This is a genomic window from Coprococcus sp. RTP31081st1_H1_RTP31081_211007 (assembly GCF_040227275.1).
Lineage (GTDB): Bacteria > Bacillota > Clostridia > Lachnospirales > Lachnospiraceae > Coprococcus > Coprococcus aceti.
Genome location: NZ_JBEHVP010000007.1, coordinates 57,672 through 115,342 on the forward strand (window position 1 = coordinate 57,672; position 57,671 = coordinate 115,342).

The 57,671-nt window shown below is 44.2% G+C and carries 44 protein-coding genes, 1 riboswitch and 1 other annotated feature (1 of these 46 only partly in view); of the genes, 3 read left to right on the plus strand and 41 right to left on the minus strand.

Going from position 1 to position 57,671, the window contains the following annotated elements; genetic code table 11:
* Positions 1 to 83 precede the first annotated feature (83 nt).
* The 5 genes from ABUA31_RS11525 to ABUA31_RS11545 all read right to left on the minus strand — a co-directional run bounded on the left by ABUA31_RS11525 (position 84) and on the right by ABUA31_RS11545 (position 4,158).
* Positions 84 to 1,835, minus strand: a complete 1,752-nt coding sequence (locus tag ABUA31_RS11525; RefSeq protein ID WP_055147810.1) for a 1-deoxy-D-xylulose-5-phosphate synthase — start codon at positions 1,833 to 1,835, stop codon at positions 84 to 86.
* A gap of 47 nt (positions 1,836 to 1,882) precedes the next feature.
* Positions 1,883 to 2,260 (minus strand): MerR family transcriptional regulator, encoded by a 378-nt coding sequence (locus ABUA31_RS11530; protein ID WP_055147813.1) that lies wholly within the window; start codon positions 2,258 to 2,260, stop codon positions 1,883 to 1,885.
* A 266-nt stretch (positions 2,261 to 2,526) separates the two neighbouring features.
* Positions 2,527 to 2,781 (minus strand): helix-turn-helix domain-containing protein, encoded by a 255-nt coding sequence (locus ABUA31_RS11535; RefSeq protein WP_015534224.1) that lies wholly within the window; start codon positions 2,779 to 2,781, stop codon positions 2,527 to 2,529.
* A 517-nt stretch (positions 2,782 to 3,298) separates the two neighbouring features.
* On the minus strand, positions 3,299 to 3,724 hold the full coding sequence (locus ABUA31_RS11540) for a DUF4186 domain-containing protein (RefSeq protein WP_242857377.1): 426 nt from the start codon (positions 3,722 to 3,724) through the stop codon (positions 3,299 to 3,301).
* Between the two features lie 50 nt (positions 3,725 to 3,774).
* Positions 3,775 to 4,158: a VOC family protein gene (locus ABUA31_RS11545; RefSeq protein WP_015534226.1), complete on the minus strand. Its 384-nt coding sequence runs from the start codon at positions 4,156 to 4,158 to the stop codon at positions 3,775 to 3,777.
* A 258-nt stretch (positions 4,159 to 4,416) separates the two neighbouring features.
* On the opposite strand from ABUA31_RS11545, the gene ABUA31_RS11550 reads away from it, so the two are divergent.
* A complete protein-coding gene (locus ABUA31_RS11550; RefSeq protein WP_055147819.1) occupies positions 4,417 to 5,712 on the plus strand; it encodes a serpin family protein in 1,296 nt (431 codons plus the stop codon).
* Positions 5,713 to 5,850: 138 nt separating this feature from the next.
* Here the strand turns inward: ABUA31_RS11550 and ABUA31_RS11555 are convergent, their stop codons facing one another.
* From ABUA31_RS11555 to ABUA31_RS11670, 24 genes are all read right to left on the minus strand, one after another.
* Positions 5,851 to 6,156 (minus strand): hypothetical protein, encoded by a 306-nt coding sequence (locus ABUA31_RS11555; RefSeq protein WP_055147822.1) that lies wholly within the window; start codon positions 6,154 to 6,156, stop codon positions 5,851 to 5,853.
* Positions 6,157 to 6,489: 333 nt separating this feature from the next.
* Entirely contained in the window at positions 6,490 to 8,829 is a 2,340-nt protein-coding gene (locus ABUA31_RS11560; RefSeq protein WP_055147825.1) for an ATP-binding protein, read from the minus strand.
* Between the two features lie 19 nt (positions 8,830 to 8,848).
* A complete protein-coding gene (locus tag ABUA31_RS11565) occupies positions 8,849 to 10,750 on the minus strand; it encodes an HD domain-containing phosphohydrolase (RefSeq protein ID WP_118649393.1) in 1,902 nt (633 codons plus the stop codon).
* A gap of 40 nt (positions 10,751 to 10,790) precedes the next feature.
* Positions 10,791 to 11,156, minus strand: coding sequence for a helix-turn-helix domain-containing protein (locus ABUA31_RS11570; RefSeq protein ID WP_242857375.1), 366 nt, complete (start codon positions 11,154 to 11,156; stop codon positions 10,791 to 10,793).
* 174 nt (positions 11,157 to 11,330) lie between these two features.
* Positions 11,331 to 11,612: a homing endonuclease associated repeat-containing protein gene (locus ABUA31_RS11575; protein WP_055146366.1), complete on the minus strand. Its 282-nt coding sequence runs from the start codon at positions 11,610 to 11,612 to the stop codon at positions 11,331 to 11,333.
* A gap of 44 nt (positions 11,613 to 11,656) precedes the next feature.
* Complete coding sequence (locus ABUA31_RS11580) at positions 11,657 to 17,899, minus strand: immunoglobulin-like domain-containing protein (protein ID WP_242859096.1); 6,243 nt, start codon at positions 17,897 to 17,899, stop codon at positions 11,657 to 11,659.
* A gap of 162 nt (positions 17,900 to 18,061) precedes the next feature.
* A riboswitch (cobalamin riboswitch) is annotated at positions 18,062 to 18,205 on the minus strand.
* 367 nt (positions 18,206 to 18,572) lie between these two features.
* Entirely contained in the window at positions 18,573 to 19,406 is an 834-nt protein-coding gene (locus tag ABUA31_RS11585) for a hypothetical protein (protein ID WP_173794628.1), read from the minus strand.
* A 145-nt stretch (positions 19,407 to 19,551) separates the two neighbouring features.
* Positions 19,552 to 20,673: a hypothetical protein gene (locus tag ABUA31_RS11590; protein WP_349093359.1), complete on the minus strand. Its 1,122-nt coding sequence runs from the start codon at positions 20,671 to 20,673 to the stop codon at positions 19,552 to 19,554.
* A complete protein-coding gene (locus ABUA31_RS11595) occupies positions 20,660 to 21,388 on the minus strand; it encodes an XRE family transcriptional regulator (RefSeq protein ID WP_055146357.1) in 729 nt (242 codons plus the stop codon). Before ABUA31_RS11595 ends, ABUA31_RS11590 begins: the two co-directional genes overlap by 14 nt.
* Before the next feature lie 78 nt (positions 21,389 to 21,466).
* On the minus strand, positions 21,467 to 21,664 hold the full coding sequence (locus tag ABUA31_RS11600; protein WP_349818710.1) for a hypothetical protein: 198 nt from the start codon (positions 21,662 to 21,664) through the stop codon (positions 21,467 to 21,469).
* A gap of 76 nt (positions 21,665 to 21,740) precedes the next feature.
* Complete coding sequence (locus ABUA31_RS11605) at positions 21,741 to 22,139, minus strand: hypothetical protein (protein ID WP_055146351.1); 399 nt, start codon at positions 22,137 to 22,139, stop codon at positions 21,741 to 21,743.
* A 35-nt stretch (positions 22,140 to 22,174) separates the two neighbouring features.
* Entirely contained in the window at positions 22,175 to 23,551 is a 1,377-nt protein-coding gene (gene rlmD, locus ABUA31_RS11610; protein WP_349818709.1) for a 23S rRNA (uracil(1939)-C(5))-methyltransferase RlmD, read from the minus strand.
* A gap of 47 nt (positions 23,552 to 23,598) precedes the next feature.
* A complete protein-coding gene (locus ABUA31_RS11615) occupies positions 23,599 to 26,697 on the minus strand; it encodes a helicase C-terminal domain-containing protein (RefSeq protein ID WP_349818708.1) in 3,099 nt (1,032 codons plus the stop codon).
* Positions 26,681 to 28,810, minus strand: coding sequence for a phospholipase D-like domain-containing protein (locus ABUA31_RS11620; RefSeq protein ID WP_349818707.1), 2,130 nt, complete (start codon positions 28,808 to 28,810; stop codon positions 26,681 to 26,683). Before ABUA31_RS11620 ends, ABUA31_RS11615 begins: the two co-directional genes overlap by 17 nt.
* Positions 28,811 to 28,827: 17 nt before the next feature.
* Entirely contained in the window at positions 28,828 to 30,192 is a 1,365-nt protein-coding gene (locus ABUA31_RS11625) for a hypothetical protein (RefSeq protein WP_349818706.1), read from the minus strand.
* A 180-nt stretch (positions 30,193 to 30,372) separates the two neighbouring features.
* The gene (locus ABUA31_RS11630; protein WP_349818705.1) at positions 30,373 to 30,897 is read right to left on the minus strand and encodes a metallophosphoesterase; all 525 of its coding nucleotides are present in this window, start codon (positions 30,895 to 30,897) and stop codon (positions 30,373 to 30,375) included.
* 61 nt (positions 30,898 to 30,958) lie between these two features.
* A complete protein-coding gene (locus ABUA31_RS11635; RefSeq protein ID WP_022217550.1) occupies positions 30,959 to 31,561 on the minus strand; it encodes an XTP/dITP diphosphatase in 603 nt (200 codons plus the stop codon).
* Between the two features lie 39 nt (positions 31,562 to 31,600).
* A complete protein-coding gene (locus ABUA31_RS11640) occupies positions 31,601 to 33,295 on the minus strand; it encodes a lectin like domain-containing protein (RefSeq protein WP_022217549.1) in 1,695 nt (564 codons plus the stop codon).
* Positions 33,292 to 34,449 carry a THUMP domain-containing class I SAM-dependent RNA methyltransferase gene (locus tag ABUA31_RS11645; protein WP_015534252.1) on the minus strand — a complete coding sequence of 386 codons (1,158 nt, stop codon included), beginning with the start codon at positions 34,447 to 34,449 and terminating at the stop codon, positions 33,292 to 33,294. The genes ABUA31_RS11640 and ABUA31_RS11645 overlap by 4 nt, the downstream gene beginning before the upstream one ends.
* A gap of 32 nt (positions 34,450 to 34,481) precedes the next feature.
* Positions 34,482 to 34,790 (minus strand): rhodanese-like domain-containing protein, encoded by a 309-nt coding sequence (locus ABUA31_RS11650; RefSeq protein ID WP_022217548.1) that lies wholly within the window; start codon positions 34,788 to 34,790, stop codon positions 34,482 to 34,484.
* A gap of 130 nt (positions 34,791 to 34,920) precedes the next feature.
* On the minus strand, positions 34,921 to 37,563 hold the full coding sequence (locus ABUA31_RS11655) for a valine--tRNA ligase (protein ID WP_022217547.1): 2,643 nt from the start codon (positions 37,561 to 37,563) through the stop codon (positions 34,921 to 34,923).
* Positions 37,564 to 37,658: 95 nt separating this feature from the next.
* Positions 37,659 to 37,874, minus strand: a binding site (T-box leader).
* Between the two features lie 61 nt (positions 37,875 to 37,935).
* Positions 37,936 to 38,772 carry a hypothetical protein gene (locus ABUA31_RS11660; RefSeq protein WP_015534255.1) on the minus strand — a complete coding sequence of 279 codons (837 nt, stop codon included), beginning with the start codon at positions 38,770 to 38,772 and terminating at the stop codon, positions 37,936 to 37,938.
* 7 nt (positions 38,773 to 38,779) lie between these two features.
* The gene (locus ABUA31_RS11665; protein WP_349818704.1) at positions 38,780 to 40,663 is read right to left on the minus strand and encodes a DUF5716 family protein; all 1,884 of its coding nucleotides are present in this window, start codon (positions 40,661 to 40,663) and stop codon (positions 38,780 to 38,782) included.
* Positions 40,664 to 40,696: 33 nt separating this feature from the next.
* Positions 40,697 to 44,263, minus strand: coding sequence for a DUF5717 family protein (locus tag ABUA31_RS11670; protein WP_349818703.1), 3,567 nt, complete (start codon positions 44,261 to 44,263; stop codon positions 40,697 to 40,699).
* A 186-nt stretch (positions 44,264 to 44,449) separates the two neighbouring features.
* On the opposite strand from ABUA31_RS11670, the gene ABUA31_RS11675 reads away from it, so the two are divergent.
* Positions 44,450 to 45,520, plus strand: coding sequence for a pyridoxal phosphate-dependent aminotransferase (locus tag ABUA31_RS11675; RefSeq protein WP_022217544.1), 1,071 nt, complete (start codon positions 44,450 to 44,452; stop codon positions 45,518 to 45,520).
* A gap of 55 nt (positions 45,521 to 45,575) precedes the next feature.
* On the plus strand, positions 45,576 to 46,217 hold the full coding sequence (locus ABUA31_RS11680) for a phosphoribosyltransferase (RefSeq protein ID WP_022217543.1): 642 nt from the start codon (positions 45,576 to 45,578) through the stop codon (positions 46,215 to 46,217).
* Positions 46,218 to 46,343: 126 nt separating this feature from the next.
* Here ABUA31_RS11680 and ABUA31_RS11685 read toward each other — a convergent pair whose 3' ends face one another.
* From ABUA31_RS11685 to ABUA31_RS11740, 12 genes are all read right to left on the minus strand, one after another.
* Positions 46,344 to 47,915 carry an extracellular solute-binding protein gene (locus ABUA31_RS11685; protein ID WP_349818702.1) on the minus strand — a complete coding sequence of 524 codons (1,572 nt, stop codon included), beginning with the start codon at positions 47,913 to 47,915 and terminating at the stop codon, positions 46,344 to 46,346.
* On the minus strand, positions 47,912 to 48,703 hold the full coding sequence (locus tag ABUA31_RS11690) for an ABC transporter permease (RefSeq protein ID WP_117549709.1): 792 nt from the start codon (positions 48,701 to 48,703) through the stop codon (positions 47,912 to 47,914). Before ABUA31_RS11690 ends, ABUA31_RS11685 begins: the two co-directional genes overlap by 4 nt.
* Positions 48,703 to 49,503 carry an ABC transporter permease gene (locus tag ABUA31_RS11695; protein ID WP_015534262.1) on the minus strand — a complete coding sequence of 267 codons (801 nt, stop codon included), beginning with the start codon at positions 49,501 to 49,503 and terminating at the stop codon, positions 48,703 to 48,705. The genes ABUA31_RS11690 and ABUA31_RS11695 overlap by 1 nt, the downstream gene beginning before the upstream one ends.
* 14 nt (positions 49,504 to 49,517) lie before the next feature.
* Positions 49,518 to 50,966: a polyamine ABC transporter ATP-binding protein gene (locus tag ABUA31_RS11700; RefSeq protein ID WP_349818701.1), complete on the minus strand. Its 1,449-nt coding sequence runs from the start codon at positions 50,964 to 50,966 to the stop codon at positions 49,518 to 49,520.
* Between the two features lie 33 nt (positions 50,967 to 50,999).
* Positions 51,000 to 51,224: a hypothetical protein gene (locus ABUA31_RS11705; protein WP_015534264.1), complete on the minus strand. Its 225-nt coding sequence runs from the start codon at positions 51,222 to 51,224 to the stop codon at positions 51,000 to 51,002.
* A 636-nt stretch (positions 51,225 to 51,860) separates the two neighbouring features.
* Positions 51,861 to 52,754 carry a hypothetical protein gene (locus ABUA31_RS11710; RefSeq protein ID WP_055271938.1) on the minus strand — a complete coding sequence of 298 codons (894 nt, stop codon included), beginning with the start codon at positions 52,752 to 52,754 and terminating at the stop codon, positions 51,861 to 51,863.
* A 52-nt stretch (positions 52,755 to 52,806) separates the two neighbouring features.
* The gene (locus tag ABUA31_RS11715) at positions 52,807 to 53,934 is read right to left on the minus strand and encodes a M20 metallopeptidase family protein (protein ID WP_349093376.1); all 1,128 of its coding nucleotides are present in this window, start codon (positions 53,932 to 53,934) and stop codon (positions 52,807 to 52,809) included.
* 26 nt (positions 53,935 to 53,960) lie between these two features.
* Positions 53,961 to 54,743 carry a TraX family protein gene (locus tag ABUA31_RS11720; RefSeq protein WP_015534268.1) on the minus strand — a complete coding sequence of 261 codons (783 nt, stop codon included), beginning with the start codon at positions 54,741 to 54,743 and terminating at the stop codon, positions 53,961 to 53,963.
* Between the two features lie 314 nt (positions 54,744 to 55,057).
* Positions 55,058 to 56,515 (minus strand): glycoside hydrolase family 32 protein, encoded by a 1,458-nt coding sequence (locus tag ABUA31_RS11725; protein WP_349093377.1) that lies wholly within the window; start codon positions 56,513 to 56,515, stop codon positions 55,058 to 55,060.
* Between the two features lie 22 nt (positions 56,516 to 56,537).
* Entirely contained in the window at positions 56,538 to 56,711 is a 174-nt protein-coding gene (locus tag ABUA31_RS11730) for a hypothetical protein (protein WP_227135321.1), read from the minus strand.
* Positions 56,712 to 56,793: 82 nt separating this feature from the next.
* Positions 56,794 to 57,468 (minus strand): V-type ATP synthase subunit D, encoded by a 675-nt coding sequence (locus tag ABUA31_RS11735; protein WP_004850770.1) that lies wholly within the window; start codon positions 57,466 to 57,468, stop codon positions 56,794 to 56,796.
* A gap of 128 nt (positions 57,469 to 57,596) precedes the next feature.
* Positions 57,597 to 57,671, minus strand: the end of a protein-coding gene (locus ABUA31_RS11740) for a V-type ATP synthase subunit B (RefSeq protein ID WP_004850771.1). Its footprint extends 1,296 nt past the window's final position; 75 of the gene's 1,371 nt are visible here — the last part of the coding sequence; its start codon lies off the right edge, out of view — the gene reads right to left on this strand; it ends in the stop codon at positions 57,597 to 57,599.

Sequence of the window (57,671 nt, forward strand, 5' to 3'; positions counted from 1 at the left end):
TATATGGGGCATTTTATGTCTGTTCTATATTTCTACTAATAAATTATTCATATAAACATATCTATCATAGATAATCATATACTTTACAACAATCCCTTAACGTCCTCTGCGATCATCTCCGCATCAAGACGATTATCCTTAAGAACCTCTTCGACATCGTACCTGTCAAGGAAGTCCTTCTTAAGACCATAATTCAGTACCTTCATATCCGAATCACCGTAGAATCTTGCAATCTTCTCACCGAATCCGCCGTCCAGTATACCATCTTCAATAGTGATGACAACCGAGTGGTCTGCCTTGAGGCTTTCGAGAAGCTCCTCGTCAAGCCCTGTGATATAGTAAGGATTGATGACAGTGGCATCTATTCCAAGCTCACTCTTCATCTCGTCTGCAACGGCATTTGCCAGACTGTAGAAGGTTCCAAGGCCGAGTAGGGCAACCTTGCTTCCCTTCTGTGTCACCTCATACTTATTCAGATCTCCAAAGTTCTTCGTCACAGGGCTTCCACTTACCATTGCACCGCCTGGAAGCTTGATGGCCACCGGATGCTCATTCTGCTCTATGCTCCAATCAAGCATGGCAATATACTCTTCCTTTGTTGTCGGAGCAAGATATACAAGATTCGGGATATTTGAAAGCATCGGGATATCCTGAAAGCCCAGATGTGTCACATCGTTCATTCCATATACAGACCCTGCAAATGTCACTATAGTGGCTGCATTGTTGTTGATACAGAGATCCTGGGATATCTGGTCAAATGTTCTCTGCACAAATGAGCTATACACACCGAACACTGGCTTTCCGCCGCCTGCTGCAATTCCCGACGCAAGTGCCACCGCTGTCTCCTCTGCAATTCCCACGTCAACAAACTGCTTTCCGGCCTCACGTCTCTTATCCTCTGTAAATCCTATAACTGTCGGTGTTCCCGCTGTGATGGCAACGACCTTTGGATCCTTCTTCATCTTGTCAAGCAGGTAATCACAGGACACGCTTGAGTAGTCCTCCTCGTCACCTTCAAATAACGATCTTCCTGTCTCTATATCAAATGGTCCGCTGTAGTGCCACTGCTCCTTGTGCTCCTCGGCCGGGGCATACCCCTTTCCCTTGAGGGTTCTGATGTGGACCACAACAGGCTTCTTTGAATCTTTTACCTTCTGGAATGTGTCTATGAGGGCTGCCACATCATTGCCTTCATGCACGTAATAATAATCAAGTCCCATGGCGCGGAACAGATTGCACTCTGCTGTTCCCTTAGTGTCTCTGAGTAATCTGAGATTTGTATAGAGTCCTCCGTGGTTCTCGGCTATGGACATATCGTTGTCATTTACAACTATGATGAGGTTGCCATCCAGTTCTTTAGCGTAGTCCAAGCCTTCAAGGGCCTCTCCTCCTGACAGGGAGCCATCGCCTATCACCGCTATCACATTACCCTCTGCCCCTTGGAGATCCCTTGCCTTTGCAAGGCCTGCAGCCAGACTGATGGATGTTGAAGTATGTCCAACCGTGAAGAAGTCGTGCTCGCTCTCATGCGGGTTGCTGTAACCAGTCACATCATCATAGTGCTCCTCATAGAGGTAGGCATCCTTTCTTCCAGTAAGCATTTTATGAGGATAGCTCTGGTGTGACACGTCATACACAATCTTATCCTTAGGTGACTCAAATACATAGTGAAGTGCTATGGTTGCCTCAACCATACCAAAGTTCGGTCCAAAATGTCCGCCGTGTTTGCTGGCTCTGATGAGAAGTGCATGTCTCATCTCGTCTGCAAGTGTTCCCATCTCTTCTACTGTCAGTTTCTTTACATCCTGTGGTCCGTTGATATTTTCAATATACATTTTTCTTTATCCTCCTGTTTTAACATAGTGCATTCGCCATCGGTAATTTACCTGTCCCATACAAGCTTGCCGGTCTTCACGGCCTCCTCATATTTGGATATCTTGTAATGTAATCTATCCATGGTGGCTTCGATCTGTTTTCTCTGCTCCTCAAGTTTCTCATACTGCTCCTTAAGGAGATCCAGCCTCGCGCCAAATGTAGCATCTCCCATCTGGAACAGTTTTACATATTCAATAAGCGCCTCTATCGGAACACCAGCATTTCTCATGCATACAGTGTGTTCAACCCAACTGACATCATTTTCCTTATAATCCCTGTTGCCACTAGCATTTCTCGCTACAGGAGGGATAAGCCCGACCCTCTCGTAATACCTGAGCGTATCAGCGGTGATATCAAACTTTTCACTTACCTCTTTGATAGTCATATTGCCACCTCTTTCCTAATTTCAAGAAAACCTTTCTATTTATAGCTATATGCACTCACACAATACCTATATGTTACATTGAATATATCACTTGGAGCTCACTCCAAGTCAACCCCCAATTTTCTCCCCCCTGGGGACGGAGGTACCTGCCCCATACAGTGTCCCCATGGGGACGGAGGTGCCTGACCCCATACAGGATATAAAAGAGGCGGGCAACGTAGTTACCGCTGTCCGCCTTTATATACATGAATATGTAAATTTTTATGCTACGCACTGATTCCAACTGTCGAGCAGATGTTTACTGCAATGATATCATCCACTGTTACACCAAAGATGGCGGCCAGAATGATCAGGTTGTCTACGGTTGGCATAGCCATACCCTTCTGCCACTTGTATATCGCATTTGGAGTGGCAAATCCAAATATATCCTGCAGATCCTTTACAGAAAAACCTGCATTCTGTCTAAGCTTCACAATATTTCTGCCTGTTCCTGTCATGTCAATTGTTGGTACATTACACATAATACTTCCCTCCCAAAATTCTCATCTCATCTGCATTGCTACAATTGTGGCAGATTTCTTCTTCACAAAGACGAGTTCAAAAACACGCAAAAAACGCCCATCCACATGAATACTTCTATAATACTCACATGGATGGACGCTTTTTCGTACATCATGATTCCAATCTATAAATGCTGATAGATCTGGCTGATCTCAGTCTATCGAAACCTATTTGATCTGTTATGCATTTGCTCAGATCATTCAGGTCAGCATATTTGTATGATCATGTTCCGTACGCTCTCGCCCTGTACCATATGAGTACATATGTTCACGCAGCTTATCATCTGTATGTAAAGTATTCCCTGCCACATCACTATTAAACTCTCTGGTTATGTATTTAGCGAAAACTATACTTAACATGATTCTTTCCTTTCCTGACTACCCTTCCGGGTTCCTTTTCCTAAGTCATTTTTTATTGGTGTGTCCTGATTTTCTTCTTTTATTTGACCACCTAAACTGTACTCTACCACAAATATAATTATTTGTCATTACACCGCTGGTATAAAATTATTTTATCCCCGGGCCGAGCTTTATCCCCGGCTGCTGCCAGTTCTCTCTCTATCCAGGTCATGATGACATCCACCAGATATTCCTGCTGCCTTGGACCAAGCTCCACTCCCGGGGCAAATGTATGCCACTTACGTATGCATTCCCGGCAGCATGTAGCCGTCGCATGCTGTGCCACAAATACCGGATGTCCCCGCATGGGAGTCTGCTTTCCGTCATTTGGTATGAATGCCGGAGCTTCCCTCTGCGCTATGAAATCCCGTGCATGCTGTCTTATGGTATCCAGCCCCTTTTCATGTATATAGTCGATATCTTTCTGTGTCAAATGAAATCCACTGCGAAATTTCGACCTTCCCAGACGTTCAAAAAGCCGGGCGTACCATTCTTCCTTTGTCAACCCTATCATCTCCATGTAATTCTATAACAGAAAGTCTCTACAACTCTTCATCATTTCTCACAGAAAAATTCTATCTCCTCGCCAAGCGGTCCTCGGCAGAACGCGATCCTTGCCGGAAACCTTGGATCCGACTGGATCTCTATGTCCTTTGGCTCTACAAACACCTCATATCCTGCCTTTCTCACTGCCGAAACACAGGCATCCACATCCTCTGTGGCAAATGCAAAATGTCTTATATTTCCCTGCGGAAGCGGTGACTCACCATCCTCAAACACCTCGATGATGCCATCTCCAGTGTCAAACATGATCCCGCCATCCCATTTTCTCGCAACTGAAAGTCCCAATATATCACCATAAAACTCTGCTACATTCTTATACTCTTCGCTGCTGCAGCACTTAAGTGCCACATGATGTATTCCTTTTATAAGCGCCATCGTATTGCCTCCTTATGAAAACTGATTCTAAAAGCTGATTGAACCTTTATGATTAATATATATCTAATCCGTGCATTTTCCAAGTTCATTGTTCACTATCTCACGAATCTCATATAAAAACCTCTCATATAAAAATTTGTTGAAAAAGTCCACAAAAAAGCTCTTGATACTCGTATATATATTGAGAGTTAATGATATACCAGTTACAATAAATCATCGGGACGATACGATGGGCTTTACAATAAGGAGGTTTCAACTATGAAAAAACGAATGACAGCTTTACTACTCAGCGCCTGTATGTGTGCAGGTCTTGCCGGCTGCGGCACAAATACACCGGGGAATAATCCCGGTCACACCAAAACTGATTCGTCGGTCACTTCCCTCACTGACAACATCACTGTGACTTCGGTCAAAACGGATATAACATCATTTGACCAGCTAAAGAACGGAATCAATGAATTCTCTATGAATATGTATTCTGCACTTCCAGCTGACGAGAACATATTTTACTCGCCTTACAGCATTGCAAGTGCACTGTCCATGCTGGATGTAGGTGCCGGCGGTACAACAAAAAATGAGCTAGAAAACGCTCTCGGCATAACAGACCTTGATGAGTGGAACGATGAGATGAAGGCATATCTGTCAAAAGACTGGTCTCAGAATACATTTGTCAACACAGCAAATTCAGTATGGATGAACAAGGGAACGACTTGGGCGGCCAATATAAATTCCGACTTTCTTACACCTGCCAAGGATTATTACTCCGGTGAAATCTACGAGGCCGACTTCGATGGTCAGGCAGACAAGGTTGTTCAAAATGTCAACAACTGGGTGAGTGACAACACCAACAAGATGATCCCTGAAATCTTAAAGGAGATTCCTGGTGGAACCGTGATGATGCTCATAAACGCAGTTTACTTCGAGGGGAAATGGGATACTCCTTTTACCGAGGATAAAACTTTTCAGAGCAGCTTCTACGGAACCGACAAGGAAAGCGTTGTTGATATGATGCATCTCTACGGTGAGCACTTCACATACATGGACAACGGTGAGATCAAAGGAATCACTCTTCCATACGACGGCGACAATGTTGTCATGAAGGTGTTCATGCCAACCGCCGATGACGGAGACATAAATGAACTCTTTGACAAACTAAGCAACGAAGAAAAACAGAAGCTCATCGACTCTCTGGATGATGCCAGCAACGTAGAGATCGATACCCTCCAGCTCCCAAAATTCACAGATGAGCAGAGTATCGACGGTCTTGACGACATTCTGAAAAACATGGGAATCCAGTCGGCATATTCGGAGAGTGCTGACTTCTCCAAGATCGCCGATGGCATAGCCGTTTCATCAGTCAACCACAAAGCAAAGGTGATCGTGGACGAGAACGGAACCAAGGCCGCAGCAGAGACAGACATCATGATCAAGGAAACAGCAATGATGCCAAGTGAGGAAACATATAACTTTATTGTGGACAAGCCATTTGTGTATGTGATTGAAGATCAGAGCACTGGCATGATCCTGTTCATGGGCAGGGTGAATTCGCTGTAATTTTTGATTATCGACACATACCAGGACTTGCTTCAGCAGCTTTTACTCGCAAAAAATGGAACATTTTCACTTTTCTTTGCGAATATCAAAAAAGCACACAAGATCTCAAAATCTTGTGTGCTTTTTTCTATAGGCCCGCTATTCCGACTTTCTCTCTGAATTCTCATTGGATTCTGTCGTGTCACCTGTTTCTCTGAGATTCTTCTCTCTTATATACTGAATAGCCTCTTTTACGGCTGCTTCCTCCTCATCCTTTGCTATCTTTCTTGCATAGGATACAGTCTTTACTAGGTTGGCTATGAGTATAATGGCAAGCGGAACAAGAATTATGGGTACAAATATAAGTGGGTTAGACACAAGCCTCACTATCTTGCCAAGTATGAGTGACGACCACACCACCCTGCCAAGCAGGTCTCTTGAGTCCACATCGTAACGGTCCACCACATTATTGGCATCGCCTTTTGTAATATACCTGTAATTATTACCATCTGTCTCTATCGAGACAACTCTATGTGTATTTACTGCACCAGAAAGAGCCGGATCCGATGAATAAAATGATATGACATCATTCTCATGTATGGCTGATGGATCTGTCTGCTTAACAATTGCCTAGTCTCCCCCATTTTTTAAATAATACAATATTATATATCATAATAACGTATTATTATATGGGAAAATGTCAAGTATTCATGTATTAGTAATCTGCTTTTGTGCATATTGCAATATTGCATATGTGCACTATGTTCTACATTCTATCGTCTTGTGAAAATTTCGGGCCTACTGAGCGGTTGTCGCACGGCACCAGTCAAGTACAGCCGAGTAATAAGCCATCACACTCTCATGCATCTTGCAGATCATATCCACATCAAGTTCTTTAACCGCATTCTCCAGCTCCTGCGCCTCATCGCCCAGTTCCATGGCTCCGATCGTTCTGGATGTACTTTTTACCGTATGTATCAATATCCTGTAGCCGTCCCAATCTTTTTCATCATAAGCCTTCTGTATCTCTGCGCGCTTGTCGTCAGCTGCATACATTGATATGATTTCTTTCAAAAAGTCTTCACTGCCCCCGCAGTATGTAAGACCTTTCTCGTGGTCAATGTGAACTTCTTTACAAGATATGTCTAAATCCTGTTTTGAAAACCCATCTCGAGTCATATTTTCACATTTTTCTACCGCGCAAGTCTCTTCCGTAGCTTTATTCTGTTTTCCCATAACATCTGTTTTTTCGTCTACTGTTCCGGCACCCATTGTTGGGCTTTCCCGATCTTCATCACATACCGCCGGATCCACCAGCTTATCCTCAGGTATATATCTCATCAGGATATCTTCCAGCACCTCCGGCTGCACCGGCTTGCTGATATAATCCTTAAATCCTTCCGCCAGATACATCTCTCTTGCACCCATGACAGCATTTGCAGTCATGACTATATATGTACTCCTGCCACACAGGCTGTCGCGCATGAGCATAGCACGGTGAAATGTCTCCATGCCATCCATCTCAGGCATCATGTGATCCATAAGGATGATATCATACCTGTACTTTTTTATAAGCTCCAGACACTCGGCACCGCTGGCACAGGTCGAAACCTTCATACGTGTAGGCTTAAGCATCATCTTGATAACTTTCAGATTCATGACATTGTCATCCACAACAAGAACACTGACATCCGGGGCACACAATTTGCTCTTATACGTCTTTCTCTCCTTCATATACTGTCTGTACCTGTCCTTAAAATCGCCTATTCTCTCATCGGACAGACGTTCCTGGCTGATTTTTACCACAAATGTAGTCCCATGTCCATACTTACTATGGCAGGTTATACTTCCACCCATCATTTCCACAAGGTGATATGTGATGGCCAGTCCAAGTCCTGTCCCCTCTATAGATCGGTTATTCGACAGATCAAGCCGCTCAAAATCTTTGAAAAGTCTCTCCTGATCTTCCTCTTTTATTCCGATTCCAGTATCACGAACAGCCATGACCAGTTCCACATTATGGGGATCTGCACCATGATCCTCCATATGGACGGTCACTCTGATCGAACCTTTCTTCGTATACTTCACAGCATTTCCAATAAGATTTATCAGGATCCGGCATATTCTGGCGGAATCGCCTTTCAGATCATTGTACAAAATCTCCTGAACCTCGGCATCAAGCTCCAGATTCTTCTGTCTTGCTCTGGACTCCATAACAGACAACACATTGCTGAGCAGCTGGCTGAAATGATATTCCTCATTGACTATCTCCATCCTGCCCGATTCTATCATGGAGAAATCCAGCACATCCCTAACCAGATCTACCAGGATATCACTTGAGCTCTGTATATCCCTGGCACATTTCATGGTTTGTTCCTCGTGTGTCTCTCTCATTATTATCTCATTCATCCCCACTATGGTATTTAGCGGAGTCCTGATCTCATGGGACATATGCGCAAGGAACTCGGATTTGGCATGGTTCGCCACATCAGCATCATCCTTCGCCCTGGTAAGCTCCTCATTTATCTGCTCTATCTCCTCTAGTTTACACTTGTATACGGCATTCTGGAATCTCACTATGGATCCGATAACTATGCCGAATATTATAAGGCTCTGGAGCATGTCTACATACACACTTCTCTCATTTGCCAATGGGATCACCAGTTCTGGGTATTTATACGAGACTATGTAACATGCAACCACCATTATGATCTGGACAGCCAGCATGACATAGCAAAACATGCCATCTATCAGAAGGAATGAGAATATCATGCCTAAGCCAAACCAGAAACCCATACCGCTGTACGCTCCGCCCGAGGTGAAGAACATCATCGGAAATGCCATCAAAGTTATAACAAAAACGATCACTATAGCACTCTGTCTCACCATCTTTTTTGCATTTGCAAGGTAAATGCATATGCCGAGCACAGTCAACGCGCTCAATATGGCAACATCTTGTATAAGTGGAGTTTTGATGATCAGGCTCGCTATAAAGCTGATGATCCCGCCAATGGTGCCTCCACCTGTAATTATATTAAAGAGGAGAAGCTGCATATCCGTATCATTGTTGAGCCTCTTCTTCCAAGGTACAGCCTTTGAACTTTTTTTATCTGATTTCTCATTTACTATCTTCCCCAAAGTGTCCCCCCATCTGTATTTAACCGATAACTCCGTACAAGGTCTCAAGGAAAACTATTGGAAGGAACGGCTTCGTAATATAATCCTCAACCCCCATCTGTCTCGCTCTCTCTATCAGCTTATAATCCTTATAAGCTGTTACGAATATGACCGGTACGTCTGTGATCTTTCGTATCTCTTCCAGCGTCTGGAATCCATCCATGTCTGGCATCTCGATATCGAGCAATACCAGGTCTATCTGCTGATTTCCCACTATGTCTATGGCCTGCTTTCCGCTCTCAGCCGCAATGACCTTGTAGAGGGGCTCGTTTTTGCAGATATTCTCTATAAGTCTGATATTTATCTTCTCGTCATCTACAACGAGGATATTGCTGACCATCTTCTCGACCTGTCTCATGTTGTAGTCTTCATCCTCATCAATCATACTGAGCATGACTTCTGCAATGTCCGGATCAAACTGACTGCCCTTGCCCTTCTCCATCTCATCGCGCACTATCTTCTGTGGCAGGGCGTATCTGTAGCTTCGGTTGGATGTCATGGCATCATAGCTGTCTGCCACCGCTATGATTCTTGCACACCTTGGTATATTTTCTCCCTTCAGCCCGCTTGGATATCCTGTTCCATCGTACCTCTCATGGTGATACTTTGCGCCCACCGCCAGCTCCGGAAATGCATTTATATTCTTGAGAATATGGTATCCATTTACACAGTGAAGCTTTATCATGGAGAATTCTTCATCCGTAAGTCTTCCCGGCTTGTTGATTATGTTGTCCGGAATACGTATCTTACCCATATCATGAAGCAGTGCTATCTGATATATCTCGTCCTGCTCCCTGATCGTTCCGCCCATCCGCTTCACCAGCTCACGACTGTATCTGGCAACACGCACGGAGTGGCCTTTTGTGTATTTGTCCTTTGCATCTATCGTCTTGGCAAATGCCTGCATGACCATATTATTCAGGTCTGTGAGTTCGTTATTTGTCTCATCGAGCTTGCTCATGATTGCATCCGTACTATTCTTGGATCTGGTACAGAAGAACACTATAATTATATATAAAACTATTCCAACGCCTATATCGTAGCCTATCAGGTTTCTTATTCCGTGGTACAGCTTCTCATTTGTGATGACCATGACCACATACCATTCATCAACTATGGAACAGCTGAAAACCGTCACCTTCTTGTCATCAACAACCGCTTGAAATGGTTCGCCGTCATTGTTCGTTATGCCCTTCATGAGTGCAGACATTTCACCCTGGGTATAGTCCTGTCCTACATCTTTCTTGTCTGAATGGGTTATCACCAAGCCTGACTTGTCGCAGACGAATGCATATCCCTGACCATTTAATTTGATTTTTTCCGTCTCAGCCTGTATTTGATCCAGAGTTACATCCAGAGATATTACGCTCACACCATCATAGAGTAACTGGCTGACTGACATCAGAATATCACCTGTCTGCGCATCGATGTACGGCTGGCCCAGGGTTGGCTGGCCGTCTGCCGCCACTGCTGCCTTGTACCATGCCCGCTCCTGAGGAACATAATCATCGTTGGGAACCCAGTCTGTGCCATCAAGATATTCGCCGTTTATAAAGCCATATACACCTGTGAACGCCGCATCTATATCCTGGAGATAATAATCTGATTCATTCGTGAGAAAGTTCAGTATATCCTGCCCCGACTGACCTTCTCTCATCATATGCTCCACAGTGATCTTCGTAACTTCCACCGCATCCACAGCTCGATTCAGATACGAATTCATATATTCCTGCTCCTGCTTAACAGTCTCTGCCGCCAAAGCCAGAGTATCATTCACTGACTTCCTATAAAATGTCATGATCGTACATAACGACAGTACCACAATCGCCACAAAACTCACTATCAGCGTCAGTATATACTGCCTCTTGCTTGCATTCTTCATACCGAATCCCCCATCTCACGTACATTATTCCGGTCCCAGATCAGCTCAAGTTTATACTTACATATAAATATAATTGTAACACACTACCACCATTAATCAAATATTTAATGGGGGACGGAGGTACCTGGCACCTCCGTCCCCGGAGACGAAAGTGCAAAAAAACAACCTCCTGGCGGTTTCCCACCAGAAGGTCGTCAATCCCTACCCCGAATAGGCAGGCCATTGCATACATGTTGTCAAATGTAGGAAGGCATTCGCCCCTCTGCCACTTGTAGATCGATACAGGTTCATTGAACCCGAGAAATGCCTGCAATGCTTTTACGGTGATTCCTTTCTGCTCTCTCACTTCTTTGATCCTCTTGCCTGTTGCGCAAAGATCGATCATTGGAAAATTGTTCTGTGTCATAAATGATACCTCCCATTGTAAATGCTATAAACTATCTGACTACCAATATCTCCAATAGTCTTATAACTGGGTCAATATCCCGAACACTAATAATAAAATATGTCAGAAGGAATCTACAGATACTATAACACAAATAAACCACAGGTTAAAAGTAAACCTGTGGTTTAAAATTTTTTATTCAGTTTTCCAGTTCTGCTTCGCAAGCTTGTACTGGGTCATCTTCCTCTTGGAAGCTATGCGCTTATGCTTCTTTGCCTCAGCCCGCTCCGCAGACCGGTCAGGAAGAATGCCACAGGCCTCAAGGGCTCTCGGCCATGGCCCAAGGTAGGATTTTATCCAGCCAACCTGCTCCGGTGTAAAGTCTGACTTTTTCGGATATCTTCCAAGTGAAATATATGCGTCCAGAAGCATCTGACAACATTCTTCACGTGTATAGCCAGCTCTCTTGTTCTCCATACCTCTTTCCTCCGGATCATCTCTGCGTTTCTATGGCCTGAGAATTATTTTACTTTGACAGACTTCACTGAGCTGCCAAGTCCCATGTATCTCTTGCCATTTATTGTTTTGTAAGCTCTTACTCTCACATAGTATCTCTTGTTCTTTGCTAGATTCTTGATAGTTGCACTGCCATACTTTGCGCTCACATACTTTGTCTTTGCAGACTTAAAGCTCTTGTTTGTAGCATATGTTATCTGATATCCGGTAGCACCGCTTACCTTCTTGTAGGTCACCTTAAGACTTCTGCTGCTGTTTGATGCAAGCTTTGTTATTGATGACTTTGCAGGGGTAACTATCAGAGTTACGATTCCGCTTGCCTTGTTGTAATTGCTGTTGCCTGAGACAGTGATCTTTATCTGTACTCTGCCCGGCTTCTTGGTTCTCACAAGACCTGACTTGCTGTTTACTATCGCAATATTCTTGTTTGTTGATGAGTAAGTTACAGTTCCCTTACCGGCAGCCTTAACGGTTATATATCTGTTGTATACATATAATGTGTTGCCTGTCACTGTCTGGTCTGCCTTATTGATCTTGAAGGTCTGCTCAACACTGCCTGTATAATCATTCTTACCTGTTATAGTTACCTTGGCTGTTCCGGCGTTCACGTTATTTGCATACGATGCTGTATAATCAGCCGCCTCAAGTTTCTTACCGTCAACTGTTACTGTAACCTCAGGCTTCTGTGCCTTGCCTGTATATGTCACATCTGCAACTTCTATAACTGTGTTGTCCTTTGTGAGTGTAACCTTTGTATCCGGCTCCTCTGGCTCTACAGGAACCTCCTTGACTGTTATCTTGATAACGATCTGTCCAGCCTCGTAGTTCTCTGTTCCCTCAGATGAAACTGTGATCTCAGTCTCACCGACAGCCTTGACTGTCACACGTCCTGTCTCAGGATCTACCTCTGCCACCTCTGGTGCAGATGATGCAAATGTAAGTGTACCCTGTCCTGTAACCTCGAGATCAAATGGCTCTGCATTTTCAAGAACCTCGATCTCAGTCTTTTCTGTAGTTATCGTCTTTGTAGACTTCTTTATCTCGAACTCGCCCTGAATTGTACCAGAGAACTTACCAGTTCCCTTTACTGTACAAGTACCCTTTCCGGCATTTACGTTATCACTGTATGTAACCTCATAGCTGCTTGGATCAAGCTTCTTGTCATTTACATATACGGTAACTTCCGGTGTGAGCTCCTCTCCAGTGTACTCTGCGTCTGCTATCTCAAGCTTTGTATTGTCCTCAGTGAGTGCTGTCACTGCCATGATCTTGTACCATGCAGTTCTTCCACCTCTTGATGTGATCCTGCACACAACATCATTCGTCAGGTTGATCTTGGCTGAAAGTCCGTCAACCACAACATAATGGCCATCCGCAGTTGTCTTGTATGTCATGTCAAGCTTTACAAGATCTGCGCTCTCCGGCAATACAACACCGACCTCAAATGGATCAGCCTTTGTTCCTGTTCCATTCAGAACCTCTCCATTTGCCTTGTATGTGTAGATAGAATTCCAATTCTCATCGGTTTCTGTCTCTGTGGTAAATGTTATCTCTGTTCCATCTATTGTCATGGACTCAAATGTAGGAAGTCCTGAGAATGATGCTGCTACATCTGCTCCTGTGAGCTCATAGTGAAGCTCGATAGTGTCGTTATCCTTTGCATCCAGTGAACCAAGCCCACCGTTGTCAAAGTCGTCTCCGTTGTATGACAGCATCCATCCTGACATTGAGTAGTCAGCAACTGATGCAAGTCCGTTTACAGATACGATATATGGGCCATAAGCTGACTCTTGAATATCGTAGGCTATTCCGGCATTATCCAGTGCACGCTTTACAGCGTCAACCGCGGAAGCTGCCTCAACCTTTGTGTTCTCAAGGATAACTCCATCCTTTGATGCACCATTTATTCCGGCTGCACTTGCTGTGTAGTCATATACACCTATGTTGAAGATAGTAACTCCGTCAATTACAGTTCTTACCTTCTTGTATGTCTCTACAAATTCTCCATCTTCTGCTGTCAGAGGAACATTTGCCATGATCTCTGCTGCAGGTGCCACGTTCAAGATGGCCTCTCCGTCATTGATCTTGGTAACTGTGTCAACTGTGAGCTTCTTGACTGCCTCTATATTAGCAGCCGATACATATGAAGCCTGATCCTCTGTGATTCTCTCATCTGCTGCGGCTGTGCATGAATATGCAGATCCTGATATTGTCAGATCCTCTGAATAGCCTGCAAATACGCCTGTTGTGGCTGTGTCGCTGCCATTTACAGTTCCTGCGCTGTAGCAGTCTGTGATCTCCACGCCTGCGTCATTTGACGTATTACCCTTGAAAACACCTGCAATACCGCCTGCATTTGTCTGGCCTGTGATCGTTCCTGCATTGTAGCATGAAATGATCTTGCATCCAGGATCCTGTGGATAGTATTCATTGTGGCTTCCGAGTATTCCACCAACATTTGTCTTGGCTGTGATGTCACCATAGTTTGTCGAATTCTGTACGCAGATATTTCGGCTGCTCATAGATCCTATGATTCCGCCGACGGTACCACCGTTTTCTGCCTTAATAGTTCCATGATTTACACAGTTCTCAATCACTGTGTTGCTTATTTTGTTCGTGTTACAGTATCCTACCAGACCACCTATCGAAGCTGATGTATTTGTGCCTGTGTAAGTGATATTTACTTTAGATGTACAACCTGCTACTCTTGCCGGTGCATCTGTGGTTCCCTGATACAGGTATCCCACAACCGCTCCTGCTGCAGTCTTGGTGCTCATGATGATAGTTCCCTCTACTGTGAGGCTGCTGATCCTTGCACCCGCCTGTCCAAATATTCCTGAGTAGCCTATATCATTCTGATACAGATTGCTGATAGTATGTCCCTGGCCGTCAAATGAACCCATGTATATGGCACCCGATGTACCTATTGGTGTCCAGCTATATCCTGCAAGGTTGATATCCGCTGTGAGCACTGCATTTATGTCGACCTTCTTATTGACATTTACCTCATTTTCAAACCAGTACAGCTCTGCACCTGTGCTGATCTGGTATACTCCGTCAACCTGTTCAGGCTCGGTCTTGCTCTCGCCATCCCAAGCAGTTGCACTTGACGCTGTGAGGCTGATGGTCTGTGACATCTCGCCGGAAGTATCCTCCGGGATCTCAAATGTTCCCTCGGCATACATGTATCCGGCACACTTCATAGTGTAATTGTACTGTCTGCCTGCAAGACCATTGAAGCTGCCGTCATTTACTGTTACGGCATTTCCTTCAGTATCCTTTATGTTTACCTTATATCCTTCTACTGCTTCGTTTGTAGCACCATCCACTACATCAAGCTTTACCTGGACAAAGTCTGTCTTTGCCAGCTTAAATGACATATCCGGGAGACTTCCAAGGTATGCCACACGTACGCTTGCTGCCATCTGTACAGGCTTTCCTGTTGCATGGCGGACCTCTCTGTGTGAACCGTATGGCGAACCAAATCCGCCCTCATACAGAACTCCGCTCAGCGTGTACTCGTCACCTGCAAAATACTGAGGTATCTTGACTGTAACTGTCTGGGCAGCAGGATATGATGCAAATGCATACTGGTTGCTTGCTCCTGAGAATTCATTTCCCTCACCATCTGACAGTTTTATAGTTCCGGCCATGTTGTAAATTCCTGCAAGCTTGTTGGCCGGAATATACAGACCGTCGTATGCCTTCTTGCCATCCTCTGTACGCTTACCATATGAAACCTCTATGGTATCACCGGCTCTGAGTTCATCTGCTGAGATCTCGCCACCATCAGCGTTCTTATATGTGTATGATACCGGGACTTCCTTTGCACGTACTACCTGATATGTGCTAACTCCGTCCTTTGTCACCTTTATTATGTTTGATCCCTCTGTGAGACCGCTTACAGTGTAGCTTCCATCATCATTCTTCTTGACATCTGCTGTTGTAAATCCACTGTATGTAAGCTTGTTTCCCGTGATCTGTGGATGAAGAACTGATACTGCCACTCCATCCTCCGGTGTAAATGTGTACTCTGCACCGGCTGCTCCCTCAAGATAATACAGAACATCGATCTGTGCATCCAGATTGTCTACAGCAGTCTTAGCAGTCTCTGTGTTGCGTCCTGCATTTAATGTCATATTTGTCTGAATGTCTGAGCCGTCATTTCCTACAGTGAATACGACTACACCTGTGTTTTCAGGCCAGATCGCACTGAAGAATGAACCGCCCATACCAGGCTTGTTGATCTCTGCATCATAGGTTACGAGAAGTATCGCTGTTCCCTCTGACTTTGCCTCGATCTCTGCTATCTCTGAATGCTCGCCAGGTACAACGCTGATCACATCACTTGATGGGTTACCATTCTCATCGATAACTGTGTAGTGATAATCAGGCTCTGCTGATTTTGCATTCATGATACCCTCTATTGCCTGCCAGTTACGGAAGCACTCAAGGTGATACTTGTCACCCTTCTGCATTGACACGTAGCCCTTCTCATTTGAAGTCATATAGATATCAGCTACATCTGAGCTATTGGCTGACATGTCATGTACAACTGTGCCAGGGCCATATGTGCTGTCGCCGATGTACATATCCTCGGCTGTTACCTTGTACTCAGCATCTGTGGTTGTGGAGAACCAGTTCCAGTATGTCACTCCCTCTCCACCAGTTACACGGTAGTAATATGTGATACCACTTCCAAGCTTATACTTGTATGTGTCATATCCGGCATCCTTGCTGTCTATCTTGATGCCAGCCTCATCCTTATATATATAGTATGTTGAAAGTGTACCAACTCTGAGCTCAGTTCCCTCTGGAACTGTGAACTCTACTGTCTTTGCCGCTGCAAGAGCTACTGAATAACCGTAGCTTCTGTTGGATGTAAGTGTGTTTGACACAGTCTTAGAGATATAGTCATCTGCTCTATCTCCAACCGGATCATATGTCACTGACACCATATCAGCATAGTAGAACAGTCCTGCATACTTTGCCCAGGCGCCATCTGACCCCTCCCTGGTCTTTACAAACTCTGCATGTCTGTCCACATTGTCAGGAGACATAACCTTACCTGTGACGGTATAGTCAACGTCTTCCTTCCAATATTTTTTGTTGCCATCTACAGTGTCATAACCTGTACATGCTATATCTGTGATACTGTATATGCTGTATGACTGCTGTGGATCGTCTGTGACTACGAGATCTATAGATCCCATATCTGTCTTCTCGTCACCGCTCTTCTGATATGCTGACAGACGGTATGTACCCGGCTCAAGCTCAAGGGTATACTTGCTGCCATCAGGCTCTCCAACTTCAATCTCATTGCCCTCTGAATCAGCCAGAGTCATGTAAGGAGCAGAATAATTCATGGTTACAGATACTGTATTTCTCTTGTCGCCCCTGATCTTCTTCTCAACTGCCTGAACCTCATCTGCAGTTGCAGTGAGATCTGTCATGACCGCCTGAACCTCTTCACGTAGAGCCTCGTCCTTAGCTATCTCATCTGCATGCTCTGCATAGAGCACATAGAGCTCTGTCTTGTCCTGAGTCTCATAGTATGCATACTCAGAGTCAAATGTATTCTTATCCGGATTGTAGCCATATCCCAGATCTGCGCCATAATCTGCGAGTGTGAACTGCCAACGGATAACGTGTGTATTGTCTACTCCGGCTGCAGAATCTACCTGATATTCTCCTGCGCCGACATTTCCCATTATATTGTCAACTGTGTTCATCCAGCCAGACATGCTGAAATAGTCAAACTGGCCAAGATCTTTTCCAGTCTTGTCCTTAAGCTCAAGTGCCTTTCCATTCTTCTTCTGATAAGCATCCTTAAGCTCCTGTGGAACATTTGCAGCTCCCTTATCAATGCCCTTTACGTTGGCAAGATAATAACTGGAACTGTTGTATTTGTCTGTTCCTGAAGGTTCTGTTTCAAGTCCCTCTTTCTTGAAAAACGCGTAAGTTGCCTGTGATACGGTAAGCTTAGACAGGTCGATGTCTATGCCTTCCTCTTTCCAGACTTCACCGATCTCTTTGTAGGACATTCTCTCTGGCTCGATATAGAATCCCTGGCCAAGAGTAAATCCCTCAAGAGACAGCACAACGTACTCAGTGCTGTAATCAACTTCGCCATCACTCTCTGCGGCAGCAGCCTGAACATAGCCCCAGCTTGCATTTGAAGCAAATGGTGCCACTAAAACTGCGCATGCCAATAAGAATGAAAGCATCAATGTCCTGATTCGTTTCATCTCCTATTTTCCTTTCTTTATTTAATTGTAGGTTATAAAGCAGGGAATATGTATTCTGCTTTTCCCACGCCCAAAAGCTAACAGATGAACTGTCGTGTCATCCGCATCCGGGTACTCCGCATATCCCGGCTGTCTGTGTCTGTCAGACGCCGTCACGCGGCCGGAAATCTCATAAAATCTGCGGGCATTCTGACTGAAAGACACAAGTCTTAACACAGTAATGGCGGTTGCACCGGAATCTCACCGAATTTCCCCCTGATCGGATGCTTTTTCAGGACGGCATCCGAGCAGATTTTCACTATGAAATCACAGGGTTTATAGTAATTGTGAATTGGGGAATTGTCAACTCCAAGTACCACTTAATGTACTTTTTTGTCATATTTTATTAGTAAGGTGAGAAATGTGTTTTATCCATATCACACATTTCTGCATAATATGTAAGTAGAGAGAAATTACTGAAAATACCTTTGGATTTCATTCTGCTGTCCACAGCATACATTTGGGTTACAAATCCTCCAAGCCATGATAACATCAAGAAATCGAAGGATGTCAAAGAGATGCTATCAGAGATGGTTGAGGAAGAGAGAAACCGTAAGAAAGTCAAAAGCCGGATATTCCTATTTTATAGAGATATCCGGCTTTTCTTCTGGCTCTTATTCTGATTACTTTTTAGTTACGGAAGCCAGCTTATTCTGACCTCTTTGAGCTGTCCTGTTGTATCGTCAAACTCAAATGTATAGCCGCTGCTTCCCATATAAACCTCAGAATCTACACTGTACTTGACTATCTTGCCATCTACTTCTGCATTCTCGCTGCACTTTTCAAGCAACTGATCCTTGGTGATAGTTGTTGGAAATGAGAAGTTCACCTGCTTTGCACCATCAAGCATCATCTCACTGATCTCTGCATTCATGCTGGCATCATAATCCGGGTTTGGCACAAAAAGGTGTGAATATCTTACATATGAGAGAACGCAATCCTCTGCCTTCTGCTCACTGTCAGTAAAATTGCCAAACATAAACTGCATCGTTACGTAGTCATTGATGTCTGCTGTGTATCTGTCAGTTTCGTAATTTTTATTTACATTGTTGCCACTGTTATTGAGTGAATTCTGCTCAAATGGTATTCCACCGTCTATAAGATCCTTCAAGGTGGACTCACCTAAAGTGAATTTCTTTCCATTATATACAAATGACCTATTGTCAAGATCTGCGTAATTCTCGCTGAGTCCCGATGCCAATGTAAAATCCTCATATACAGGCATCGTAAATTCTGTGGATTCCTCACTGTCATCACTGTAATCGGTTTCATCTGCATATGAATCATCAGATTCAGTATCACCTGTATCCTCAGCCTCAGATTCCTCCTCCGTTGCCATTTCCGTTTCGGTTACCTGCTCTGTTGACTCCGTCTCTCTGGTGGATTTGCCATCATTTCCACATCCAACTATAGAAATTCCCATCACCACCGTGATAAGTCCTGCAATCAACATTTTCCTGTTCCTCATATAATAATCCTCCTTAAAACCTAGTGGCTTTATTATTGAGAATGTCACTATATTTTATCAAGCCGTAATCGGTTGCAACCAGGCAACTATGGGTAGCAAACCGGAATTATAGGGATTTTCGTCACTTTTTTGCAATCTATAGTGCTTATTTCTCCGTAATGTTCATGAAACTATAATAAGTGTCTCTGTCCATGGCATCCGGATTATCATCGGCAAATCCGCTGACTGTATATATGTTTCCATCCTTTAGATCAGCATATGCATTAAAATAGTATGTGATATTTCTCTTGCCGTCCTTTATATATAAGGTCGAATATGTGTAGTAATAAAATGTCACACCATTTACCTCACACTGACCTTCCTCTGTTACCTTTGATATTCCGGCCTCGGTCTTTCTGTCTGCCATATCAGATGCTGTCATCCAACTATACGGTACGATCGAAGTCACAACCGTGATCTTATCACCGTCTGAATAGTATGTCTTACCTGACAAATCCTCATTCTGAAGGCTGTAATTTTCAGGGATTTCATATGACACGGTAGTATCTCCATTCACGACACTGTCCACTACTCCCGTCTCCATAGCTTCGTCCTCCTGCCAGTATGAGCCTGTCATATCATTTGTCTCATCTGTGGGAACGGCCCCCGCAACAATGGCCACAGCTTCATCGGCAGCCTTCTCATATACCTCAGCTCTCTCCGCCCCGCTCAGCGCATCTATATCTATCTCATCAAATCTTATCGAAGTAAAGAAACGCTGCCCTTCCCCGGCATCACATATAAGCTGATAAAAATATGATCTGTCGAACTTCGCACCTCGTTCATTTGCAAGACTCGCTATGTATCTGATATATTCCTTCCCCTGTATCTCGAACTTCTCAGGCTCCAGCTCCATCACATAACCTGCGTCCTCAATATTTTTCTTGCGCTGCTCTCTGTTGTCCCAGAAATCCGCCATCGTCTTATCCTCCACATCGATCTGTATCAGATAATCATCACAGCTTCTTATATTAAGGCAGCCACTCTCATGTATGATCGCCAGTCCTACCGGCTTCACAGAGAAGGCATATCCCTTGAACACTATATGCCAAGGCTCTGTCTCATCGTCAGCTATTTTTTTTCCATCCTGTTCAGTTTCACTTTTTTCTTCCGTCTTCCGCGCACTGTTCAGATCAATAACGCCCATAAACTCAAGAGCGACAAATGCAGCTCCCGCCAGTATGCATGCTATTACGATCGCGCAGACAATTTTTTTACATTTTTTCATCGGCTGTCTTATCCTCAAGTATGATCTGAAGTGTATCTTCTTTCTTCATCCTTCTTATCTCAAGCCCAATGAGGATCAGAAGAATAATAAACACCAGCATGACAAATGATGCGGCAACTATGGTTGATGTCTTGTAATTCAGAAACAGACCATCACCGTCCGCCCCTGTGTACAACTGTATGTAATCTCCATCTCGTATCCCCGGTACATCAAGCCACACAGTATCCATGATCTTTCGGCCATTGTCATCCAAATATGCCAGATCAGCTTTTGTATACTGCTGATACACCTTCTCCACGCGCACATTTCCGTTCTTATCTGAATGGCTGATCCACTCGTTCCTCACAAACAGCACCGCCACCACAATTACACAGAAAACGCATATGGCTGCCATCACGCAAAATAATATTTTCAATCTGGCAAGCCTGCCTTTTCCCCTGAGATTCTTCAGATGGACAGCATTATTCGTTGAAGTCCCATCCCCGGACACCTCTTCCGGCGCCTCCGGCTCATCACCCTTTCCATATATAAGTTCTCCAACCTGTACATCCAGAATCTCACATATACACACAAGCCTGTCCAGATCAGGATACGCCTTATCCCTCTCCCACTTGGACACAGCCTGTCTGCTGACTCCCATCTTTTCCGCAAATTCCTCCTGATTCAGCCCGGCTTTCTTCCGGTACTCCTGAATCCTGGATCCTATAAGCAGCATTTGTTTTCCTCCTTTTTCCGAATATTCGGATTGACATTCATATTGTTAATAAGTTCTTTTAGAGAATTGGCAATTGGCTTATCTTCCACTTCTCCATCTATATCCATATTTTTCTTCAAATACAGACAAATCTGTTTCATCTTTCCTCTTAACAAGAAATACACCCGCATCAATTTCTTTTTTTATATCATCACAAATAGTACTAAAATCTTCATTTGAGTAATAATTAGGATATTGTTTCGTTTTTTCAAAATAATTTTGAATAGTTTCTCTCATGTCTACATACCTCAATTTAATAAATCTTATAACAGTAAAAGGTGTTAGGTGTTACAGATCCGCCATGAGGTGCAAATCATCTCAGCACATACCATTCTTCACCAAATTCTTCATAAATTTGAACCGCTGACGGATCATCAAGTCTCTCTGTAATACCTGTTTCTGATTCAAGGAAAACAAACTCTTCATTGTCATCTATAACCCGAATTCCATATAATTGCTTTAACGGATAATCCATGATAGTTGTCCCTTCCGTTTTACGCTCTGAATCAATATTAACATGATACAAATATTCCTTTTCAATCGATTCGAACGGTGCCTGTCCATACAATCCGTAAATATGTTTTTTCCCTTTTGTATCAATAAAATAGCCTTCGACATATGGCTCAGAATAAGAAGATACCGGCATGATAAATACTATTTTCTGTTTCTCCAAAAGATTATCAACATCATACTCAAAACGCCCTCCCGGCATAATACAATCCACTACTTAGTTAGTCTATTCTTAACCTAATCCGCCCTGCGCATTTTCACGATGGTTTCTACGTGAACAGTACCCGGAAACTGATCGACGGCACAAGCCTTGGTCACAAAATATCCATGCTCCTGCAAAGTCACCAGATCCCTTGCAAGCGATGTTGGCTTGCAGCTTATATACACAAGCTCCTTCACACCATAGTTGATGATCTTCAACAGGGCCTTCGGATTGATTCCGTCACGAGGTGGATCAAGCACTATGAAATCCGGTTTGTCCTCTATGTCATCTATTACCCTGAGTACATCTCCGGCGATGAACTCACAGTTGTCAAGGCCGTTAAGCTCCGCATTCACACGGGCGGCCTCCACGGCTTCCTCAACTATCTCCACGCCGATGACCTTCTTTGCGACAGGCGCAAGAAGCTGGGCTATCGTTCCGGTTCCGCTGTAGAGGTCGAATATGACGGCATCCTTTGTGTCACCCACATATGAACGCGCCCTGTCATAGAGCCTCTCCGCACTCTTTGTATTTGTCTGGAAGAACGAGAACGGCGATATCTTGAACTGAAGTCCGAGAACTGTCTCGTATATATACTCTGTTCCATAAAGCAGATTTGTCCTGTCACTGATGACCGCATCCGCCATGGAGTCATTCTCCGTGTGGAGGATTCCTGCGATCTTTCCCTCAAGCGGCAGCTCCAGCAGCCCCTTCACGTATGCATCAAGGTCGAGAGCCGCCAAATTCTGGGTGGTTGTCACCAGATTCACCAGCAGATCGCCATTTGTCGCCGAACGTCTGATAACCAGATGGCGCAGAAGCCCCTCGTGCTGCATCTTTTTGTAATATGGGAGTCCCGCCTCCTTGCAGAACTGGACAGTATATTTCACTATCTTGTTCAGATCATCATTCACTATATAACAGTCATCCATCTGAACTATGTCGTATGTGCTGTTCTTCTTGTGAAGTCCAAGCGCCAGCGGGCCGTCCTTGTACTCATCGCCAAATGAGAACTCCATCTTGTTCCTGTATCCCTTTGTCACAGGAGATGCAAGTATCCCCTGCCACTCATAAGGGTGAGCCTCGCTGTCTATCACTCCGTCAAGGAGGCCTTTGACAAGCCCCTCCTTCACCTTGAGCTGGTTATCATAACTGAGTGTCTGGTAACTGCAGCCACCACACATTCCAAAATGGGAACAAACTGGCGAAGCATCCTCAAGCTCAGATTTCTCAAGAACCTCAAGGAGCCTTCCGTCCGCCTTGCCCTTCTTCAGCTTGGTTATACGGCAGCTCACCTTCTGTCCTTTTATTGCTCCCTTAACTGTAACTTTTCTGTCATCCATATGAAAGCTTCCCTTGTTCGGGAACTCATATGTGTCTATCACACCTTCAACTATATCGTGCTTCTTCATATCATTTTACCTGTCCTTTTCTATCAGTCTCTATCGTCACTTCAATTCTACAACCGCTCATTGTATGGAGAAAAATCTACATATAACTCCTGCACATCTGTCTCTTTTTTGTTGACCATAAGTCTCTCCAGCAGCTCGTCTGCATCCGCCTGTCCAATAACAGATCTGTACAACTGAAGCAGCTTGAGCATATTATGATACTTCTCCATCATGGATGAGTTATAGAAATACGGCACCAGCCTTTTTATTCCAGCCACCTCAAGCTTATTATCATCTTTTTTTCTGGCAACAAGCCAGTGTGGTATAATGCCGCAGTTTAATTTCTGATTGCCTTCTTCGCACAACGAAGCCTTTGCTGCTTCAAATGCATTATCCAGAAGCTTTGGTATATCATCAGCGCATATCCTGGTCTCCTCTTTATTGCCATACCATTCCATAACTGCCTTTCTCACCGCAAGACAATTATACCTGTTTATTCTGCCCTCCCTCTGTTCAAAATCAGTGGGATTAGCAGGAATAGACAAATGTACTATTCGATCCGCATAATTATGGAAATCCAGTCCTTCCTGACCTATTGAGGTCGTAGCAAATACAAATGGCGCAAATGGCGAGTTAAACGCAGCCTGAAGATTGGATATACTACTCACTTTATCGTCGTCATTACTGCTTCCTATACATCGCGCATAGTATGTATCTCCGTTCTTATCATCGCCTGTCCCGGATATCTGAAGTCTGCCCTCTTTTGTATGTTCATACAATGTAATATTGATTTTGGGTGCCTTATGTACATTATGCCAATCTGACAAGAATGCCGTGTTCCCTATATATTTCAGCTCTTGCAATACATACTGAAGTTTTCCTTCTTCACAGTAATCAATTATAGACTTTCGGAGACTATCCTCATCCATCTGTAAAGTGTCGCCACTGTCCCTAAGGGCAAAACCTTCTTTATTCCTTTTTATCGGCAGTCCCATCTCAGACCACACAGCAAACAAACCTGACGCTGATGTTGTAAATATCCTTCCAACACTTTTTATTTTTATTATACCTTCATCGCCATTATTACCCCGCTCTGGATTTTCTTTGAAACCAGCCACCAGGCCCAGTATTTGTTCTAATATTTGTTCTAGTATGTTCTTTGCACTTTCCTGAAAATCCTGAAGTTCTTTCTCCGTAATACTCTTATCCTGTTCCTGTTTCAATATCCACCAGATAAGTCTTCTTTTCACTTCTCGGCTGATAAGCCCTGCCATAGCTCTCGGTACAACAACTCTGTCTGAGAACATAATGGTCTTGCCAAAGTTTTTGTGCTCTGCAAATGCACCTTTAAGCTCTTTCCAACCGACCACAGAAGGAACCCACAGAAGTCTGGCTGCTCCTGGATGATTCAGAAATACATCCTCCCTTGTCATGCCATTATACTTACCAGATTTCAGCATAGAATCGATATCCAGAGATTCTATGTCCAGAATATACTCCAACACCTTCTCATAAACTCCATGCCATTCCCCTAGTGTTTTGGACATATCGTTAAAATCATCTTTAAGAATATAACATTTTGAGTTGTTTTTATATTTTATTTTCTCAGCGTTAACATCTTCATTAAAATTGCGTTTAATTTTATAGCCATCATCGCCGCCGGCCTGTTTGTTCCCTCGATTCATGAACGACAGAACATATGGGATTCTCTCAGCATATGCTGCCGCTGTACCCGTACCTATATAATACCTGCCATTGCTCGTATTATATTCAACAAGCTCATTCGTATAATCAAGAAGAGCTTTGATCCCACCACATCCGATCTCCTGTTTATCAGCATCTCCAGCGTCTGTGCTGTCTTCTCTCAGCTCACGCAGCACATTGATCCTCTCCATTCTGGTAAACACTGATCCCATCTGTCTCTCAAAGGCGTTTTTCTTTTCCAGAACCTGTTCCTTACTCTCACTATCTGATCGTGAATATTTTTCAAGTGCAGTCTTATAAGCCTCAAGGGAACTTGAAATTACAGACATACCATTTGTTCCCCCTCCTTTTTCAAGGAAGCGGCACACATCATATATACTTGCATTTTCCGTGCCTGCTGTATCTGTATCCGTCTCATCCTGATCTGCATTTTTACTCATATACATCCTAAATGGAGTTGCAGACAACATCAGAACATATGGATTTCTGTCTTCCCCATCAGACTCCTGTTCCAGAACCTTTCTTATGATACTTTCCTCATCATCTGAAGCCTGACCTATGATCTCCTTGAAATTTTGGAATTCATCCATAATAACCAGCCCGCAGTCCAGCCAGTCCATCGTGATCTCCGCAAAGCCTTTCCTTACGATCTGCCAGGTATTATAAAAGTTTTCTATTTCATATTCATCACCATTACAGCTATCCCTGATAATACTACATGCTTTATTAAACTCTTCATCACTCTCGCACTTGGTCCTGTACAGCTCCCTCAGCTTCGTAAAATCTTTATTTTTTTCAAGCTCCTCTGATAAATTGATTTTTTCATGATCCGAAAAAGCCAGTATCCTATTACACAGAAACTCTCTCTCTTCTGCTCTGCCACTTCCTTTTATATCAATAGAAGTTCTCTGTGTCATTGGCAATATTCTAAGTCTAGTCTCCAATGCATTGACCCTGCCCAGAGATTCATATGTGTGGTCTTTTCCATATACATTGCAATAATCCTGAAGTACCTCTCGAAATTCCACTTCATAACCTGATGAATTACTGCCAGTTTTAAATTTTAATGTGTAAATATTCTCGCATTCTATCTGAAGCACTTTTCCCGACAGACAGCTGGCGCGGTTCATCCATTCTTTGTCATTATTTTTATCAAGGCCCAATTTCTCCTCATTCTGCTTGGCAATATTCGTGTTGGAACATATATAAATGACATTAAAATAATAATAATGCTCCTCCACCACATCTCTTATCTCTGTTTCAGACTTGCCGGCAATTTCCTGCTCAAGGAGTTTACACATAAGACACCTGATGACGCCCCTCGCAATAATAGTCTTTCCAAGGCCCACCTCATCTGCAAGAAGAAATCTTCCGCTGGTACACTCTCCCATATAACTGTCAACGATCCTTCTTATAGCACGTTTCTGATAATCTGTATATTCAATTTCACCTCTGTCCGTCATATTTGATTTCCCCTTTTAAACATTCGAATTGCGCTATCATATTTTCAACCAGCTTTTTATCCATACATGCTATTTCTGCCTGTTCCTCCTGCGACATACCTCTGTTTCGAAGCGCATACATTTCATATATAGACTTCACCCGATTCTCATATCCTGTTAAGACTGAATCCAGACTTTTCTTCTCGTTTATACATCTTTGAATCAGCTCTTCTAACGTAGGAATGCAGTTTCTTACATAGCGCTCATACTCCTTAACGCCCAGTCGGCTTCCTGAATCATCAGAATTATTCTCCGACTTATCTATACTGCTGTCTTTATAATTTCTGCTGCATAACAAACCTGCTATTTTCTCATATATCAATATTCTCTGCACATCTAACAGATTATCTGCCGCGTCTGTCTCGTCTCCATCATTATCATTGGGCTGAGCACACCAGCATATATGTATGTTTGCCCGAGCGTATTCTTTGTTCTTATATTCAAGTGTCAGGATAAACTGCTGCCCTGCTTTTCTCCTGTTAAGTCCTGACCAGGATATATCAGTCTCCATAACATCAGAATTGGGATCTTCCGATATCTCATCCGCAAATGTGTTTTTTAGCAGATTTTTTCTTTTTTCCGGATAATCGACAGGACATATCTTTATAGATATATGTTCGTCTTCACCGTTTTCATCTCTCTCACATTTATTTTCTTCTGGGATCTTTCGCTTTGCTATAGATTTTTCAAAAGTAGTCAGGCCCTCATTGATCGAAGTGATCAGCTCACCGACATTATCCTTCTCTTGCGCCGTCGCAATCCCGGTCCTGCAAACGGTCAGCGTATAATTATCACTTTGGCTGAATTTCACAGCATACATCTGGCTTATCTGTAGTGCCAATTTCCTAAACTCACTATCTATATCGAGTTCATGCTCTTCAGATCCAGTGACCTTGGGTATTTTTCTATATGTATACAGTCTATAATCTTCTTGAAACGCTGTCTTTATACAGTCATACCGCTGTTCCGTTATATCTTGAAGCTTCACCACCAGTTCTCTGTTATTTCCAAATGCTCTGTTGGAAAAATTCAGTGATCCCACAAAAACCCATTGATCTTTATCTGACAGATATGCCTTAAAATGTGAACTTGATGGTTTTCTGTTTACCTGATTCTCCTCTATCTCATACACATAGAACTGGCGGCTGTCAGTTTTGTCATCATCCTCCACTATCTGCTTTTCAGCACAACGTTCATACCCCAGCTTTGTCAGTTCATTTTCCATAGTATATATGTTAGTTTTCTTTGGGCATTCTCTCAAAAAACGATCTGATAAAAACGGTGAAAATATGTGATCTGCCCCTTTTAGCATATCTTTGAATTCTGTACCTGGGAAAGCTTCCCCAAATGCTGTGATCTCTGGAAGTTCATCCATCTTAAAATAATATGAATCCAAAGCAAGATTCTCTATCACCTCGCCTATATTACGGTTGTCGATATATGGACTATACGATCTCCAATTTTCTCTTTTATATCCAAGCAATCTATCTATCGCATCTGATATATCAGCTTTTGTGCCTTTCAGTTTTACATATTTGTCCCTGTCCGTTTCAGGCACATCCTGTTCTCTGTACGCTTCAAGCTCCATACATGCAGCAAATTCCTTGTTGTGTGAATTCACCAGATTCATACTGCCTATAATCAATCGGAACAGTGTATCTGCCCCCTCGGCCGTCTTATCTTTTTTCTCAAACTTCACCAGATACATCTTGGGATGGAAGCTGTGATCGCGCTCTCCAAGTGGAATCGTGTAATACGCCGTAAACCGTCTTGTGTACTGATACATCGTGGAGGCCGAGCTCTTGTCATAGCCATTATTACAGACAAATCCTATGTGTTTCTCCATCCATTTCATATCCTCGATACCTTTATCGAACAGCATCTTCAACCGCTCTGTGATCGACAGACCTGTACCACTGTCCATCCCCTTTGCTGGTATATCCCTCATATATAACAGTGCCGACAACAATGCTTTTGCATCAATACTATATGTGCACAGCAATGCGCCCACTGTTTCGTATCCCTTTGGCGGACGAAGCTTGTCCAATAAGTACATATCCTCTATATTTTCCATATTTACTCCCAATTTATCTAATTATAAAACAACTCTGATATATAATAGCTTACACACATGGTTATGGTTCCCGGAAATCTGTTTTGTCTTTCTGTAGGACGATACTCCCACCTGAATGTGTCTATATAATCCTCTGTGTCTTCTATATTTCTTAGATTAGTGCCTAATTTTGACGCAGCCCCCTGCACGTGTTTCTCTCTTTCCTCCACGATCTTGGCAATTTTCTCTATATCACTTGTATTTATGTCTTTTATATCTACTTCCTCCAATTTTTTTGTTATCTTATATATAAAATTCCAGCATTCTTCTAAATCCCCGTTTTCTCCATGACCGATAAAACCTTTACATTTTTCATATTTCCCTTTCCAGTAATTTTTTATTTTTTCTTCTTTTATTTCAGTGCTAATCTCGAAATATGCTGCGATCTCAGATCTGATTTTTTCTTCATATGCTTTACGTTTATCGTCATCTCTTCTGAACAGCAGCCATTTATAACTGAGCTTGGCAATATACTGGATAATAGAATATATCTGGGACTGGCGAAGATATTCATACATACAAAATTTCCCTTTTATACTCTCGCCATAATTGTCAATTTCTTCAAATTTATAAAGACTCTTACTATTTTGTCTTATTTTTAAATCTTCAAGTTTTTCATATTTGAATTTACCCGCTTTACCTTCTTTATATAATTTTGATACAGAATCTTCCCTTAGTACATCTTTTTTATTTGATACAGGTGTTTTTTTTAATCCAAGGAAACTGGCGATAATATTTGATGTATATGAATATCTGTATATTCTATCATCATCCGGCATCAACACCCGCCTTATATAATCCATTTTCTCTATTTCATCCAGTTTCCCCGGGCTATAGATATAGTCCTTTTCATAATCTGTAAGATCCTCTACATCTGAACCAACTTCAACATTATCTATCACATTTTTCACAAATTTATATCGGTCTGTTTCTTTCAGTATATCAAGTAAGCATACATCATTTATCGAATACCCTTCGTCCAGATAATGCAGCATCTTCATCTTATTCTTGTATTTCTTGTAAGCGCGGTCCTTTGCATCATCAAAGAATCCCTTTCCTTTGCACTCCTCACGGTGTTTTTCAACTATATGGTGACTGATCATTCTTTCATAATAATCAATATCATCCTCTGATCCCTTTTCTTTAAGTACATGATATATGGCATTGAGATAATATATATATACAAGATTAGGCATAAGTGTCGTACACTCTGGAAACAGTATCTCCGAGATCCTGTTGTTCATCGGTCTAAGTCCCAGGACATCCCTGTTATTTGCTTCCTTAAAAAAATTGCTTATTCCCCTATCATCTTTCCCATACAAACTGCAAAATCCAAACTCCACAAGTATCCCCCTTCCCATACTCAAAAATGCCGGACACCTACATCACAATGAAGTGCCCGGCACCAATTATACTACCTTTATACCTGTCCTATCCCCACAGATCCTCAAAAAACTTCTTCCTCTTCTTCTCCTCCGGTATGGAACATCAGCCATTTAAAGCTGCCTTCGGCAAGGCTGATGCTACATGTCAAATTTTCTTCGAAAACTTGACACATTCAACTCTACCCTCGGCAGCTCATTCTGCGCAAAAAATGGCGTTCCGTGCTGGTCAAAATCAAGCAGCATATACGTTCCAATCCGGTTGTCCCTCGGCAGAGCCAGACTTCCCGGATTGACAATGTATGAATCCTTGTAGCACGTCAGGTCACGGCGGTGGGTGTGTCCATACATTACGAAGTCATATCCTTCCGTGTCGATAAGCTCCTCCAGATATGAAATACCGCTGTTCACACCATACCTGTGTCCATGCGTTATAAATGCCCTCTTATCTCCGATGTTGAATTCGTCATATATCGGGAGCTCCGGGTTGTAATCGCAGTTGCCCCTCACCATGTGGATCTCACAGTCAAACAGGTCATGTATCAGCTTTTCGTCTCCCTCCACATCACCGAGGTGTATCAGCATGTCCACGTCGCCAACTATATCGTGTATCTGTTTTAAGCAGCTACTCTTGCCATGAGTGTCACTTATTATCAGTACTTTCATCTATTCCTCCTAACGAGAATCCATCGATCCCACTGATCATTAACTGATTTATTCCTGATTCTCACTTACTCTCCCTGTGCGCTCTGATGACGTTCTTCATCAGTCTCAGTGCATTTCCCCTGTGACTGATCTTGTTCTTCTCCTCAGGATCAAGCTCCGCAGTGGTCTTGCCCAGCTCTGGAAGGTAAAATATAGGGTCATACCCGAAACCGTTCTCGCCGCGCTCCTCGTAGCCTATGATTCCCTCTATGGTTCCGCGCTCTGTGTACTCGCTTCCATCCGGGAACACTGCTGCTATAGCGCACACGAATCTTGCTGTCCTCTCAGGATCTGGAACCCCGGCCAGCTTGTCTATTATGTACTGGTTCTTTATCCTGTACGATGTGTCCTCGCCTAGGAATCTCGCGCTGTATATTCCAGGCGCCTTGTCCATATAGTCGACCTCAAGGCCTGAGTCATCGGCAAGCACCAGACATCCGCTCTCCTTGCTGATGGCTCTCGCCTTGATCAGAGCATTCTCCTCAAATGTCTGTCCGTCCTCCACTATGTCTATATCGATCCCAGCCTCTTTCATGGACTGTATCTCAAATCCGAGGTCAGCAAGTATCATGCGGACCTCCTTCATCTTTCCTTCATTTCCCGTTGCAAATATCAGCTTGTCCATAATAGTTCTCCTTTCCCACAGCTTACATACACTTCCTGTTTATTCTGTCTTATCCGTAAATGCCTTGAGGCAGACGTTACATTTTCTCTCTTTTTCCGCACTGTACCACTGATTTCCATACAGACTTATATAGCCTTCTCCGTCGGAGATGTCAAAGCTGTCGGTCATGGAATCCGCATCATACTCTATGGCTATCGGGTATTTGCTGCCCGGCGTGGTTATATGTACTATGACCGCAAATTTCTTTTCATCCGGGAGCTTGACCACATCATCCAGGTTGACCGTGTAGTATCCTGCGTACTCCATCTCGCCTGACGCGACAAGCTTCTTATTTGCCAGATCGTCAGTGTCCTCAAAATTTGTAGCCACATATACTTCATATGTCGTCTTTGCATCAGTAGCATAGAATGACACAGCCTTGAGCTCCTCGCTCTTGCCTGCCGTGTAAACATTTGCAAAGTAGGCATCCTCCTGGTCAAATCCAAGGACTCCGACCCAGCCCAGCTTGTCCGACTGGTATATCTTATCGTAGTTGTCTGCGCCCTCAAGTCTGGTGTACACAACACTGGTCTCGCAAATATGCGCATCATAGTAGGATATATAGAAATATCCATCCTCGCCAAATTCGGTTCCCCAACTGTTCTTACAGATAAAAGCACCATCTTTCTTCGGCGCCTTGTTAAAGTTGTTCTTGCTGTAATTGTCATCCCATCCTACTATTACCACATCGTGGTTGATTCCCTCTGAACCATCATAATAGTACGCATGAGTCTCCTCGTTGTAATACTCCGAGCTGCTGTCGGCATCTATCATATCGCTGTATATCGCAGTCTCCACACCGCCCTTGGTGTACACTGCCTCTTTCACAGCCTTCAGATTCTTGTCGTCAATTATCTCCGCCTCCTGCAAATGCTTCACGGCCTTAAGCTTGGAGTTCGTCTTGTCATCCCCGTACGGATCATCCTTCTCGAGAACCGGTCCCTTCCAGGATGCAAGATATGCAATACTCATCCTGTACTGGCCACCCTCAAACTGTTCAACGCCAAATCCGTTGTTCATGGTCATGTTATCCACAGAGAACTGCAGCTTTTCATCCGGCATAAGAGTTGTCTCAAGCGCAGCCAGCGACGCAAATGCCCAGCATGTTCCCGAGTCTCCCTGGTCTCTGACCTCTGTGACCCTGCCCTCTTTTCTCATGTCGTAGGCGGCCGGCAGCTTACTGTCCTCACCGACCTTCTGCAGGGATACACGGCCTGTGTCATAATTGTACTCACATGTATAGTCGAGCGTGTCCGCTATATACTCTATAGGGACAAATGTCTCGTCATCCTTCTTTATCGGCGCATCCGCGATCTTCACGTCCTTGCCGTCCAGCTCTGCATCCTGGGAATCAAGCACCAGTCTGGCGACTCCTTCATTCCTCTTGATCACGATACTGCCATTCACATACTCTATGTATGTGCACTTCATCTTATCCTTGAGCATCTTCAGCGGCATCATAAGGTGAAGATTATTGCTTACATACGGCTTGTACTCGTCCTCTTCCACCTCACTGCCATTTACATACAGTGTGAGTCCCGCTTCATTGTAATCGCCCGCAAGCTTCTCAGACATGCCGGAAACTGCGTGTTGATCCTCCTCGTTCTTCTCCAGACGTCCCGACGGCTCCTTTGTTCCGTAATACGCCAGAGCACCTATGGCAAGGATCAGAATTATATATACAAATTTCTTCAAGCTTCTTCTCTCCTTCGTTTAGGCGGCTTCGGTCCCATAAACTGATAGAAATATGATTTTATCATTCCGTTGTATATCTTGCGGTTTCTGTCGGCCTTTCTGCCGATATACTTCTCCGCATCCGTATACGATGTGATGAGGAACATTGACCAGTCATCAAGATTCCTATAGCTCTCGCCGATGGTCCTGTACAGCTCAGGCAGAGCCTCCTTCTCCTCAAGTCTCTCTCCGTAAGGTGGATTTGTGATTATAAATCCATACTTCTTCGGATTCCTCAGATCCTTCACATCCCTCTGCTGAAAATGGATGTGCTGCTCCACTCCTGCTGCCCTGGCATTCTCCATGGCACACTTCACCATATCGCCATCCAGATCATATCCCTGTATGTTCATCTTCACATCGTGGTCTATGAGATCATGAGCCTCATCCACCGCATTGTACCATATCTTCTTGTCACAGATCTTGGACCACTCCTGGGCCGTGAACTCCCTGTCCATTCCCGGTGCGATGTGTGCTCCTATCATGGCAGCCTCTATCGGAAATGTTCCACTTCCGCAGAACGGATCTACAAGGACTCTGTCCCTGTGCCACGGCGTGAGCATGATCAGCGCGGACGCCAGCGTCTCCGATATAGGAGCCTTTCCAACCAGCTTTCTGTATCCCCTCTTGTGAAGTGACACACCTGACGTGTCAAGTGCTATGGTCACTATATCCTTGAATATAAATACTCTCACCGGATAGCTTGCGCCATCCTCCGTGAACCATGACACTCTGTATGTCTGCTTCAATCTCTCAACCATAGCCTTCTTGACTATGGACTGTATATCCGATGGACTGAAGAGTGCACTCTTGTTTGATGTCGCCTTGGACACCCAGAATTTTGCATCCCTTGTCAGATACTTCTCCCAGGCGATGGCCTTTGTTCCCTCGAACAGCTCGTCAAATGTGGCGGCCTTGAAGCTGCCACATTTGAGCATGATACGCTCGGCTGTCCTTATAAAAATATTTGCCCTTGCAATCGCACTCTCGTCTCCGGCAAATGTGATCCTTCCGTCCTCCACCTGGACTATCTCGTATCCAAGATCAAGTATTTCTTTTTTCAGTACCGACTCCAGTCCAAAATGACATGGAGCTATAAGTTCTACTCTACTCATTTCCTGCCCTTTCTGTGGGTTGTATATTTGTTCTATCGCTGTCTTGTGAGCGGGCCTCTGTACTGCGCCAAGCCTCCCACCGTGTTGATAACTCTGTATCCATCCTCGCTCATGATGAGCGCAGCCTTCATGCTGCTCACCCCATGAGCACAGTATACCAGCAGATATTTGCTTTTGGGAAGAGTATACTCCCCCGCTTCTATCAACTCAAATGGAATATTTACCGCCATGGGGATGTGTCCCTCCAGAAATTCATCGCGGTCCCTGACATCCACTATTATGCCGCCCCTTGCAACAGCTTCACGTATGATGTTGCGTATGGGAATACTTGTGAATCCCATTTCTCCACCTCCTTCATACCGACAGAAAAACCTCTTCTGTTATATGATATGAAGGAAATGTCTCATCGACACAATAAAAACGAAGATCCCGGCAGGCGAAAAGCCAATTCCGTCTGTCGGGACCTTATAATTACTTCTTAAGCTGTGCAAGACGCTCGGCAACCTGCTCAGACATCTCAGTGTACTTGGCAAGCTTTGCCTTCTCCTCCTCAACCTTTGCAGCTGGGGCCTTGTCAACGAACTTTGGATTTGCAAGCATTCCTGATGCACGCTTGATCTCTCCGGCAAGCTTAGCAGCCTCCTTCTCAAGTCGCTCGATCTCCTTGTCGATATCCACAAGCTCCTCAAGAGGAATGTATACAGCGGCATCGTGGATCAGTGTTGATACTGCATTCTCATCGATTCCTGTCTTGTCCTCCTGAACGTGTACCTCGCTGGCATAACCCAGTGTGGCAAAGAAGCTCTTTGATGACTCAAATATATGTCTCACGTCCTCCTTTGCAGATACGACATATACCTTTGCCTTTCTGCTAGGTGGTACGTTCATTCCTGTACGAAGGTTTCTGATGGCACGGACTGCTGCCTTGATAGTGTCAACAGCGGCCTCGTCAGCCTCAAAGTTCCACTCGTCTGTGTACTCAGGCCACTTGGAGATCATGATCGACTCCTCCTCGTCCTGAATGTTGCAGAAGATCTCCTCTGTGATGAATGGCATGTATGGATGAAGAAGCTTAAGTGCCTGGATCAGAACTGTCTTAAGTGTCCAGAGTGCTGCTGCCTTTGTCTCATCCTCATCGTTGTAGAGACGAGGCTTAACCATCTCGATATACCAGTCACAGAACTCCTCCCAGATGAAGTCGTATACCTTGGATACAGCGATACCAAGCTCGAACTTCTCCATGTTGTCTGTCATCTCTTTTGCAAGTGTGTTGACCTTGGACAGGATCCAGCGGTCAGCTATTGTCAGGTCTGACAGCTTCACATTTGTGAAATCTGCCTTCTCCATGTTCATCATGATGAAACGTGTTGCGTTCCAGATCTTATTTGCAAAGTTTCTGGAATTCTCAACTCTCTCCCAGTAGAAACGCATGTCGTTTCCAGGAGCATTTCCTGTTATAAGTGTCAGACGAAGGGCGTCTGCACCGTACTTATCTATAACCTCAAGCGGGTCAATACCATTTCCAAGTGACTTACTCATCTTACGTCCCTGGTCGTCTCTTACAAGTCCGTGGATCAGCACATGCTTGAACGGGCTCTTGCCTGTCTGCTCAAGTGCTGAGAATACCATACGGATTACCCAGAAGAATATGATGTCGTATCCGGTTACAAGCACGCTTGTAGGATAGAAGTATTCATACTCAGGTGTCTTATCCGGCCAGCCAAGTGTTGAAAATGGCCACAATGCAGATGAGAACCATGTATCGAGCGTATCCTCATCCTGTGTGAGATGTGTACATCCGCACTTTGGACATACTGTAGGTGTCTCACGGCTGACGATGGTCTCGCCGCACTCATCACAGTACCATGCAGGGATTCTGTGTCCCCACCAGAGCTGTCTTGATATACACCAGTCACGGATATTCTCAAGCCAGTGGATGTATGTCTTGTCGAACTGCTCAGGCACAAATGAGAGCTCATCGGTCTTGATGATGTCAAGTGCTGCCTGTCCCATCTCCTTCATGCGGACGAACCACTGAGGCTTGATCATAGGCTCTACAGTTGTCTTACATCTGTCATGTGTTCCTACGTTGTGGCTGTGTGGAACTACCTTTACGAGAAGTCCCAGTGCGTCAAGGTCTGCCACCATCTGCTTTCTTGCCTCGTAGCGATCCATGCCTGCATACTTGCCTCCGAGCTCATTTATGGTTGCATCATCGTTCAGTATATTTATCTCCTCAAGATTGTGACGCTTTCCAACCTCGAAGTCGTTAGGGTCATGTGCAGGTGTGATCTTTACACATCCTGTTCCAAACTCCTTGTCAACATATGGATCTGCGATAACCGGGATCTGTCTGTCTGTAAGTGGCAGCTCCAGCATCTTTCCTACTATATCTGTGTATCTCTCATCGTCAGGATTTACTGCAACGGCTGTATCTCCGAGAAGTGTCTCCGGTCTTGTGGTTGCTATCTCCACAAATCTTCCAGGCTCTCCAACTACAGGATAGTTGATATGCCAGAAGAATCCGTCCTGCTCCTCATGTATAACCTCAGCATCTGATATGGAAGTCTTACATACAGGACACCAGTTGATGATCCTTGAGCCCTTGTAGATGTAGCCCTTCTCGTACAGTCTTACAAATACTTCCTTGACTGCCTTGGAACATCCCTCGTCCATGGTGAATCTCTCTCTGTCCCAGTCAGCGGATGAACCCATCTTCTTGAGCTGGCTCACGATACGGTTGCCGTACTCTTCCTTCCATGCCCATGCATGCTTTAAGAACTCCTCACGGCCGATCTCTTTCTTATCTATTCCCTGCTCCTTCAGCTTCTCTGTAACCTTAACCTCGGTTGCGATGGCTGCGTGGTCTGTACCAGGCTGCCACAGTGCTGAGTAGCCCTGCATTCTCTTGAATCTGATAAGTATATCCTGCATTGTATTGTCCAAGGCATGTCCCATGTGGAGCTGTCCTGTTACATTTGGAGGTGGCATTACGATCGTAAATGGCTTCTTGCTCCTGTCAACCTCTGCGTGGAAATACTTCTTCTCCTCCCACTTTCTGTAGAGTCTGTCCTCTATCTGGGAAGGATCATATGTCTTCTCTAACTCTTTCATCTCATTCTTCCTTTCTATTCTTCCTGATCTCTTACATGTTGATATATACTTTTACAAAATTTTTCACAAAAAAACCCGCTCTCCGGACATTCTGTCAGAAGGGCGAGTAAATATTCGCGTTACCACCTTGTTTTGTATCTCATCTTATCCTATAACGGGAACGCCCCGGCATGGCCTATCCTTATCATGATCTTTCAGCCATGCAGCTCAGAAGCTACCTTCACAAGTCTCTGTCAGGAACGGTCTCACAGCCCACGAACCATTCTCTCTGTCTGACTCCACATGCTACTCCTCTTCGTCACAGCATTTGCATATATCTTCTTTATTCATTGTGATAGTACAACATAGGCTGGCTGTACGTCAAGCACAAAGTCATCCTATCTGGTTTCTGAACTGATCCTTGAGTGCACTCAGGATGGAATTCATACGCCTGTCATAGTCCTCTATGTCGCCGTGCATTCTGTTGTACACAGCCTTCTGGACTTTGTTGTATATGGACATCTCATGTACATCCTCCTTTGAATCAGCGATCTCGTTCATCAGATCGTCCAGGAATCCGGCCGGCATACCGCGCTTTCTTATCTCCCTCTGGAGTGTCGCCGTGTCCACCGTCACCGCCATTACACAGAAGTATTCTATCAATGACTCATTGTTCTTATTCAGCGCAAATGCTCTGATGAAAGCATCCTTTGCCTCCTCAAGCTGAAGATTGCCCGCCAGCGCAACGCCTTTGTTGTGATATATATTTCCAAGGAACTCATCGTACTCACCATGTGACTCCTTGTACTCTATGATGTCATCGTATATGGCGTCAGCCTTGATGTAATGCTTGTACATCATGTAGCTGTCAGCTCTCTTCTTGTCCAGCTCATACGGCTTGAGAGTCCTGATTCTCTTGCACTCGTCCATGAATTCCTTCACTTCATCCTTGCTGTAGAACTCACCAAATGTAAGTATCTCCACCATGATATCCTGGATATACGCATTCTTGGCATTGAGCGCGTCTATCTTGTCTGCAAGATCCTCCATGTCTATGGCCGTTCTCAGCCAGGTGCTGAGTCTGTCCGCAAGGTCGTCTTTACCTATGAGCACCATATTGTTGAATATGTAGTAGCACAGCTCCTCATATGAATATATGGTTATCTTCGTATTGAGGAATGTGTACGGATTGTCCGCTGTCTTTGTCTTACAAATAATAATTCCACTCATATGTGTATCACTCTCCCGGATCAAAATGCTGTCCTCTGAGGTATGACGGGATGCTGAACGCACTCTGCTCATACTCATCGGAATCTTCGTCATCCAGATCCTCTTCATCTATGGTTTCTTCATCGTCCGGCTCTGACTCGTAGATCTCAGTCTCGCTGTCATCTGCATCGTCTGTAATGTCATCTGATTCTGATTCGTCATCATCTACCTCATATGCAGCATCCACTGATTCCGTTTCGTCATCATCAATTTCATCTGAAATGTTCTCAGGATCAGAGACCGCATCATCTTCTAACTCTTCAGCCTCCGTCATATCCCCCGCATCGTCGTCAATCTCTTCCACAACATCCTCTGCTTCCGTTCCGAAATCATCCGGCTCTTCCACAGTCTCCGGCTCCACAGGTGACGCTGTTCCGTAATATACCACAGGCTCTTCATGTACCTCCGGCTCGGCTTCCACCGTCTTTGCATTACCATGCTCCACCGCCGGATCTTCGCCTCTCAGTTCCTCGGTGTCACCCATGCGTATCCTGAGCTCCTCTTCCCTTCGCGCCGCCTCAAGCTTCTCCGCATGCTTTCTCCTGATGGCTCCTATGTCAAATTCTTTTCTGTATATCTTATTTGTGGTAGGATACAAACTTCCAAATCCAAGATCACGGATGACTATCGCGCCCTTATCCGCACCATAATACTCCACGGATATCGACAGCTTTGTCGTCTTCTTTGGTCTCGCCGGAAGTCCGTATATCTCCACAGTCTCCCGCCATTCTTCCTCAGTCAGTATATCCTGGTATACGATCTGTATCCTTCTTGTGTTGTCGAGGAATACCTCTATGCTTCCGCGGGTGTTGAACCACTCAAGCCCGCCGTATGCTATCGGCCAGAACGTCTTCTTCTCATCCATGAGATTTATTCCGATATTTGTCTTGACCGTCTGCTCCGTATCTATAAAATATCTGCTGAGCGCCTCCGTGTACACACCGCCAAGCGATCTGTAACATGCACCCTTTGTATATATATTCTGTCCAACAAATACCCTTCTGCCCTGACACAGAACCGCCGCCGACTGCTTCATCCAGTTGTCAGCAAATCCTATTCCCGTGAGGAATACAGAGGATATAAACACCTGTGACATACATTCCTTAACTATATCCGCAAATGCCTCATCCATATCCTCATGGTATTTTCCAAATCTTTTCATGTTCATCCTGTCATGGAAGTTCACATGCTCAACGGTCACTATCAAAGGATATTTCCTTGTCATATCTATCCTGTAAAAATCCAGCCCGCTCCTGCCGAAATCAAACAGTCCCACGCTGTTATTCCTGAGCGGCTCAGGCTGTGCAAATATATAGCACAGGCCACTGTCCAGATGGCTCACTATATTAAACTGGTCATGGGTCAGACGGAGTGCCGACTTAAGTCCTCTGACTGCAGCTATGATGCGCGGATCTGTGTCAGCCACTGTGACTGTCAGTTTCTTTATCACAAAACCCTCAAACTGCTCGGTAAACTGTCTTATATGCAGTATCATCATCTTCACAAGAAGATCTCCCGCCTTATAATTACGCCCCGCAACTTCTATATTCTCATTTCTCAGGGTACGCTCATACACCTGATCCACAACCGTTCCATTTTCCTCGAACCTGCAGGCTGAAGCCTTCGCCCCTGCACACCAGCCAGCCAGATCTATGAACTTGTAAGCTTCACTCTGTCCGTCATCCGACTTTTTGTTGTACGCGCTGTAGAACATGATGTTAGGGAGCATATATGTATCCCTCGCCTCCTTGTGGTACACCGATTCCGGCTCCCGCGTGTCAACATTATAATAACTAAGCTGTGTATATTCCGGGCCAAGATCCAGACCCAGATATAACTGTGTGTCAGACATAAATTATGCCCCTCCTTGTGAAAAATCAAAAAGTTAAAGCAACATCAAATTGGCGTCGAAGAAATGGCTGTTGTACAGATATGTGTCCATTGCCTGTATGAGCTCATGGTCATTTCTTGTCTCCTGGCTAACCAGCATGCTATTGATAAGTTCAAAGCTGCTGCTTCCATCCTTATGGAATGTCTCATTTTTGAGTATGTCGCTCTCAACCACGACTGAAGTTCCAACCACTCCATCGATGGAGTAGACAAGCGACTCTCCGTGGAATACGACAACTTCCTTAACATACACTCCCGGAATTATCTCATTCATCCTCTCGGATTTGTAGTTTGCCATACTGCTGCTCTCCTGTCCAAAGCTGTAGCTGACCCATACCTGCTTTCCGCTTTCACCCTTGAATATGACATATGTCTTGAATCTCATATCCCCTGGCAGCTTTACGATCGACTCAAATTTTCTGAAAAACGGAAGTATCTTGCTGTATTCTATAAACTGTTTTACATTTGCCTTGATCCATTCCTGCTGCTCCTCAGTGTATCGTCCACTTCGGTTGCTAAAATAATACAGCAGGCTCATTCTGGATATCTCGTCCTTTATATTGCCCTTGGCGATCTCCTTGTACAGATCCTCCATTATATATGAAGGGATCTTCTGATCCTTTATAAAATACTGGTGCGCGCAATATCTGAGGAAAGCTTTCACCACCATGCCTCGGCTGCGGCCGCGATAGTACACCTCAAATATATCGTATATGGACTCTATATATCCGTCCGCGAACATCATCTGTGCGAGTATGTTCTCAGACAGCATATCAATATTTCTGTAATTTGAATTGACCGACTTGAAGAGATTTGCCATCTCCTCGAGTGATCCGTTGTAATTGTTGATGAGATATGACAGTATCTTCTGTCCGGCGTACCCTCTCCTGTATATATACACGCATATGGATATGAGCAGCCTGCTCTCATCGTATCTCTTGTCATCGATTCCAAACTCGGCTATCTTGATCAGTTCATCTATATCCACATCCACATAGCCAAATCTGTACATTCCCTCAAATGCATTCTCATACATATCCAGAGCTATATAATATGTATTTATCCTGGAAGCATATGAAGGATCCACGTAATCCAGATCTATCTTGGACAAATATTTTCCGAGAATGTCCGCATCGAAATTCTCATGATAATACTCAACCATATGGGTAAGCGCTTCCTGTCTCACCCTGTAGCTCACCTCAGGGCAGAGTGCGATATCTCTGGCAAGATTTATCTCCTTTGCATCCCTGTGTGTAAATATATCTATATCGTTGTAGAGGAACAACAGGTATCTGTAATCCCTTGGACTGTACTCGTGACAAATGTCCAGATAGCTCCTCTCGTCTACAATTCTCTCCATTCTGTACTGTACGGTGCTCACATATCTGCCGCCGTTGTCATCCAGAAGTGTGACTATGGCAGACGGCGATATTATCTCTACATATGCCTCACCATTAACCACCGGAACCTTGACCTCTCCGCCAAGCTCACTGTGGGATACCAGTATGTGTGTTATATTCTCATTATCACACACGAACTTTCTCTTGAATATTATGTTGATGAGCTTTGTGGCAAATTCCGGTTTCACCGTATCAGGATCAAGGAATTCATCGTATATGACTGTCAGGTCATCGCTCACATTTCCCTGAAGTATCATCTTCTCCATGAAACGCTCAATGGCAGGGACAAAATCCCTGTACACCGACTTCTGGTTCTCCTTGTTCATGATGACATTTGCATATATATATGCCAGCTCCTCGTCCGTCAAAACGTTCTTGTAACTGAAATATCTGAGTATAGCCTCCGGTATCTCATCGTAGTGGTTTTTGTCCATGCTCCTGATAAAGCATTCATTCAGACCAACATACTTGAGATCCTTGTCCGATGCGTCACTGTAATATCTGTGATAACACGGATCGTACATCTTATTCTTGATCAGTATTCCACAAATGGCATCCAGAGTCGTCCTGTCATGCCTCATATCGTATATCTGCTCAAGCATCTTAAATGCCTGCTCATCAAAATCCTTCTGTCTCGAAGCAGTCTTGACAAACTCCACGATGACATCCTCTGAGACAAATTCATTTCTCATGCCCCATCTGAGGGCTGCGATCTCAAGCGGTGCGATCTTCTTCATCATGAGAGGCTGCTTGTTGAACATGTCGCATATCTCAAAGTATATTACCGGACTGTTTACACCTGAGTTAAACAGCTTCTGTATATCCTCGTAGAGAACCCATTTGTCCTCTGTATAATTCACATCCACAAATAACAGTATCCAGAAATAGAACAGCCTGTTCTTGTCATTTGCCTCAAATCTTTCTCTGACCATGGCAGCAGTTCTGTCTATGATGAACTTCTCCCTGCGCAGAAGCGACTTCAGGTAACTGAGATAACACTTCTCCATGTCCTCCATGCTTGTGAAATTGGCATCCGCATCTATTCTCAGAAATTCCTGCTCGACAAATTCCGTGTGTCCCTCCAGGATCTGCATATGGAGCAGTCCCAGCCTGTACATGCCATACTCCGGTCTGTATTTTATAAGGGTGTTCAGGGCATCCCTGGTCTCCGCTATGTACTTCTTCAGATCGATCTTGTCCGTTCTGAAGTCAATATATGCACGGATCAGAGCCTCCTCCGCCCTCTTGATGGTGAATCTCGTCTGCCTGCTCTTTGGAGTCATCTTGATGACCTCAGGCTTTCTGATGCTCACCTGTATTCTCATATTCTGATAAGTGTTCCATATATAAATGTAACCCGATGACTCCCCGTCGTGGATCTTCTGCGGATCTATGAGGAAACTGAGGTCAAATGTGTTGCCATCGAAGCTGTTCCACTTCAGCACGCTGGTCTCCGGTATAAGGAAATCGCAGTCCGATGCTATCTTGGTATTCGTGTAGCCCCAGGTGTTCTTGGTGATCGTAACCGATGCCCTGACCAATTCGGATGGCATCTCAACCAGCAGATCGTTCTGAGCCACGGACAGTGTGAGTGCCCTCTTCTTGTGTGTATACACAAGGAATTCCTCCATGGCCTGTCCTATGGACAGTGACATTCCCAGTGTGTCATACACCCTCTGAAGCTTTTCATCCCTGCCTATAAAAGTGCGCACAAAATCCTCGCTTCCGAATATCCTTATGGCATTCTCCCAGTTCTCCTCTGCATATGCTGCAAACTGGAACAGATCCTCGAGCTTCTTACCCTCGACCTGAATATATGGAGCGACTATAGCTATATGATAAGGGATGATAAACTCTCCCCCATCAGTGATTATATTTATATGACCCTTGAAGGATTTGCCTTGCTCGATTCCTCGGGCGTCAAATGAATAGCTGACTCTGTTCTTCCTGCCCACAAATGTGTGACTCTTGAAATCCAGTATATAGCGGCTGTCGTATACCATCAGTTTCACTGCACAACTGTTTGAAGAATCCACTGTAAACTCTCCATCATACACAGTTCCCGCCTCGATATTCAATTCTATCTTGCTGACTGATATGGCTACCGCTGGTCTGTCAACCTTAAACTCACCACGAGCATACTGTTCAACTATTCCCTTCATCGTCTGGTCTCCTGTATCTATTTCTATTGTCTTTTTGTCAAAAATCACTCATAGTGGTTGTATTTGAAGCTTCCAATCGGTATAATTGACAAAAAGACATATATTCAGATTATAACAAAATATTGTCTCTTTTTAAACAATATATACAGAAAAATAACTTAAAACAACTGAAAAAGGGGTTTTTTTATGAAAAATGGGGTTATCAATCTAAAAACAGAGAATCTCCTCAGTCAGGTCGAAACTGTTCGTGCAGATCTTAACATGAATCCACTGGGAGTTCCCGAATCTGTTACTAAAGCTATTGCGGACAACATGAGTCAGTTATCAGTATACCCTGATCACAACACAAAGAAATTAAAGGAAGCCATATCCGCATACTCCGGAGCAAAGACAGACGACATAATCGTCGGCGGTAGCTCCTATGAATTTGTCAAGATACTGTGCGAATTTACCTCGCCTAAGAAAGCTATCCTGATAACACCTGGAGCACAGAATTACGAAAAGCTGCTCTCTATGAACGGCTGTGAGATAATCTACTACTCCACACCTGAGGAGGAGGATTTCACCCTCGATATCGCAGATTTTATATCGAAGTTGTCAGAGGACATCGATATTATATTTATATCGAATCCTAATGGTACAACATCACAGATAATCGATGCAGAGTCTTTGGAATTTATAGCCAAGATATGCGATGGCAATAACATAACCATGGTCGTTGACGAGGAATACATGGATTTTGTTGATGATCTGGAGAGTAATTCTGCCATTCCTCTCACATCGGAATACGAGAATGTTATCGTGCTGCGAAACACAACGAAATTTTTTGCAGTTCCCGGACTCAGGCTGGCATATATGATCACATCGAATCCTGTTCTCAAGAAAACACTTGAGATCACCGGACTGCCATTTGCGATAGGCAAGCTTGTGGAGGCCGCCGGGGTCGCCATGTTCACCGACGAAAAATACATTGCCGAATCAAGAGAGCTCATCAGAACCGAGCGCAACCTTGTGTACTCGGCACTGTCCACCCACAAGTCGATCAAGCTGTACAAACCGGCCGCCAACTTCATACTGATCCGTATCCTGAGGGATGCTATTTCCGCGGGTGATGTGGTGGATTACTGCATGCCAAAAGGTCTTTATATACGAAGCTGTGCTGATATAGGCGGACTTGACAACAAATACATAAGATTCTGTTTTATGAATCCAAAACAGGATGACCTGCTGGTCAACACCGTGCTGGAAATAGTCTAGGAAATTACTGTTTTATTTACAGACAACATAATAATAGAAAAGGAGAATTTAAACTATGGAAAACATGACAACCAAGATCACATCGTCTTATAATAATGCACTGGACATCAAGGTAGTTGACGGACATTTTGCAACTAACCATTCCCACATCAACAGATACATCGATATGACAACCATCAAAAGCAGAAGAAAGATGGCTCTCGCTGCTGCCAAATCCATGGCTACAGAGTATGTTGCAACAACGATCGTTGACACCATCGTCTGCATGGACGGAACAGAGGTTATCGGTGCTTACCTTGCAAATGCCCTCACAGAGAACGGTATCGTGTCCATGAACCAGCACCAGACCATATACATCATGACACCTGAGGTTCATTCTTCAGGCCAGCTCATATTCCGTGATAACCTTCAGCCAATGATCAAGAACAAGAACGTTCTCCTTCTCCTTGCATCGGCAACCACCGGCAAGACAATCAAGCAGAGCATCGAATGTATTGAATACTACGGTGGAAGCATCTCAGGAATATCAGCTATCTTCTCAGCTACAGACGAGGTTGCAGGCCACGAGGTTCACTCTCTGTTCAGCAAGAAGGATATCGACGACTATGCTTCTTATTCCGTTGACGAGTGCCCTATGTGTAAGGCCGGCAAGAAGATAGAAGCCATTGTCAACAGCTATGGTTATTCGATGCTGTAATACCACAGAAACAACACAACCTTTCCCTCGCCGCTCACATAAACTAAAACGGCTGCCTCGATGGCATATGATTTTCTATTATTGAAAACCACACACCATCAGGGCAGCCGTTTATTTTATATTATTCTATTTCCCAAGATAAAATTTCTTTGACCTTTTATGATATACGATCACTACGGCCAGTGCACCGATCACCGCTGCCACAATAAACCATGCCCATGTCGGCACATCTTTGATATTGTAGCATCTGATGTTGATCCACATCTGGTTGATATCCTTGGTGGCATCCTCATCGAAATACTCCATGACCGCACTTCTCTCTATGGCGTCCTGTGACGGATACTGAGCCCCAAGCTGTCTGTCGACCTGTTCCGCAGGAGCTCTGAGCACGTAGTCAGGATCTGAGTTGTCCCCTGTGAAGAAATATCCAAGTGGATAATCAACAACATCCTCCTCGTCATCCTCTGCACCATAAGTGTAATCCAGATAAGAATATACCGTATCGTCATCCCCACCTGCTATGACTGAGGTATAACCAATGTAATACATGTTGCGGACTGCATTGTCAGGTCTTGACACGAAGTTGATAAACGCCTCGGCCGCCTGCTTTCTGTCAGCGTCACCATCTATTCCATTCTTCAGCATAACCCATCCGTCAAAGTACAGATTTGTGCACTCCTCAGGGACCGCAAAGTCAAGCTTCACACCATCCTCCTCAGCCTGATCCATGGCATAAACTGCATCTCCTGACCACTGGTAATTCGCAACAACCTTTCCTGTTATCATGTCTGCCTTACCGCTGTCAGTCTCAAATGAATACACATTATCCTTTATGTCCTGAAGAAGATCCTGTGACTTTGCTATAGTCTCAGGACTGACATCGTTCATAATATCCTTGAGCTGCTCTGAGTAATCATCCTGAGCCCTGAATTCAGTGTCCATCAGCTTGTCCCTCTGCAGTGCTCCGACTGCGGCGAAGTAGGAATCTCTGACATTGTCTTTTATGGTGATCTGTTTTGCAAACTTAGGGTTGTTGAGGACTGTCCATGTTCCCGCCTCATCAGCAGTCATCTTCGCCGGATTGTACAGAATTCCCGTAATTCCAAACATGAAGCCAGCTGCATATTTGCTCCAGGTCTCTCCATTTATCTCATGCGTCTCAAATGTATCTCTGATGTATGGCGACACACCATTTATATAATAATTCTTGTCGTTGTTCTCATCGAAAAAGTCATCGGACAAAGGCTCAAGCTTGTTCTCAGACATAAGCTTCATGATCATGTACTCCGAAGGACATACAAGATCATACACATCGCCGAGAGTCAGCATATTATAGAGATCCTCATTGGTGCCGAAGCACGAATACTGAACATTCACCTTCACACCATAATTCTCGTAATACCAGTTCTCGAAATCCTCCACCATGGAATTCTCACCAAATATAGTTGTTCCATTGTCCAGTTCCAGGGCTTCGTCTTCATCCCAACCACCCTCGTCAATGTACTCTTCCCAGCTGCACACCCTGAGAGTGACCTCTTTTTCAGTAGCAGATGCGCCGTCACTCTTGACAGAAGCAGCATCTCCTGTATCCTCCGCTGCCATTACCGGCAGCATCTGTCCGGCAAGCAATGAAACAGCCATGACTGCTGCCGCCAGCTTTCTGGAAATCGAACGTCCAAAACATATATGTCTTATCATCGCTCCACCTCCTTCTTTCTTCCGGCCACATTCATAGCCACAACGATTATGACAACCAGTGCAAATATGACTGTTGAGAGCGCCCACAGGGCTGTCTTGATCTCAGTCTGTGAACCTTTTGTCGCATTTACAACGTAAGTACTTATGGTGTCAAATGTCGCAGGCTTGGTGTATGTCGCGATGAAGTAATCATCCAGTGACAATGTAACAGCCAGAGCAAATCCCGAAATAATACCCGGAAGTATCTGAGGTATCACTACCTTTGTGAGTCCCTGGAAAGGTGTAGCTCCCAGATCTAACGCAGCCTCATACAGACTGCTGTCCATCTGCTTGAGCTTTGGCACCACTGACAGATATACGAAAGGTGCCGACAAAACCACATGGCCGATGACAAGTGGAACATAGCTGTCCTTGCTCATGCCAAATGCAACTATGAGCAGTATACATATAGAGAAACCTGTCACAACATCTGCATTTACAACAGGCACCTCATTCATGGCATTTATCGATGCTGAAGCCCATTTTTTTGAATAAAAAGCACCTATGGCACCGAGTGTTCCGAGTATGGTTGCTATCAGTGCTGAACCTGCAGCCAGAAGCACAGTTCCAACGATCATTGACCTCAGCTCGTCCTTGGTGAACAAAGTCACATAATTGTGAAGCGACCATCCGTGAATGCTTCCGATATTTGCCGATGTTGTAAAGCTGTAAACAGCCAGTATCAATATAGGCATATATATGAGAAGAAGCATAATGCATATAAATATAATCTTAGACCATTTCTTCATTATAACAACGCACCTCCTCTGCTTCCGCCGTCGTCATCCGTGTACTTGTTTGTCACAAGTGTGAATACAAGTATTATCACAAGAAGGACGAGTGCTATCATGGAACCGCCGTTCCAGTTATATGCTGAGAAGTAGCTTCCTATCAGACTACCCATGATGTATGTGCTGTTGTAAAGCATGTCAAGCACAACATAGTTAGTCATAGATGGCAAAAATACCATAACTATTCCGCTGACGATTCCCGGAACGGTGAGCGGAAGTGTGACCTTGACAAATGTCTGGAAGCTATTTGCCCCAAGATCCACAGCGGCCTCCATAAGGCTGCCGTCAAGCTTCAATATGGTTGTGTATATAGGAAGTATCATAAATGGCAGGAAATCATATGTCATTCCTATAACCGAATTGAGAAACGGGTGGAATGCCAGATTGCCCTCTATAACCGTGAGTACCTCCTTGAGTGCTGTGATCCTCAGTGTGAAGTTGATCCACATCGGGAGCACGAACATCATGACAATTACCGATTTCCTTTTCATCTCACTTCTCGCAAGTATATATGCGATCGGATATGCCAGCAGCAGACACACCAGAGTAGTCACTATGGCAAGCAAAAAGCTGTATGCCAGAGTACCTATGGTGTTCGGGCTGGTAAAGAATCCCGTCAGATTGTCAAATGTAAACCTGCCCTCGCCGTTGGTGAAGGCATAATAAATAATTACAAACAGTGGTGCAACTACAAAGCATATGAGAAATAATGCGTATGGGATGCCCAGCTGTTTTCTTGAAAAACGTAAGCCGTTCATGTTCATCCCTCCATCTATTTCTTAAGTGAAAACTTCATCTTATCCTCTGGAATTATCAGGCTGACTCTGTCCTCCATGTTCCACAGGTACTCGTCATCCACGATAAAGTCCTCCTCATTGTCAGTTCTCACCACATAGCTGTAGTGGTCTCCCTTATATATAAGATTGATGATATGTCCGCAGATTATACCAGCTTCCTCGTCATCACTCATGTCGATATCCTCTGGAAGTATAGATACTATTACCTTGATCTTCTCACGGTCTATCGCCTCACCATTTGCATCCACCAGCACGCCATCCTTCATGGCTGAACCCGGGACGATCTCCGTGAGGTCGCATGATACCTTACCGTCAAATACGCCGAGGGCATAATTTCTATTGACTGAGCTCTCAATCTTGTTGATTGCAGTCTCCGATATCATGATGTGTATTCCATCAGGTTCAACATTGAGGCCAACCTTATCTCCAACCTTGGCGGACTTTGTGGTCTGAATAACTATCTCATTCCTTCCGGACTCAACGGTGATCTCATAGTGCACACCCTTGAACACAACAGATGTCACAACTCCCTTTACAGCGCCCTGTTCAGGTGTAGTGATCATCACATCCTCGGGTCTTACTACGGCGTCCACCTTTGTTCCAATCTCCACGTCATCCAGACAGACAAATTCTGCACCACAGAATCTTACCTTTAACTTGCCCGTCATAATTCCGTTGAAGATGTTACTCTCGCCTATGAAATCCGCAACAAATGCATTCTTTGGCTCATTATATATATCTTCAGGAGTTCCTATCTGCTGTATCTCACCCTCGCTCATGACAACTATCTTGTCTGACATGGTGAGTGATTCTTCCTGGTCATGTGTTACATATATAAAAGTGATTCCCAGCCTGTCATGCATTCCCTTGAGCTCTATCTGCATCTCTTTTCTCATCTTGAGATCCAGTGCGCCAAGAGGCTCATCCAGAAGAAGTATCTCTGGCTCATTGACAAGGGCTCTCGCTATAGCTATTCTCTGCTGCTGTCCACCCGAAAGCGTGGCAACTTTTCTGTCCTCAAAGCCCTCAAGGTCAACCATCTCAAGGACCTTCTTGACCTTCTTCACGATCTCTGCCTTAGGAAGCTTCTTGAGCTTGAGGCCAAATGCTATGTTGTCAAAGATATTCAGATGTGGGAACAGCGCATACCTCTGAAAGACCGTGTTGATAGGTCTCTTATTTGGTGGAAGCTTGCTGATATCCTGTCCATTCAGTAATATCTCTCCTGAAGTAGGAATCTCGAATCCTGCTATCATTCTAAGTGTCGTGGTTTTTCCGCAGCCTGAAGGGCCTAAGAACGTGACGAACTCGCCTCTCTTCACTTCGAGGTTAAAGCCGTCAACTGCTGTGAATCCATTGTCATAGGTCTTGACAATGTTTTTCAATTCAATGATATTGTTGGAATTATTGTTGTTTTTTTCCATTTATTTCCTCCTTAAGTATCGTGACATACTCCGTCACTTACTTACAGTGCCCCAACAAAGCGCATTTGTCATCTGCCATTCCAAATGGACGACAAGAGCGACCGCCCCGCCGTCAGCGGACAACAAATCCACGCTCCATGTATCACTGCTGTATATCTCACCAGCCCGGGGAGCAAATAACGAAAAGCCTATCTGATAGCTCTCCTCGCATGAGCACAACTTTATCTTGCCCTCATACTGTCGGGGAATCAAAAACATGTTAAGAAAAAACCCCTTTATGATACCGGGTGATGGCATGGATCACGGTTAGTAGCCCTATCCACCTGCCTCTCCATGTCGAGATACATTTTAAGGCACGATATCCAGGGTAAAATAGCTAACAGACTTCCTATTTTTCCCAAAATCCACGAAGATCATCCTGCATTTTATGCAGAAAAATCGACCCTGTCTCCAAACATTCCGCATATTCGCGGCTGCATCCCTGCAATTTGAAACAAAGTCGATTTATTCTAACATATAATCATTGGTAATGATATATATTTTCATTTAATTCTTTAACAAAACAGGTCGTTACCTGTTATTTAATTCTGAACAATTCCGGAATGACTCAAGAGGCAGTCACATTTTACTGAATCCATCAAATCCGAATCGCTATTCAGATAACAGTTAATAAATTCTAGATCAGAAGTACCGCCAGCTGCACCAGTGCTGACAGCCATATGAGAACCACCAGATATATCTTTGCCGCTTTTGTCATGTCGAACCTCCACACACAATAATCCATCACTCTTCAGGACATGCTATGCAAAACCTCAGAATATTCTGCAACACATTCTATATTTATTTTGTTCAATAAGAGTATTTTTATGCCTGAGTTCGGAAGTTTCCACAGTATCATCTGATAATCCTTCTTTCCGTTTTCCCATATTTCCATGTATATACATACGTAAGCTTCATCTGCCCGTGCTCTGACTGCCATTCAAGATGTCCGTCTTTCATCCGAAAATCTATGCCCAGCTTGTCCGTGTCTATCTCTCCTGGCTGGTATGTTCCATCTTGACCGTCACTAGATACATCGCTGATACCAGCGACCTCGTATCTCACCTTCTCAACATCCGCCTCCACCTGCGCTTTGGCCATGTAACCAGCCGCAGAAAACATAGCCAGATCAAAAATCACGGATACAAAGCCAGCCAAAAGTACAGTCATTATCTTCTTAAACAGATAGGTTCTTATCTTTCTGTCATCGACTGGTTCAAGCCTTCCTCTATATCTTCTATTGTCAGACTGTCTATAATATACAACTGCCCCAGCCACCCAGAATACAACAACAATACACAGGCATATTCCAGGAAGCGACACTCCGGGGAGCCAGCGCCACCACCCTACATAATACTTTATGACCACCACTGCAAAACAAAGTGCACATGCAGCCGTGATACATGCTGATATCACGCTATCCCTGTCCCTTCCATCAACGATGCAATAATCTTCTCGTTCTCTCGGCAGATTTTCCAGCACACAATTATATTTCCTTCTGTCATCTGGAACCTCATATCCGGCCTTGATCAGTTCTCTCAGGTACAGCCATGCGTCTAGGTAGGCAAGCCACAAACCAACCATAGGGCAAAATGTAATAACGCTGATCACCATCATAACATCGCAAAATGTACTGACAATATCATCAAAAAACACACCACAGATCATTCCTGCAAGTGTAGGAACAGATACCACCACCGCGGTGATCAGAATTATACGCATTACGCGCCTGTCATATTTTATCTTCATACGTCTTTACCCCATTTTTGAACATAAAATAACTTACTATCTCTTACATGCACTACATCAATGCCAGCCCCACAAACATCTTAACTGCTGTCTCTATGATCTCATCCGGGAACTCGAATCCCGCCGTATGGAGCTGGGCATGATCCTCACCATCGCCTACGCCGAAGAATGCTCCCTTTGTCTCCTGCAGATAGTATCCGAAGTCCTCCGACCACCTCATCGGCTCAGCAAGTTCTGTAACCACAATATTCTGGTCAGCAGCACATTTTCTAAGTTTGTCCACATTCACAGCATGATTTTCCGTTGCCGGGAACCGCTCTATCTCCTGTATATCAAGGGTGAAGCCCCCATCGTCCGCAGTATTTTGTGCAATCTGCTTTATCTCATCCACATACACGGCAAATACCTTTTCTCTCTCAGCCCTCACCGTCATGCGCAGCGTTCCTTCTGATGCAGCCACACCGTAATTGGCACTTCCAATATCCATTCCGATGAGCGTCATCCTGACAAATTCCCTGCTGCGGTTGTACTCCTCAGTAAGCTTCTCTATCTCCAGCAGCAGCCTGGCAAGCGCAGGCCCCGGATTCTTTCCCGCCTCAGGATATGCCGCATGGCTGGCTGTCCCTATCATATGTATCTCAAGCCCCGTTGATGCGCATGCAAATGTTCCATCTATCGTCAGCACATGATTTCTCGGATATCCCGGTATGTTATGAAGTCCATAAATCTCACCTATATTCTTCTCAATTATAAGATCTCTGCACAGCCTTGCCCCAGCACCTATCTCCTCGCCGGGCTGGAAAATGAAATAGACGTCCCTGTGCGTATTTCCGCATTTTTCCATTGCACGGGACAGCCAGGCCGCAGCCCCACATAATATACTGCTATGTCCATCATGCCCGCAGTAATGTCCCGGCTTTCCATCCTGCCCACACACTGCATCCATGTCTGCCCTGAACGCGATCGGTGTTCTTTCTTCATCCCCTATTCTGTCATCAGAAGATTTCAGCACCGCATAAAACCAAGCACCTCTATCCACGATCTCAAGGTCAGTATTCTCCCTGAGAAACGACATGAGCACCGCCTTAGTCCGCATCTCATGCATCGAAGCCTCAGGAATGCTGTGAAGCCTGCGCCTGAGGTCATATATCTTTGTCATAAGCTCTTTGTCAATTTCCATAATACCTCCGTGCTCCTTCTCATCTATCACAGCCCAAGACACATCCTTATAATACCGAGTATCAGCATATGCACTGGATAGAACAGGTAATTCACCAGCTTATTCTGCCTGCCGCGCTTGCCATTGTATGTCAAAGTCAGTCCAAACCCCAACAGTGCCCACGGTTCCTTGAACATCGCCAGGTAGCAGAACGGTATTGCAATTGCGGACTTTTCATGAAATATATACAGGAAATATCCTATAAGTATGGCGTGGTAGTCATAATCAACCGCAAGATTCATCGATATAAGACACACTATGGCAACTATCGGTATCGTTGCTATAAACCATACTGCCTTGGGAAGCTTCTCCATTTTTTTCCTCAGCACATCAATGATCCATATCATTGCCAGCACCATCGCCAATGTAAACATAATATTATTTGCATTCCATTCAAAGAATACGCCACTGGAGAACATGTCATAAGGGATCTCAGATATCACGCCAAATATAAGCAGCATTCCAAGATACTTCCACTTGTTTCTCGTATGAAAATATCCTTCCACCAACATATATATGAATATCGGGAAAGCTATCCGCCCCAGGACATCAAATACATCACTTACAGCCGATATTATTCCACCATCCAGATACGGATACAGCAATGTCTTATTCGTATGATCTATGAGCATTGAAATGAACGCTATATACTTAAGCTGTGCTCCGGAAAGCAGACCTATTCCGTTCAATGTTATTTTTCTGCACGTTTCACAAGTTGCACCCTCTGCCTGCTCAAAGTTATTTTTTATTTTATAATTATGAACTTTCATGCAATTTCTCCTTTGTTTTCCCAACATTTACTGATGTTTTAGTCCTAATAAGTACAGTAGTCGTTTTTAGGCCCCCGCACTTATGCACTACCACACTTTTCAGCAGTGTTTTCACTATAACTATAACATAACTGCATTGAATAACAGAGCTTAACTTTTTTTCAATACGCTTAAATTTATGACATTGCGCATTTACATGTAGTCAGCATATTTGCTGGATAAATAAACAAAATACCAGTCTGCAAAATCAGATGTTTTTCTAATCTTTGCAAGCTGGTATTCGATCACCCTCTGTGTCAATCAGAGCATATGACCTATATGTTCAGATCGTATTTCTCCACCTCAAGTTCCACACATCCGTCAGTTTCAAATACAATATCCTGAGCATTGCGCGGTGTATATATAACTGTAGACAGCACTTGTTCTCCATCATTTACAAATATCTCTATGGAATTCCAATCCATCACTATTCTCATTTTTGAAAGTCCATTGCCATTCTTGATTTTGACCTTGCGCACACAGTTTGTATCACGTATCCATCCCGCAAATGTTCTGTCTATCTCAAGCATTTGTGCTCCCGGGGTATAGCTGACATTGGTTTCATGAATCTCATTCTTTGCAAAGTGCATTGTAAAATGTCCGCATTCAGCTTTCTTTATATCAACTGTCATATCGATAACTCTGCCGTTAATGCCTTCATATGTCTTCTCACCACGCAAAGTATCATTAACTACCAGCTTGTTCTGCCTGTATCCACAAAGCTCTCTGACCGGAGTCTGAATCAGCTTGCCGTCAGAGATCATTAGTTCTCTTGGAACTGCCATCATACATGCCCACTTCTGTCCACGTGGCAGCGTATTTACGCTGTCCCAAGACTGCATCCAGCCAATCATCACTCTTCGTCCATCAGGTGTTCTTATAGTCTGTGGTGCATAAAAATCAAATCCACTGTCCACAGATACCGCTTTTTCATACTTGAAAATATGTTTCTCTTCATCCACATCGCCTGTGAAGAATACCACGTTATTTCCATTGTGAAACTCTCCATCTGCTGACATGTCCTGTGGGGATACTATAAGCACCTTATGTCCATCCATCTCAAAATAGTCTGGGCACTCCCATACTGCGCCAAATCTGCCTGTTTCATCCTTTGCAAATACTGATTCAAATTTCCAGTTGTACATATCATCTGAAGAGAACAGTACAACCTGAGGGATTCCATTATATGTCCGGTTTCCAGCCAGCATATAGTACCTGCCGTCCGCGTCCTTCCAGACCTTCGGATCTCTGAAATCAGCACGGCTGCATTCCTCCGGCATGATCTTCCCATCAACAACAGGATTGCTGGATATTTTTTCATAACTAATTCCATCACCTACAGCCATACACTGGTTTTGTATAACATTCTTAGTTCCATCAGCCATTTTTTCCTCAACAACTCCTGTATAGAACAATACATGCTTCCCGTCATTCTCTATTGCAGTTCCTGAAAAGCAGCCAAATGCATCATAATCCGAGTCAGGTGCCAGTGCTGTTGGAAGCTCCTCCCATCTTATAAAATCATCTGAGGTGGAATGTCCCCAGTGCATAGGTCCCCACTCCGTGCTGTATGGATGGAACTGATAAAACAAATGTGCCTTTCCTCCATATATGGAAAATCCATTAGGGTCGTTTAACCAGCCCACCGGAGTTGTAAGATGGAACTCCGGCTTGTCTGCTCTGTCTACTCTGTTCTTTTCTATATATTCATCTGCCTTCTGGCATGTATACATACTGTGACCTCCTTCTGTTTGATTAGATTGTTTTTTCGGTTGTGCTGTCAAAGAAGTGCAGCTTATGTGGCATGAATACGAACGAAACCTTGTCGCCTATCTGGCTTATCTCATACTTTGATACTCTTGCAACAGTCTTGCTTCCCGCAAACTGGAAATACAGATTATTTTCATTTCCCGTCCACAAGAAGATCAAACCGCCCACACCCCTTTATTTATCTGAGGTGTGGGCGGTTTTTATCAAAACTTTTGTCCTATAAGTTTAAATATCATTCTGTCTACTGCGCATGCTCGAACTGATGCTCTTTGTAGTGATGAGCCTCCTCCAGCATCATGTCCTTGACCTTCATAAGTCTGACCTGGGTGCTTCGCTCATTCTCATCAAGCTTCATGCTTATATACTTTATTCCCTCCCGGGTCTCCGGGATGATGACATGCTCAAGAGCATTTACACGCCTTCTGGTCTTCTCTATCTCCGCTGCGAGCATCTGGCAGGACTTCTCCACCTCCGCCAATCTCAGCATATCAGGAAGTATATCCGAGAGGGACTTCACTGCATCGTCCAGCTCTCCAGATGTAAATGCAAATCCATACGAATAGATGTCATTTGAATTTGCGCTTTTCGTCTTATAGTCGTACACAGGAATGTCAACACTCATTACATTCCTGTCGCCAAGGGCGATCCGCACCTCCTGCTTCGGAGCCATGAGCGCCGTACTCAATGTCTGCTCATTCATACCCGCCTTCGCTATTACAAAGCCTGTGTTGGCAGCTTTGATGCCAGCCTCAACCTTCTTTCTCAGTTCCATATTCTCTCTTGCCATGTCAAGGAACTGCCTCATCAGCTCATCTCGCTTATCCTTAAGGAGCTTATGGCCTCTGGATGCCGTGACCAGCTTCTTCTTAAGCCTTGTCAGCTCCATTCTGGTTGGATTAACCACAACATTAGCCATCTGTCTTCTCCTTTCTTCCAAATATATTTTCAAGCTACTTGACATGTATTACAAAGACAACGTGTATATGGCAATTTTGCACGAATGCTTTAAATATATAGCAATCTTCCCGCAAAATTGCCTACCCACTACTTTCCGTAATACATGTCAAGCCACTTGTCATCGATACGTTTCAGCTCGGCTCTAGGAAGAATGGAGAGAAG

Coding starts and splice junctions, on each gene's coding strand:
- ABUA31_RS11725 (WP_349093377.1), bottom strand. CDS start 56,515: ATGTATACATGCCAGAAGGCAGATGAATATATAGAAAAGAACAGAGTA.
- ABUA31_RS11600 (WP_349818710.1), bottom strand. CDS start 21,664: ATGAGAGAAACTATTCAAAATTATTTTGAAAAAACGAAACAATATCCT.
- ABUA31_RS11630 (WP_349818705.1), bottom strand. CDS start 30,897: ATGAAAGTACTGATAATAAGTGACACTCATGGCAAGAGTAGCTGCTTA.
- ABUA31_RS11575 (WP_055146366.1), bottom strand. CDS start 11,612: ATGGAGAACAAGAGAGCTGGCTATACACGTGAAGAATGTTGTCAGATG.
- ABUA31_RS11525 (WP_055147810.1), bottom strand. CDS start 1,835: ATGTATATTGAAAATATCAACGGACCACAGGATGTAAAGAAACTGACA.
- ABUA31_RS11700 (WP_349818701.1), bottom strand. CDS start 50,966: ATGGAAAAAAACAACAATAATTCCAACAATATCATTGAATTGAAAAAC.
- rlmD (WP_349818709.1), bottom strand. CDS start 23,551: ATGAAGAAGCACGATATAGTTGAAGGTGTGATAGACACATATGAGTTC.
- ABUA31_RS11660 (WP_015534255.1), bottom strand. CDS start 38,772: ATGAGTGGAATTATTATTTGTAAGACAAAGACAGCGGACAATCCGTAC.
- ABUA31_RS11550 (WP_055147819.1), top strand. CDS start 4,417: ATGAAAAAACGAATGACAGCTTTACTACTCAGCGCCTGTATGTGTGCA.
- ABUA31_RS11720 (WP_015534268.1), bottom strand. CDS start 54,743: ATGAAAGTTCATAATTATAAAATAAAAAATAACTTTGAGCAGGCAGAG.
- ABUA31_RS11715 (WP_349093376.1), bottom strand. CDS start 53,934: ATGGAAATTGACAAAGAGCTTATGACAAAGATATATGACCTCAGGCGC.
- ABUA31_RS11580 (WP_242859096.1), bottom strand. CDS start 17,899: ATGAAACGAATCAGGACATTGATGCTTTCATTCTTATTGGCATGCGCA.
- ABUA31_RS11685 (WP_349818702.1), bottom strand. CDS start 47,915: ATGATAAGACATATATGTTTTGGACGTTCGATTTCCAGAAAGCTGGCG.
- ABUA31_RS11595 (WP_055146357.1), bottom strand. CDS start 21,388: ATGCTGCTTATAGGATCCAGGATTCAGGAGTACCGGAAGAAAGCCGGG.
- ABUA31_RS11570 (WP_242857375.1), bottom strand. CDS start 11,156: ATGACACAGAACAATTTTCCAATGATCGATCTTTGCGCAACAGGCAAG.
- ABUA31_RS11670 (WP_349818703.1), bottom strand. CDS start 44,263: ATGAAGGGAATAGTTGAACAGTATGCTCGTGGTGAGTTTAAGGTTGAC.
- ABUA31_RS11530 (WP_055147813.1), bottom strand. CDS start 2,260: ATGACTATCAAAGAGGTAAGTGAAAAGTTTGATATCACCGCTGATACG.
- ABUA31_RS11615 (WP_349818708.1), bottom strand. CDS start 26,697: ATGACGGACAGAGGTGAAATTGAATATACAGATTATCAGAAACGTGCT.
- ABUA31_RS11635 (WP_022217550.1), bottom strand. CDS start 31,561: ATGGACAAGCTGATATTTGCAACGGGAAATGAAGGAAAGATGAAGGAG.
- ABUA31_RS11645 (WP_015534252.1), bottom strand. CDS start 34,449: ATGAGTAGAGTAGAACTTATAGCTCCATGTCATTTTGGACTGGAGTCG.
- ABUA31_RS11565 (WP_118649393.1), bottom strand. CDS start 10,750: ATGAAGAATGCAAGCAAGAGGCAGTATATACTGACGCTGATAGTGAGT.
- ABUA31_RS11585 (WP_173794628.1), bottom strand. CDS start 19,406: ATGAGGAACAGGAAAATGTTGATTGCAGGACTTATCACGGTGGTGATG.
- ABUA31_RS11535 (WP_015534224.1), bottom strand. CDS start 2,781: ATGTGTAATGTACCAACAATTGACATGACAGGAACAGGCAGAAATATT.
- ABUA31_RS11605 (WP_055146351.1), bottom strand. CDS start 22,139: ATGCCGGGAGGGCGTTTTGAGTATGATGTTGATAATCTTTTGGAGAAA.
- ABUA31_RS11690 (WP_117549709.1), bottom strand. CDS start 48,703: ATGAAGAAATGGTCTAAGATTATATTTATATGCATTATGCTTCTTCTC.
- ABUA31_RS11710 (WP_055271938.1), bottom strand. CDS start 52,754: ATGAAGATAAAATATGACAGGCGCGTAATGCGTATAATTCTGATCACC.
- ABUA31_RS11695 (WP_015534262.1), bottom strand. CDS start 49,503: ATGAACGGCTTACGTTTTTCAAGAAAACAGCTGGGCATCCCATACGCA.
- ABUA31_RS11590 (WP_349093359.1), bottom strand. CDS start 20,673: ATGAAAAAATGTAAAAAAATTGTCTGCGCGATCGTAATAGCATGCATA.
- ABUA31_RS11665 (WP_349818704.1), bottom strand. CDS start 40,663: ATGTCTGACACACAGTTATATCTGGGTCTGGATCTTGGCCCGGAATAT.
- ABUA31_RS11680 (WP_022217543.1), top strand. CDS start 45,576: ATGGAAAACATGACAACCAAGATCACATCGTCTTATAATAATGCACTG.
- ABUA31_RS11545 (WP_015534226.1), bottom strand. CDS start 4,158: ATGGCGCTTATAAAAGGAATACATCATGTGGCACTTAAGTGCTGCAGC.
- ABUA31_RS11655 (WP_022217547.1), bottom strand. CDS start 37,563: ATGAAAGAGTTAGAGAAGACATATGATCCTTCCCAGATAGAGGACAGA.
- ABUA31_RS11735 (WP_004850770.1), bottom strand. CDS start 57,468: ATGGCTAATGTTGTGGTTAATCCAACCAGAATGGAGCTGACAAGGCTT.
- ABUA31_RS11705 (WP_015534264.1), bottom strand. CDS start 51,224: ATGTTTTTGATTCCCCGACAGTATGAGGGCAAGATAAAGTTGTGCTCA.
- ABUA31_RS11675 (WP_022217544.1), top strand. CDS start 44,450: ATGAAAAATGGGGTTATCAATCTAAAAACAGAGAATCTCCTCAGTCAG.
- ABUA31_RS11620 (WP_349818707.1), bottom strand. CDS start 28,810: ATGGAAAATATAGAGGATATGTACTTATTGGACAAGCTTCGTCCGCCA.
- ABUA31_RS11650 (WP_022217548.1), bottom strand. CDS start 34,790: ATGGGATTCACAAGTATTCCCATACGCAACATCATACGTGAAGCTGTT.